Below are 57,671 nucleotides of genomic sequence, written 5' to 3' on the forward strand. Positions count from 1 at the left end.
GCGAATTCTGCAAACGCATCGGTGTCACCAAGCAAGATAACCTGATCGAATTTGGTGTGCTGGAGTCTTGTATTCGCGACGACTTGAACGAAAACGCACCGCGTGCGATGGCCGTTCTGGATCCTGTGAAAGTTGTGATCGAAAACTTTGCGGCAGACAGCGTGGAGCTGTTGAACGTGGCAAATCATCCGAACAAACCAGAAATGGGCGAACGCGAAGTGCCATTTACGCGTGAGCTATGGATTGAACGTGAAGACTTCCGTGAAGAAGGCAATAAAAAGTACAAGCGTCTTGTTTTGGGTAAAGAAGTGCGTCTGCGTGGCGCGTACGTGATCAAAGCCGAGCGCATCGAAAAAGATGAGCAAGGCAATATCACCACCATTTACTGTACTTACGATGCGGATACACTGGGCAAGAACCCTGCCGATGGCCGTAAAGTCAAAGGCGTGATTCACTGGGTTTCAGCAGACAAAGGCGTGCCTGCGGAATTCCGTTTGTACGATCGTTTATTCACTGTGCCAAACCCAGCAGCGGCGGAAAACTTCGCAGCAACCATCAACCCAGATTCGCTGGTGAAGCTCAACGGCTTTATCGAACCAAGTTTGGTGTCTGCTGAGGCTGAATTTGGTTACCAGTTCGAGCGCATGGGCTACTTCTGTGCCGACGGTAAAGATTCTAAGCCTGAAGCATTGGTATTCAACCGCACGGTTGGCCTACGTGATACTTGGGCAAAAATCGAAGCTGAATAAGCGTTTCGCCTTGTCGAACGAAGAAATAGAGCCAGCATTCAGCTGGCTTTATTTTTATCAATGATACCCAATGACATGAGCGGACTTGCGTTAGGTGGCAAATTTTGTGTGAGATTCCTGCGATTATTGTGGTCGAGACACATTTTTTGCCTTATAGCCTATAGTTTTGCTCATCTGATCCGATATATTTAACAGATCATCGTATTCCTTTAGATAAAGCATTCAGCTGAGCCTTTTATGCGTCAATTTTTCAAGCGATTGCTGTTGCCTCTGGCAGTGGCCGCCGTGTCTCAGACTTCTATCGTTCATGCAGAGGGCATTCGCCTTATCGGCCCTGGCGGAGAAGTACAATCATCACCGCAGTTTAGCAGTGAGGTTGTACGCAACACGCCAACCCCTTCTGCCAATAGCGAGCCTTCCACATTCTTCGGCCCGACAACCGAGCAAGATACCTTATGGTCGATTGCAACGCGCCTTAAGCCTTCCGCGAATGTCTCTGTTCAACAAACCTTGCTTGCCATTTATCGCCTGAATCCGCAGGCTTTTGAAAACCAAAATATTCACAGTTTGATGCCGGGTAGTACGCTGCGGGTGCCGTCACTGGCACAAGTGAGCCGTGTCTCGACCCAAGAAGCGGTGAATGTCATGGCAGCGCATCAAGCGCGCCTCAATCAAACCCCAGTCACGACCCCGAGTCAGCCCGCGAAGCCACAACCTGTTGTTGAGGTGAAAAAGCCAGCACCAAGCGTGGTCGAAGAAGCCGCTCCGCCCGCGCCTGTGGTTGCGCCAGTTCAAGCGGATGTGGCCAAAGTTGAGAAACAACTGACAGCATCCGATACCGAACTGGACGCGTTGGAAGAGAAAAACCACCGTTTGCGCCTGATGGTTGCGCAGATGCAGTCTGAAGTCGATAACCTCAAGCACGAACTGGGTGATGAGAATCGTATTCGCTCAGAAGTTGAAAAGCTGCTGCAAGAAGAGCGCGTGAAACGCGAAGAAGCAGCGAAAATGGCGCCGGCTGACGATTGGCTATCCAACGGTTGGATGGTCGGATTGTTAGCGCTGATCCCCGGATTGCTCATTGGTGCGCTGGTCTTGATGTTGCTCAACCGTCGTTCCAAAGCGTCTGATGCGCAGCAAGCTGAATCACAAACCCAGACGGCCACGCCAGAAACCACCGTGGCACCGATCACGGTGGGTGAGCCAGAAATTGATGGTCTGGACGATGAATTGCTGCTCGACGATGACTTGTTTGGCGATAGCGATGACAGTGAGAAACTGTTCAGCGATGAAATGGACAGTAAGGATGAAGCCGACATCTTCGCCGACTTGGACGAAAGCGATCTCGATTTCAACCTCGAAGGAGAAGATGGTCAAGATCCGTTTGCTGGTATTGATGACGACGGCGATCTCGACACTGACTTTGGCAGCAACAGTGGCATCAGCGTCAGCGGCGATGAGAAAGCGCTGGGCCTGGAAGAGATGGAACGCGCGTTGGATGAAGCAACGCATGACTCTGACGATGATGACGAAACGGCGTTTGATCTGTCTGATGATGGTGACATGTCGCAGGAAGAGATCGAGTCGCTGCTTGCTAGTGATGGTGAAGCGGAAGATCTGGAATCCGAGGCTATCGATCAATCCATGCTAGACGAGCTATTAGGCGGTTTGGATGACGACGAGACGGATGATCTCGACTTTGATACGTTGTTGGACGACAACCTCGATGAGTTGATGTCAAACACGGGTGAACAGGCAGCATCTGACGTTAAAATGACGTCCGACGAAGATCTTGAAAACCTGTTTAACTCAATTGAATCTCAAGCCGATTTGGATGAGCTTGAAGCGCAAGCCGACAATGACGAAGAAACCGCCTTGTTGGATGAATTGCTAGATGACGATGACGTGTCGTTTGACAGCGACAGCACGGATTTGCTCGACGAGTTACTTTCCGAAGCGGACGAGGACAGCATTCATCTGGATGATGACTTCGATGCGGAAAGTGACAAGTTCCTCAATGAGCTGTTGGAGGAATCTGCAACCACAGACGAGGACGCGTTTGATCACGACAGCGCGACCTTGCTGGATGAATGGGTTGAGCAAGAAAATCAACCGAGTGATGCGGCGACCGACGAAGACGAGGTCGAGGCTTCATCGCTGGATGATGGGACTGGATTCCTGGACGAGCTGCTGGAGATCGAGCAACAAGCGCAGGGGCCTGCCGAAGAATTTAATAGTGCGAACTTTAAAGACGATCTGCTGAGTTCGGCACCAGAACACGATCCTTTACTGGATGAGTTTAAACTCGATGACGATGATGCGTTGTCGTTTGACGACGATGAATTTGACTTTAATCCCGAAATCGAAGGTTTAGACACGACGCCAGAGCCAGAGCCGCAAAGCGAGCCCGACGTGACGTCGCAGCCGGAAGACAAGTCGACTGAAGTCGCCAATGAATTTGGCGTGCCTCAAGATGACGATTGGTTGCTCGACGACGCAATGGAACAGCCTGCCGAAAGCGAATTGCCTCCAGCATCCATGGCGGACGATGCGCCGCTTTCCTCAGCTGATTTTATGGCGGAACTGGATGAGACTCAGGAGCCGGTATCTCAGGATCGCGTTCAAGACACTGCGGGTGAACTGCCAGTGCCAGAAGAGAACGCCATCGATGACATGATCGCTGAAGCGCAGCTTGAATCGGAACCGTTAGCGGATGTTGAGGCGAGTGAAGACGCTCTGGCGGCGGAATTCTTAGACGCTGAGGCCGAAGAAGCATTTGGGTTCAACGATATTGAACAGCCAAAAGAAACCGACGCAGCTGCTTTTGCTGACGCGATGGCCGAAGCCGAATTACCGGCTGAAACGGATGTGAGCGAAGACGCACTGGCTGCTGAATTTTTAGATGCAGAAGCAGAAGATGAGTTTGGCTTCGATGACGCGGCGTTGCCAGAATACAGCGAAGCTGATGCACTCGCGGATGCCATGGCCGAGCCTGATGTGTTGGGTGAACTCGAAGCGCCAGTTCAAGACGATTCAGAGATTGAACCACCACAAGCAGAAGCTGACGACGAGTTTGAGTTCGATGATCTCGAGCTACCGGAGTACAGCGAAGCCGACGCCTTAGCTGATGCGATTGTTGAACCGGATGTATCGGGAGAACCGGCAGAACCAGTTCAAGACGACGCAGTCATTGAGTCACCACAAGCGGAAGCTGACGACGAGTTTGAGTTCGATGATGTCGAGCTGCCGGAGTACAGCGAAGCGGACGCCTTAGCCGATGCGATTGCCGAACCGAATGTGTCGGCAGAACCAGTTCAAGACGACGCAGTGATTGAGCCGCCACAAGCAGAAGCTGACGACGAGTTTGAGTTCGATGATCTCGAGCTGCCGGAGTACAACGAAGCGGACGCCTTAGCCGATGCGATTGCCGAAGCGAATGTGTCGGGAGAACCGGCAGAACCAGTTCAAGACGACGCAGTCATTGAGTCACCACAAGCTGAAGCTGACGACGAGTTTGAGTTCGATGATCTCGAGCTGCCGGAGTACAGCGAATCGGACGCCTTAGCCGATGCGATTGCTGAACCGAATGTATCGGGTGAACCGGAAGCATTCGTTCAAGACAATTTAGAGATTGAGCCGCCACAAGCTGAAGCTGACGACGAGTTTGATTTCGATGATGTCGAATTGCCGGAGTACAGCGAAGCGGACGCCTTAGCCGATGCGATTGCTGAACCGAATGTATCGGGTGAACCGGAAGCATTCGTTCAAGACAATTTAGAGATTGAGCCGCCACAAGCTGAAGCTGACGACGAGTTTGATTTCGATGATGTCGAATTGCCGGAGTACAGCGAAGCGGACGCCTTAGCCGATGCGATTGCTGAACCGGATATATCGGGTGAACTGGCAGAACCAGTTCAAGACGATGCAGAGATTGAGTCGCCACAAGCTGAAGCTGACGACGAGTTTGAGTTTGATGATCTCGAGCTACCGGAGTACAGCGAATCGGACGCCTTAGCTGATGCCATCGCCGAACCGGAGGTGTCAGAAGCCTCAACGGCTTCGTCGCAAGCGGACGAAGTGAGTGAAGCGATTGAGCCGAAAGCAGAGCAGGGCATTGATTTTGAATCGATGGCGCATCAAGAATTTGATGAGCAAGCCCTCGACTCACTGCTGAATGACAATGAATCCGCTGATGGATTCGCCTTTGACCAACCGATGGACGCGAAAACCATTGATAGCGCAGGCATGGACATTGATGCCATGTTGCAAATGGGTGGCGAAGATTGGAACGGCTTCAGTTTGACGCCGGATCAACAAGCGATCATTCCCGATGAAGTGCCGGAAGATGAGCAAGCGGTATGGCAACAGGACATTCAAAATCAGCAGCCGGAAGTGGAAACAGAAAACTGGGGAACGCAGGAAGATATCGCTGATTTCGATCCGACACAGAACCAGTTTATGACCATTGACGAGCTGATGGCGCAAGTGGAACGCGACGATCCGGCGTTTAACCCTGATGATGAAGCGTTGAAGCTGGATGTGGGGCTCAATGAGTTTCCTGATGTGATCGGTGATATCTCGGATGTGGACGTGGATAACAACTCCGAAGCCGCAGGCAAGTTGGATCTGGCCAAAATCTATATGGAAATGAACGATGAGAAAGGTGCGGTTAAGTTGCTGGAAGAAGCCATCGTGGATGGCAGCGACGATATTCGTCAACAAGCAAAACGCTTGATTGATGTGATTAACGGACGCGCATAAGCACATCGAGGTAAAAAAAGAGGTAACTGAGTTACCTCTTTTTTTACCTCATTAGAAATTAACCCCGTTAGGGTTTATACTGCCCGACCCATTTTCAACGCCTTCGTTTTTAAGAGAAAGAGAACATGAGAATCGCTCTGGGTATCGAGTATGACGGCACTCAATATTATGGCTGGCAGCGCCAACGCGAAGTCAATAGTGTCCAGGAAGAACTGGAAAAAGCCTTGTCGGTTATCGCAAACCATCCGGTTGAAGTCCAGTGTGCTGGTCGCACCGATGCAGGTGTGCACGGAACCGGACAAGTGGTTCATTTTGACACGACGGCAACGCGTAAAATGATCGCGTGGACAATGGGTGCCAATGCCAATTTGCCGAAAAATATTGCGGTGCGCTGGGCAAAAGAAGTGCCGGATGAGTTTCATGCTCGTTTTAGTGCTACGGCACGCCGGTATCGCTACGTGATATACAATCACATGTTCCGTCCGGGAATTCTGGCAACGGGTGTCAGCCATTATCACGGTGAGCTTGATGTGGCACGTATGCATCAAGCGGGTCAATTCTTGCTGGGTGAGAATGACTTCACGTCATTTCGTGCCGTGCATTGTCAGTCACGTAGTCCTTGGCGTAACATAATGCACTTAAATGTAACTCGCCACGAGCGCTACGTTGTGATTGATATTAAAGCGAATGCGTTTGTCCACCATATGGTGCGTAATATTACCGGCAGTTTAATTGCCGTGGGTCGTGGTGAGCAGGAGCCCGAGTGGATTCAGTGGCTGCTGGAAGCCAAAGACCGCAAACTGGCGGGGGCGACAGCCAAGGCGGAAGGCTTATATCTGGTTGATGTGGACTACCCAGCAGTGTTTGATTTACCCAAAGCGCCGCTTGGTCCGCTATTCTTACCTGAGAATTTGAACTAATTGGCAGTAATCGGTTCAAAAATGAACAATATTGTGCGTGGGATGCCCGTACAAGAAATAGGTACAACCAGTTTTTTGTCCACAGTTGGCATTTTCTATGCTTTAATCCACACGCGTTAATGTCGAATTAGAATCTGTCGCAATACAGCGGCAGATGAGAGAGTAAAAGGTCTTGCATGAGCTGGCTTGAGAAGATTTTAGAAAAAAGCAACATCGGAAGTTCACGTAAAGCGTCTATCCCTGAAGGGGTTTGGACCAAATGTACATCGTGTGAACAGGTGCTTTATTACGCTGAACTAGAGCGCAATCTTGAAGTTTGTCCGAAGTGTAATCATCACATGCGTATGAAGGCGCGCCGTCGTCTTGAAACGTTCTTGGACGAAGCAAACCGTTACGAAATCGCGGACGAACTCGAACCGCAAGATAAACTGAAATTTAAAGACTCCAAACGTTACAAAGAGCGTCTTGCGACTGCGCAGAAGAGCAGTGGCGAAAAAGATGCGCTGATTGTGATGAAAGGCGAGTTGATGACGATTCCAGTCGTGGCGTGTGCGTTTGAATTCTCGTTCATGGGCGGTTCAATGGGGTCGGTTGTCGGTGCGCGTTTCGTGCGTGCAGTTGAAGCGGCGATTGAAGCGAACTGTGGTCTGGTCTGTTTCTCTGCCAGTGGTGGCGCACGTATGCAAGAAGCGCTGATGTCGCTGATGCAGATGGCCAAAACCAGTGCAGCGCTCGAGCGTCTGACGGCGAAAGGTCTCCCGTTTATCTCCGTGATGACAGACCCAACCATGGGTGGGGTGTCTGCGAGTCTGGCAATGCTGGGCGACATCAACATCGGTGAGCCGAAAGCACTGATCGGTTTCGCGGGTCGTCGCGTGATCGAGCAGACCGTGCGCGAAGAGCTGCCGGAAGGTTTCCAACGCAGCGAATTCCTGCTGGAGCACGGTGCGATTGATATGATCGTTGACCGTCGTGAAATGCGTCAGCGTGTGGCTGGCCTGCTGGCGAAAATGACACGTCAGGAGTCGCCGCTGGTGGTTTCTGTGAACGATGCGCCAAATGAAGCCGCATATTCTGTACCAGAAGCGAACAAAAAAGGGTAAAGTAGGCTCTAACTAAACCAAGCAAAATAATGGTTCTACGTTAGATGAGTCAAAACCCAATTCCTCAAGCCACATCGCCTCTTTCGGTGTGGCTTGATTATTTAACCCATATTCATTCCTCTGCCATCGACCTCGGTCTTGATCGCGTTCAAGCGGTCGCTCAAAAAGCCAACCTAACCAAACCCGCACCGACCGTGATTACGGTAGCCGGCACCAATGGCAAAGGCTCCACTTGCGCGCTCATGGAAGCCATTCTGCTCGAAGCAGGCTATTCGGTGGGTGTGTACAGTTCGCCTCACCTGATTCGCTACAATGAGCGAGTACGTATCAACGGCCAAGATGTACCGGATGAGCAACACACGCAAGCGTTTGATTTTGTCGAGCAGCAACGTGGCGATATCACACTGAGTCTCTTTGAGTTTGGCACCTTAGCGGCCCTGCGCATTTTCCAAACCGAGCAGGTCGATGTGGTGCTGCTGGAAGTCGGCCTTGGCGGTCGCCTCGATGCAACCAACGTGGTTGATCACGATGTTTCTGTGATTACCAGCTTAGCCATAGATCACGTCGACTGGTTGGGCAGTGACATCAATGTCATTGGCTTTGAGAAAGCCGGTATTTACCGTTCGGGAAAACCGGCGATCTGTGGTCAACCGAAACCGCCAGCCACTGTGGCAGCGCATGCCGATGACATCGGCGCGGAATTCCATCAAGTCGGTATTCAATTTACGTATGACAAAGTGAGCGAGGCGCGCTGGCAATGGCGCAGCGGCTCGTTTGAACTGACGGATCTGCCGTTGCCCACCTTGCCTCTGCCAAACGCAGCGACGGCATTGATGGCGCTGGGCTGCTCTGGGCTTGAAATCAGTGACGTCAATATTGTTGATGGGCTGAAAAAAGCGACGCTGGCAGGACGCATGCAGAAAATCAGCGATGCGCCCACCATTTTACTGGATGTTGCCCACAACCCACATTCGGCTGAATACCTGGTGTCTCAGCTCAAGCTGCGTTTCCCCGGCCAAAGCGTGCATTTGGTGGTCGGCATGTTGCATGACAAAGACGTGAAGTCGACCCTTGCGATTTTGAAGCCCGTGGTCAAACAATGGTATCCCGCCTCCTTGAGTGGCCCGCGTGCCGCCAGCGCCGAGGAGTTGTGCCAATACCTTGAGGCGTCGCAAACGCGCTACGCCAATCCGGTTGCGGCATTTGAAGCGGCGTTGACACAAGCGCAAGCGGACGATGTCATAGTCGTGGCCGGCTCTTTCCACACGGTGGGTGAAGTGTTGGAGCATTGGCAAAACAGCAATCCGTCTTAAATCCTAGGGAGTATCGATGGCGAGTAAATTTCAAAGCCGTTTGGTTGGTACCATCATTCTTGTTGCCATCGGGGTCATCGTGCTACCGGATGTGCTGGATGGTAAAAAACTACACTACAAAGAAGAAATGGCCAGTATTCCGATCAAGCCTGAGCTTGAGAGCGAAGTGGAAAAATTTGAAGTGTTGGACCCGGTGGAAGATCAAGTCGCCTTGCCGGATTCGCCGGTGACTGCGGTGGATACCGCGCCAGCGAATCCGGCGTCGTCAACGACACCACAACCGAGCAAACCGCTGGCGACGGCGGTGCGAAATGTCCCTGAGAAAAATGATTATCAGGACAGCGCGTGGATTATTCAGCTCATGGCACTGAAAAATTCTGAGAATGCGAAGAATGTGGTGGCCGATCTGCAAAAGCGGGGCTATCAGGCTCATACCAAACAAGAAAATGGTTTTACTCGAGTGATTATCGGTCCGGACGTTTCGAAAAGTAAGCTGGAAAAACAGTTACTGGAATTAGAGAAAATTACCGGCGCGAAAGGTCAATTGCTCAAATTTAAACCACTAAACCCTTAAGAAAACGTTTGCGTCGCGTATTTTTCTGTTAAAATGCGCGCCAACTTAGAATGTAAGAACTCATGAATTGGTTAGATATTGTCATTTTAAGTGTGATTGGTTTGTCTGCACTGATCAGTCTGGTTCGTGGCTTTGCGAAAGAAGCCTTGTCCTTAGTGATATGGTTTGGAGCGTTTTACATCGCTTCGGAATACTACGCCAAGCTGGCGGTATACTTTACTAACATTAAGGATGACATGTTTCGCAACGGAACGGCGATTGCCGCGCTGTTTGTCGCAACATTGATTGTGGGCGCGATCGTGAACTACGTGATTTCGCAGTTGGTGCAGAAAACCGGGCTATCAGGTACAGACAGAATTCTCGGCGTCGTCTTTGGCGCACTGCGTGGGGTTCTGATTGTGGCAGCGGCCTTATTTTTTATGGATGCGTTTACCGCATTCCCAAGCTCTGAGTGGTGGAAGAGTTCGCAATTGGTACCGGAATTTAGCCGAATCATTGCGCCGTTCTTCGAGCACTTACAAGCAACATCAAGTTTTCTGTCTGGCGCGATTTAAGCGCCAGCTATTGTCGCAAATCGAGGATTAGGACATGTGTGGTATTGTTGGAATCGTGGGTACAACGCCTGTAAACCAGTCAATTTATGACGCGTTAACGGTATTGCAGCATCGTGGCCAAGATGCCGCTGGTATTTGTACCATAGAAAGCAATCGTTTCCGTCTGCGTAAAGCGAACGGTTTAGTGAAGGATGTCTTTGAAGCGAAACACATGCAGCGCCTTCAGGGCTCCGTCGGGATCGGACACGTTCGTTACCCAACCGCAGGCAGCTCAAGCGCCTCAGAAGCTCAACCTTTCTACGTCAACTCGCCATTTGGTATCACCCTCGCTCACAACGGCAACCTCACCAATGCCAACGAAGTTCGCCAGAAACTGTTTGAAAAAGACCGTCGCCACGTCAACACGACTTCTGACTCAGAAGTGCTGCTGAACGTCTTGGCGCACGAGATTGACACCGTGAAAGGCAACGTGACAGCAGAAGACGTCTTCCGCGCGGTGGCCAATGTACACCGTGCGATTCGTGGTGCTTACGCGGTGACTGCGATGATCATCGGCCACGGCATGATTGCATTTCGCGACCCACACGGTATTCGCCCGCTCTGCCTAGGTAAACGTGAAATCAACGGACGTACGGAGTACATGGTTGCTTCTGAATCGGTAGCACTCGATGCCGTTGGTTTTGATTTCATGCGTGATGTTGCGCCGGGTGAAGCCGTGTATGCGACGTTTGACGGTGAACTGTTTACCAAGCAGTGTGCGGACCACCCCGTGCTGAATCCATGTATTTTTGAATTCGTTTACTTCGCGCGTCCTGATTCGTTCATTGACAAAATTTCCGTGTATAGCGCACGTGTTGAAATGGGTAAGAAGCTCGGCGATCGCATCAAAGCCAACTTCCCAGAACTCGACATCGATGTGGTGATTCCAATTCCAGAAACATCATGCGATATCGCGCTGCAAATCGCTCAGGCGCTGGATAAGCCCTACCGCCAAGGTTACGTGAAAAACCGTTACGTGGGTCGTACGTTTATCATGCCGGGCCAACAACAGCGTAAGAAATCAGTGCGTCGTAAACTCAACACCATTCGTTCAGAGTTTAAAGACAAAAACGTTCTGCTGGTGGATGACTCGATTGTTCGCGGCACAACCTCAGAGCAGATCATTGAGATGGCGCGTGATGCCGGTGCGAAGAAAGTGTACATGGTGTCTGCGGCGCCTGAGATTCGCTTCCCGAACGTTTACGGCATCGACATGCCAAGTGCGAATGAACTGATTGCACACGGTCGTGACAACGAAGCCATCTGTAAACAAATCGGTGCGGATGCACTGATCTTCCAAACGTTGGATGATTTGGTTGACGCTGTGCGCGCAGGCAATCAGGACATCGCCAAGTTTGAAACCTCGGTGTTTAACGGCGAGTACGTGACGGGCGACATCGATCAGCAATATCTGGACTTCCTCGAGTCAATGCGCAGCGATGACGCGAAGACGGAACGTGAAATTCAGCAAGAGCTGGCTAACCTCGAATTGCACAACGAAGGCGCGTAATTCGTTGTCTGCTTAACATTCGTTTTGAACATGAAAAAGGCTTCCCGAGGGAAGCCTTTTTTGTATCTCATGGTTCGCTGGAAACTACAGCACCATAGCGGCCAACCAGCCAAATGCGATTAATGGCAAGTTGTAGTGAATAAAGGTCGGAACCACGGTTTCCCATATGTGCTCGTGTTGCCCGTCGGCATTCAAGCCCGACGTTGGACCGAGGGTGGAATCCGATGCTGGCGAGCCCGCATCACCGAGTGCAGCGGCGGTACCAACCAAGGCGATGGTCGCCATCGGTGAGAAGCCAAATGCCAGACAGAGCGGGACGTAAATAGTCGCGATAATTGGAATAGTCGAGAATGACGAACCAATCCCCATGGTCACCAACAGGCCAACAACCAGCATCAGCAGCGCCGCCAGTGGCTTGTTATCCCCAATGCTGGTGGACAGAGACGACACCAAGGTTTCCACGCCGCCAGTCTGTTTCATGACTGCGGCAAACCCTGCGGCTGAAATCATGATGAAGCCGATCATCGCCATCATGTGTACGCCTTTGGTAAAGACGTCGTGCGTTTCTTTCCAAGCAATCACGCCACCAAACGTAAACACCATGAAACCGGCCAGCGCACCGATGATCATCGAGCCGGTGGTCAACTGCACGGCCAGTGCCGCCAAAATACCTAGGCCAGCAACGAGGATGTGCTTCTTGTTGATCGCCGTGGTTGATTCATTGACGACGGTTAGCTCGGTCTCTTTGTATACGCGTGGTTTGCGGTAAGAGAAAAAGACCGCTACGAGCAGGCCAAATACCATGCCCAAGCCCGGCAGTAGCATCGCCATCGGAACTTGGCTCGCGGTGACGCTTTCTAGGCCGTTGTCGCGTAGGTTTTTCAGCAAAATGTTGTTTAAGAAAATACCGCCGAAACCCACGGGTAACACCATGTATGGGGTGATCAAACCAAAGGTCAGTACACACGCGATCATACGACGGTCAATGCCCAGACGTGCAAACACGCTCAGCAGCGGCGGGATCAGAATTGGAATGAAAGCAATGTGGACCGGAATAATGTTTTGGGAAGACATCGCCATCAGCAGCAAAGCCACGATCACAACATACTTCATTCCGGTTGAGGCTGCCGCACTGTGTCGGCCATGAATGCGTTTGATGACGCTTTGAGCCAGCAAATCGGTGACACCCGATTTCGAGATGGCCACAGCAAAAGTACCTAGCATTGCGTAGCTTAGTGCGATGGTGGCGCCACCACCTAAACCACTTTCAAATGCGGCAACGGTGTCGTTGAGGCTCATACCAGCAACCAGACCCCCAACGATGGCACTAAACGTCAGTGCAACGACGACGTTTACGCGCATCAGGGCCAGGACCAGCATGACACAGACAGAAATGACTACAGGGTTCATATACTTCTCGGTCAGTTGTGTTTACTTATTATTAAGGTTATGGTCGTCGGCCAATGGCCAGCCGCCAAGAGCTTTCCATTGATTGACGATGCCGCAGAACAGCTCTGCGGTTTGCTGAGTATCGTAAAGTGCAGAATGGGCTTCACGATTGTCGAACGCCATCCCTGCTGCTTTGCAGGCTTTAGCCAGTACGGTCTGACCATAAGCAAGACCGCTCAAAGTTGCGGTATCAAAAGTAGCAAATGGATGGAAAGGGACTCGTTTGAGTTTACAACGTTCGCTGGCGGCCATCACAAACCCATGGTCGAACGCTGCGTTGTGCGCCACAATAATGGCACGGCTGCAATCGGCGGCCTTCTGTTCTTTACGAACTTGTTTATAGATCTCTTTCAGGGCGTGTTCTTCGCTGACGGCGCCGCGTAGCGGGCTGAAAGGGTCATAAATGCCGTTGAATTCCAGCGCCGCTTTTTCAAGGTTGGCGCCTTCGAAAGGTTCGACATGAAAGTGAATTGTCGAAGCAGGGTGTAAATCGCCGTTTTCATCCATGGCCAATGTCACTGCGCAAATCTCAAGCAGAGCATCAGTTTGAGGGTTGAATCCTGCGGTTTCTACATCGATTACGACTGGAAAATAGCCGCGAAAGCGCTTTTTCAGAGTCAGAGCTTCATTAATGTCTGTCATGTGATCCCTAGCTTATGTGATAGGGGCAGCATTATTGCAGATTCTCATCGTGAGCAAAACCAAATAGGTGGATTAAAGCGCAATTAAATTTGTGCTTTGACGGGTGATATTCAAGCCGATTCATTCATATTTCGTGCGGATTTATGCGTTGAATGAGAAAAGGCGGGAAACGCAGGGTGCACGTCTCTGATTTGACAGAAAATCAGCGTACTATCGAGTGGAAATGCACGAAGTATGCCTCGATGGATGTCACCTTGGCGAGGTTTTTGCATCTTCGAGTTAGAAATCAATAAGGCGGCAAAATATCGTCATTGCCGCTGAACGCGTGAAGAGAAGTAAATCCTTATGAATAAATGGGTTGTAAGCAGTTTTGTTGTACTGAGTGCCTGTTCCTCATTTGCCGCTTCGGCACTGGAAAAGCGCTACGTGGCAACACCACAACAGTCAAGTTGGCAAATGGCGACCAATACGCCGCTCGAATGCCGACTGGTGCATCCCATTCCAAATTATGGTGAGGCGGTGTTTACCTCGCACGCCAGCAAAAAAATTAACCTCGATTTCGAACTCAAAATGCGTCGCCCGATGGGGGAAACCCGCAATGTGAGTTTGGTGTCGATGCCGCCTGTATGGCGACCGGGTGAAAGCGCCGATCGAATCACCAACATCCAGTTCTTTAAACAGTTTGATGGTTATGTCGGTGGTCAAACGGCGTGGGCCTTGCTGAGTGAGTTGGAGCAAGGGCGTTACCCGACGTTCAGTTATCAGGATTGGCAAAGCCGTGATCAGCGCATTGAAGTGGCGCTGTCTGCGGTGCTGTTTCAGCCGCAATACAATGCGTTCAGCGATTGTGTAGCGAGCCTGCTGCCCTACAGCTTTGAAGATATTTCATTCACCATTTTACATTACGATCGCGGCGACAGCGTGGAGCTCAACAAAGCATCACAAAAACGTTTAGCGCAGATTGCCGAATACATTCGTTATAACCCAGATATCGATTTGGTCTTGGTATCAACTTATACCGATTCGACGGATGGCAGAAATGAGAGTCAGAGTTTATCTGACAAACGTGCAGAGTCATTGCAGAAGTATTTTGAATCGCTCGGATTGCCGTCTGATCGCATTCAAGTGCAAGGGTATGGCAAGCGCCGCCCGATTGCCGACAATGCATCGCCTATCGGTAAAGACAAGAACCGCCGCGTGGTGATTTCGCTCGGTCGCACACAAGTCTAAACCGTGTGGTACATCCCCCGTGAATCGGGGGATGACACTGCCTTAGTGCAAGCGAAACTTGGCAATCAAGTTGCAGGTCGAGGCGGAGTCGATGTCTTTCACCAGCCTGGCCAGCTCGGGATTCGGGTGACGTTTCATAAATTCAACCAGCGCTTTCTTGCAGCAGCCAAGTGAATCCACAAACGCTTCGCAGCTCGGGTTTCCACATTGCGGGATTAGCGTCAGGATACGTTCCGACGCCAGTTCGAGGTATTTCAACTCGTATTGGTCATCGCCGATCGTGCGCCAGAATCCGGCCATGTTATGGCACGAAATCACCGAGATCATCAGTCGGTCTTCCAGCTCAATCTCTTCTGCCACGCCAATGCGATCGCTCAGTGTCAGGGCTTGTTGGTAATGGAGAATGCTGCGCAGATGATCCGCTTGTTGCATCGCGATATCTGCTAGTAAGGTGTGTTTTTCCCACTCTTTGATGGTCATCGGTCAATCCTCATGCGCCTGAATAGGTTTAATTTAAATGATAATTATTATCATGTAAACCATGTGAATTGCGGGGAAATACAACAAAACCGCCAGAGCGGCGGTTTTGAAAGGTGTGCGCGTAGGGAGAATTAACCCTCTAGGCCCGCGTTAGCTTGTTTGTTTTGGAGCAGCTCAACCATGTAACCGTCAGGATCTTTTACAAACGCGATGTGTGTCGAACCGCCTTTGACTGGGCCCGGTTCACGCGTCACATTACCACCGGCGGCTTTGATGGCGTCGCAAGTGGCGTAAATGTCGTCTGCACCGATGGCGATATGGCCATACGCGTTGCCGAGGTCGTAGCTTTCAACGCCCCAGTTATACGTCAGCTCGATCACGGCTGCTTCTGATTCGTCACCGTAGCCCAAAAATGCCAGTGTGTATTTGTATTCGGCATTTTCGTTTTGACGTAGCAATTTCATGCCCATCACTTGTGTGTAGAACGCGATCGAACGGTCAAGGTCGCCAACGCGCAGCATGGTATGAAGAATACGATTGTTTGACATAATGGACTCCTAGCTTTCCGGGTAAACTTTCTCTTTAAATTCGCACAGGTCTTCAATAATGCAGCTGCCACAACGAGGCTTACGTGCCACGCAGGTATAACGGCCATGCAGAATTAACCAGTGATGGACATCGAGTTTGAACTCTTTCGGAACCACTTTCAGTAGCTTCGCTTCCACTTCATCGACGTTTTTTCCGACCGCAAACTTGGTGCGATTGGACACGCGAAAAATATGTGTATCGACGGCGATGGTTGGCCAGCCAAAGGCGGTGTTGAGTACCACGTTGGCGGTTTTGCGTCCCACACCGGGTAGGGCTTCTAGCGCTTCGCGGTTTTCCGGCACTTCGCCTTGGTGTTGGTCAAGCAGAATGCGGCAGGTTTTGATGACGTTTTCTGCTTTGGAGTTAAACAAACCGATGGTTTTGATGTATTCCTTGACCCCGTCAACGCCCAAATCCCACATCGCTTGAGGGGTGTTGGCGACGGCATAAAGTTTGTCGGTGGCTTTATTGACGCTGACATCGGTGGCCTGCGCTGACAGCAACACCGCAATCAGCAGTTCAAACGGTGTGTTCCAGTTGAGCTCGGTCTGCGGATGGGGATTGTTTTCCCTTAATCGCTGCAGTATTTCGACACGCTTGCTGTTATTCATGGTGATTCATTACTTCCTTGAAACCGCAGCCGCAGGGGATGCTGCGGCTGTTGGCTTTTTTATACGTTGGTCACGCGCACCCGTTCGATCGCGGGCTTTTCTTGTTTTGGCTGGCGAGATGCCAGCTGTTTATCAATGATGTTTTTGGCGGCAATCAAAAAGCCGACACCGATGAAGGCGCCTGGTGGCAGCAGTGCCAGCAGGAAGCTGTTATCAAAGTGAAAAATTTCGATTCGCAGCACTTTCGCCCAATCTCCGAGGAGCAAATCTGCGCCGTCAAACAGGGTACCATTGCCGATCACTTCACGGAGTGATCCTAAAACGACCAACACGGAAGTCATGCCAAGGCCCATCCAGAAGCCATCTTGCGCAGAGGGCAGGACGTCGTTTTTCGACGCATACGCTTCAGCGCGGCCAATGATGATGCAGTTGGTCACAATCAGTGGAATGAAGATACCCAGGGACAAGTACAAACCGTAGGCGTAAGCGTTCATCAACAATTGTACGCAGGTCACCAGTGCCGCAATGATCATCACAAAGACTGGAATACGCACCTCTTTGGGGACGTAGTCGCGCACCAGAGAAACGGTCACGTTGGAGCTGACCAAAACCAGCAGGGTCGCGATTCCTAAACCGAGTGCGTTGGTCACGGTGGAGGAGACGGCGAGCAGCGGACACAAGCCCAACAGCTGTACCAACGCCGGGTTGTTATTCCACATGCCATTTTTAATCAGCGTTTTATGATCACTCATTGTGTTCACCTCCGCAGTTTAATGGTTGCTTGAAGATGTCGTCACGGTGCTGGTTCACGTACTGCGTGGTCTGCTTCACAGCTTTCACCACGGCACGCGGGGTGATCGTCGCCCCAGTGAATTGGTCGAATTGGCCGCCGTCTTTGCGTACACGCCATTGACCTTCATTATCTTCTGTCACTTGTTTGCCAGTAAAACCAAGAATCCAGTTGGTAATTCGCAAGTCGATTTTGTCACCCAACCCCGGTGTTTCCTGATGCGCGAGCACGCGCGTTCCCGTAATCGTGCCGTCGTTGCGAATCCCGACGATGATCTTAATCGCGCCGTTGTAGCCATCCGGTGCGATGGATTCAATGGCTAATACGTTGGGTTCACCGCCCAGCGTGCCGAGATACACTGGCATGGGTTTGTTGCTGCCGAGCAGCGGATCACTCACCAGTGTACACGTTTGAGACAGGGCATTGTCATGCAGCTTCGGCGGGACGACCTGATTGAGCACCGACAATAGCTGTTTATTTTCTTGCACTTTGATCTGACTTTCGGTCAGGTAGTGCGTGAGCGCAACCACGCCGGTGGACGCACAGGCAAACACAGCAAGGACCAGACCGTTTTTTCGAATAGCGGCTAACATAATGCTCCTTAGTGTCCGTAAGTACGAGGTTTGGTGTAGTAGTCGATCAGTGGAACGCACATGTTCGCGAGCAGCACCGCAAACGCGACGCCATCAGGGAAGCCGCCCCAACTGCGAATAATAAACACCATGGCACCAATGAATGCGCCGTAAATCAGGCGTCCTTTGGTGGTGGTCGATGCGGTGACCGGGTCGGTGGCGATGAAGAATGCGCCTAACATGGTTGCGCCTGACAACAGGTGCATGAGTGGCGAAGCGGTGGTGCCGGGTGCGAACAACGCCATGAGCAGGCTAGTCACAACCAAGCCGCCCAAAAATGCGGCAGGAATGTGCCAGTTGATCACGCGCAGTTTAACCAGAATCAGACCACCGACTAAATACGCCAAGTTCACCCATTCCCAACCCAGACCGGCAATGCCGCTGAATTGTGGTTTCGCCATGGCTTCAGACATCGTGTGTCCGGCACGCAGTGACGTTTTAATCGAATCCAATGGCGTTGCCATGGTCATGCCATCGATGCCAGTCCGAATTTGTTGCAAGGACAAACCATCAACATTAAACCCAGTGAAGATCAGTGAAAATGAGTCCACCAATGAAATGGGTTCCGGTGCCAATTCCGACGGCGCAATCCAGCTGGTCATCTGCACTGGGAAGGAGATCAGCAACACCACATAAGCAATCATCGCCGGGTTAAACGGGTTTTGTCCCAAACCGCCGTAGAGGTGTTTGGCGATTAAAATCGCAAAAACCAACCCAATCACCACGACCCACCATGGTGAAAGCGGTGGAATCGCGACAGCCAACAGCCAGGCTGTCACAATCGCGCTGTAATCACGCAGCGCAAAACGCACCGGTCGGCGGCGCAAGAGCATGACGCCTGCTTCAAACGCCATGGCGACCACTATCGCCAAGAGTAATTGAATCAAGGTACCAAAACCAAAGAAATAACTTTGGGCCAACAGACCGGGCAGGGCGCAGATTGCGACCCATTTCATCATATCGGCAGTACTGCGTTTCGTCCGCGCATGTGGGGAGCTGGCAATGAAAAACGCCACTAGTCGTTCTCCTCAACGTTATTTGGGGTTTGATTCTCGGCTTGCTGCGCGGCTTTGCGCGCCTTGGCACGAGCAATGGCGGCAGCCACGGCGGCTTTCTTTGGATCGCCGGTAGGTTCTTCAACCGCTGGCGCTTCAACGGGCGCGTGGTCAACCGCAGGCTTGTCGCTGGCCTCTTGCTGTGCAGCTTTGCGCGCTTTGGCGCGAGCAATGGCAGCGGCCACGGCAGCTTTCTTTGGATCGCCGGTAGGTTCTTCAGCCGCTGGCGCTTCAACGGGCGCGTTGTCAACCGCAGGCTTGTCGCTGGTCTCTTGCTGGGCAGCTTTGCGCGCTTTGGCGCGAGCAATGGCAGCGGCCACGGCGGCTTTCTTTGGATCGCCGGTAGGTTCTTCAGCCGCTGGCGCTTCAGCGGGCGCATTGTCAACCGCAGGCTTGTCGCTGGCCTCAGGCTGCGCGGCTTTGCGCGCTTTGGCGCGAGCAATGGCAGCGGCCACGGCGGCTTTCTTTGGATCGCCGGTAGGTTCTTCAACCGCTGGCGCTTCAGCGGGCGCATTGTCAACCGCAGGCTTGTCGCTGGTCTCTTGCTGGGCGGATTTGCGCGCTTTGGCGCGAGCAATCGCGGCGGCCACGGCGGCTTTCTTCGGATCGCCGGTAGGTTCTTCAGTCGCTGGCGCATTGTCAACCGAAGGCTTGTCGCTGGCCTCAGGCTGCGCGGCTTTACGCGCTTTAGCGCGAGCAATGGCAGCGGCTACGGCAGCTTTCTTTGGATCGTCTGCAGGTTCGTGAGTCGCTGGGTCTTGCGTCATCGGCGTCTCACTGGACTCAGGCTGCGCGGCTTTACGCGCTTTGGCGCGAGCAATCGCGGCGGATACAGCGGCTTTTTTCTCGTCGCCCGAGTTTGCCACATCACCGGTGTCGGCTTTTTCTGCTTTCCGTTCGCGCGCCTGACGTTTGCGTTCTTCACGCAGCTTCGCCATGTCGCTATTGTCGGGTTCAGTTGCGCCAGCCTTCGCCGCTTCAGCCTGTTTGGCTTTGGCTTTGGCAATCGCTGCGGCTACCGCAGGTTTGACGGGCGCATCGCTGGTTTCGTTTTGTGCTTTTTGCGCTTTGACGCGGGCGATGGCGGCGGCAATTGCGTCTTCGCCACCACTTTGTTGCATCTCTTTGCGGCGATCGTCTGCGGCTTTCTTAAAGCGGTTTTCACGTTCGGCTTTTTCACGTTCCATGCGCGCTTTTTTCTCTTCAAAGCGCAGTTTGGCCCGTTCAGCGGCTTCCGCTTCCCATTGACGGTTTTTGATTTCTGCTTTGGATTGACGGTAGTACTGAACCAGTGGAATTTCACTTGGACACACGTAAGCGCAAGCGCCACACTCAATGCAATCTTTGAGGTTGAGCTCTTCGCATTTGTCATATTCTTCGGCCTTTGAATGCCAGTACAACTGCTGCGGCAGCAGAGACGCCGGACAAGCGTCCGCGCATTGGCCGCAGCGAATGCAGGCCATCTCGTAATCGTGCTGAGGAATTTCGTTGCGGCTTGGCGCCAGAATGCAGTTGGCAATCTTCACGATCGGCACGTTGGCGTGGGGCAGCGTAAAGCCCATCATCGAACCGCCAAGGATCAAACGCGGTAACTTTTTGTCCGCTTGATAACCAAATTCATCGAGCAGCGATTGCACGGGCGTGCCGAGGCGAACCCAAACGTTCCGTGGTTGAGTGAAGGTCTTTCCTGTCAGCGTTACCACGCGGCGAATCAACGGTTCACCGTCGACCACAGCACGTTTGATGGCCTGAATGGAGCCGACGTTTTGCACGATGACACCAATGTCGGCGGAGTGCTTACCGGCGGGCACTTCCAGATCGGTCAGCAGTTTAATCAGTTGTTTCGCACCGCCGGACGGATACTTGGTCGGAATGGCGCGAATCACAATGTCTTTGCCTTCCGCGGCCAGTTGCAATGCTCGAATGGCTTCCGGTTTGTTGTCTTCGACGCCAATCACGGTCAGCTTCGGTTGCAGAATGTGTTCGACAATCCCGATGCCATCGATAATCTCTTGCGCGTGTTCGCGCATCAGCGCGTCATCGGCGGTAATGTACGGTTCACACTCCGCGGCGTTGACGATAAAAATCTCAACGCGGGAGAGGCCAGACTGAATCTTCTTTGCCGTGGGGAAACCCGCTCCGCCGAGGCCCGCGATCCCCGCATTGCGGATGATGTCGATCAGCTCTTCGGGTTGGGTTTGGGTGTAGTCGGCAACCGGATGGCGTTCACACCATTGGTCTTTGCCATCTGGGGTGATCACCACGCACAGCTCGCTTAACCCTGATGGATGCGCGACGGTGCGAGGTTCAATCGCGCTGACGACGCCAGACGTGGGCGCATGCACCGGCAGCATGAATGTGGTTGAAAATGAGGTCAGGGGTTGACCTTTCAGCACATTGTCGCCGACCTGTACCAACAAATCACCCGATTTACCGATGTGTTGTTTCAGTGGCAGTACATACTCATGCGCTAAGCGGGCTTCGACGAGCGGCGTTTGAGTCGACTGAACTTTATTTTCCGGCGGATGAATGCCTCCCGGGAAGTCCCAGAGATAGCCGGTTCGAATTTTATCGATTAATGACAACATACCAGTCCTTAACTCGCACTCTTCTGAGAAGTCTCGGCATTGGCCGATGAAGAATGGGTAACATCAACAACAGGAATCGCGTTCATTTGCCACTTCCAGGTATCCGTCGTGGTTTTTATGGGAATCATTTCAATACAATCGGTCGGGCACGGTGCCACACATAAATCGCAACCGGTACATTCATCCTTAATGACGGTATGCAGTGCTTTGTTGCCGCCGACAATGGCGTCGACCGGACAGGCCTGAATACATTTGGTGCAGCCGATGCACATGTCTTCATGAATAAAGGCCACGGTTTTGACGTTGTCGTCCAGATCGTGCGCCGATTCTTGAACCTCAACGCCCATCAAATCCGCCAGTTTTTCGATGGTCGCTTGGCCACCGGGCGGGCATTTGTTGATGGCGTCGCCATTGGCAATCGCTTCGGCGTATGGGCGACAACCCGGGTAACCACACTGACCGCATTGGGTTTGTGGCAAAATGGAATCAATTTGATCGACGATGGGATCCGCTTCCACTTTAAAGCGAATGGACGCGAAACCGAGTATGGCACCAAAGACGGCAGCCAGTGCAGCCAACACGAGGACGGCGATTAAAATCGTACTCATTACAGTTTCACCAGACCGGTAAAGCCCATAAAGGCCAGCGACATCAGACCTGCGGTGATCATCGCAATCGAAGCGCCTTTGAACGGCGCAGGCACATCGGCAACGTGAATGCGTTCACGCATCGATGCGAAGAGAATCAGAACCAGAGAGAAGCCCACGGCGGCGCCGAAACCATAGATGATCGACTGAATAAAGTTGTGGTTTTCGTTGATGTTCAGCAGCGCCACACCCAACACGGCACAGTTGGTGGTGATGAGGGGCAAGAAGATACCGAGTAAGCGATACAGCGTTGGGCTGGTTTTGTGCACCACCATTTCGGTGAATTGAACGACCACTGCGATCACGAGGATGAAACTCATGGTGCGTAAGTATTCAATGCCGAGAGGGCGAAGGATATAGCTTTCAACCAGATACGCGCACACAGACGCGAGCGTTAGAACGAAAGTCGTTGCTAACCCCATGCCAATTGCAGTTTCCAGCTTCTTTGAGACGCCCATGAAAGGACACAAGCCCAGAAACTTTACCAGTACAAAGTTGTTGACTAGCACGGTGCCGACCAACAACAAAAGATATTCGGTCATAGTTATTACGTTCTTAAAATCCGATCCCGATATTATCGTGTTTTGTGACACCAATAACAACCAGTGAACGGTGTGGTTTTAGCTTCACCGACGAAAAACATCGGTTTTGGCGCGTATCGTCGTCGAATGTCGACCCGTTGATATTGTGATTTGAGCAGGGCTGAGGGAAGCGCTGGAGGGGTGTTTGTGGCGATGAGGTTATGTGGCAAGGCAAAAAAGCTCGCATCCGCCAGGTAGGACAGGGATGCGAGCAAAGCGTTTGACGATCGGTCTTGTTATCCGTGATGTGTGTGGCCGATCGCGAACAGGCGGTTAAAGCTTGTTCGTGAACGTTCGAGTGATGACGTCTTGTTGTTGTTCACGGGTCAGTGAGTTGAAACGCACGGCATACCCTGACACGCGGATAGTTAACTGCGGGTATTTGTCTGGGTGTTCAACCGCATCCAACAACATCTCACGATTCATGACGTTGACATTCAGGTGTTGTCCACCTTCCACCATCGCAGCGTCACCATGGGCTTCGTGGTGGAAGTAACCATCCATCAATGCTGCCAAGTTCTGCTTCTGTGCGGCTTCATGTTTGCCAAGCGCATTGGGCACAATGGAGAAGGTGTAGGAAATACCATCTTTTGCGTAAGCAAATGGCAGTTTTGCCACTGAGCTCAATGATGCGACTGCGCCTTTTTCATCTCGACCATGCATCGGGTTAGCGCCGGGGCCAAACGGCATGCCTGCACGGCGGCCATCCGGTGTGTTGCCGGTTTTTTTACCGTAGACGACGTTGGACGTGATGGTCAGGATCGATTGGGTCGGAACGGCTTCGCGATAGGTGTGCATCCGCTGAATTTTCTTCATAAAGCGTTCCACCAAGTCGCATGCGATGTCATCGACACGTGCGTCGTTGTTGCCAAATTTTGGATAGTCGCCTTGGATGTCGAAATCGACCGCAATACCTTCTTCATCACGAATCGGCGTCACGGTGGCGTACTTGATGGCCGCGAGAGAGTCTGCCACAACTGAGAGTCCAGCAATGCCACAGGCCATGGTGCGATACACATCGCGATCCATCAGTGCCATGAGAGATGCTTCGTAGCTGTAGCGGTCGTGGGAATAGTGAATGATGTTTAAGGCGGTGACGTATTGGGTGGCGAGCCAATCCAATGTGCTGTCAAAGCGGGTCATCACTGCATCAAAATCCAACGTGGCGTCTAGCATTTTCTCGGTGGCTGGCGCGACTTGCGCTTTGGATTTTTCATCCACACCGCCGTTGATGGTGTACAGCAACGCTTTGGCAAGGTTTGCACGAGCGCCAAAGAATTGCATGTGCTTGCCCACGATTTGCGGGCTGACGCAACAGGCGATGGCGTAATCATCGTTGTTAAAATCAGGTCGCATTAAATCGTCGTTTTCGTATTGAACAGAAGAGGTTTCAATCGAAATCTTGGCCGCGTAATGTTTGAATGCCGCTGGCAGTTGCTCTGACCACAAAATCGTCATGTTAGGTTCAGGTGCAGGCCCCATGGTGTGCAGCGTATGCAGATAACGGAATGTCGTTTTTGTCACCAATGTGCGGCCATCAACGCCCATTCCCGCCATGGCTTCTGTCGCCCAAATCGGATCGCCTGAGAAAAGGGAATCATATTCTGGCGTACGTAAGAAACGCACCATGCGCAACTTCATAATAAAGTGGTCAATCAGTTCTTGCGCTTGTGCTTCAGTGATCACCCCTGACGCCAAATCGCGTTCCAAATAGACGTCTAAGAATGTGGATGTCCGTCCCAGAGACATCGCCGCGCCATTTTGTGATTTCACGGCAGCGAGGTAACCAAAATAGGTAAACTGAATGGCTTGTTGCGCGTTTTTAGCTGGCAAAGACATGTCGATGCCGTATTTCAGCCCCATCTGGCGAATGTCTTCCAGCGCATGAATTTGGTCGGCAAGTTCTTCGCGCAAACGCAACATTTTTTCTAAATCAGCACTGTGTTCAAGAAACGTTTGTGTGGAATCGAACTGCGCTTTCTTGTCGGCTTTTAGGAAGTCGATACCGTACAAAGCAAGGCGGCGGTAGTCACCAATGATGCGGCCACGACCATAGGCATCGGGCAGGCCCGTGATGATGCCAGATTTACGGCAAGCGAGAATGTCTTTGGTATAGAGATCGAAACACGCGGTGTTGTGCGTTTTGCGATAGTCGGTAAAGATTTTCTCAACGGTCGGATCCAGTTCACGGCCATACACTTCGCACGATTTTTTCACCATACGAATACCACCATTGGCAATGATGGCGCGTTTGAGCGGTTGGTCGGTTTGCAAGCCGACAATCTTTTCGAGCGCTTTATTGATATAACCGGCGTCGTGAGAGGTGATGGTTGACGGTAAATCTGTATCGAAATCGATTGGAGCGTGCGTTCGGCTTTCTTCTTTGATGCCTTCGAGGATTTGGTTCCAGAGTGTTGAGGTTGAGTGGCTCACATCAGCCAAGAAGGACTCGTCTCCTTCGTACGGGGTGTAGTTGCTCTGAATGAAATCACGGGTATTGACCGAGTGCTGCCATTCACCGGCAGTAAACCCAGCCCATGCGTCGAGCATATCAGTGGTCGGAATAGTCATAAATAAATCCCTAAGTTATTGATAAATAGAATGGAGGCGACGAGTGGACGGAACCATTCTTAACCACTAAAATCGTATGGATTTAATCGGTATGAGTAAAATGAATGCTTTTCATTTTTTAAATGATTTTTGTGCATTAATCTTAAAAACAGATGGTTATATTCGTTTTTATGCAAAAAATGATGGCTGGGTGACAAGACAAGATGGGTGAGGGCACGTGGCCGTATGGTTAGTGTCAGCGGGATTCAGCTGGGATTGACTCGGGGGCGGAAAATGTCATCGAGACATGCTCTCTGTTTTCGACGAGATAAAACGAAGAAAGCCCAGCGATTGATTCGCTGGGCTTTCGAATTTGGCTCCCCCTGCAAGACTTGAACTTGCGACATACGGATTAACAGTCCGCCGTTCTACCGACTGAACTAAGGGGGAATTGCTGAATGCGGGGCGGATGGTAGCGAGCTGAGATTGGTGTGTCAACCTTTGCGGCTGAAAAATCGGCGAAAAAAATTTCTTCGAAACGCTTTACTTTTCTGTACCCCTTACAGGATATGCGCTTGATTTACTTATCCACTAAATTTGTGGATAAGTGTGTTAATGAATCTTGAGCAATTATATTTTTTAGACCACGTGTGACTAAATTGCACGATGCAATCGATTTCCATTTGTGGCTATTGGGTTGGTTTTATTGGTTTTTTCTTAATTATCCACAGAAGATCTAACTGAGTAATTGAATGGTAATGGATGTTAAATTGAGGTTAAATTTAGAAAAACTGGGGAAAACCCGTGGATTATTTTTTAGGAGAAAAGGAGCCGGACGGCAGATAGGGCTGAGAATAATACCAAAGTCATTTTTTAGAAGCCAATACTATTTCAATTTTTTACGCGATCGAAAGCACAAGCTGACCGTATGTTGATGAAGGCATTGAGGATTGGTCGATTCGTCGCCACAAGCGGAATATTTGCTTGCCTTTGGTGGGGACGTAAAGCGACAATAAACTGTATAGATACCCAGGCATAATGAGGACGACATGAGCAAAGCATTTGAATTGGTCTCCGAGTATCAACCTTCTGGTGATCAGCCCGAAGCCATTCGACAACTGTTAGACGGCGTCGATGCGGGTTTGGCTCACCAGACGCTACTTGGGGTAACGGGTTCAGGGAAAACATTTACCTTAGCGAATGTGATCGCGAAAGCGCAGCGTCCGACGATTTTGCTGGCACCGAATAAAACCTTGGCTGCCCAGTTGTATGGCGAGATGAAAAGTTTCTTTCCGAACAATGCGGTGGAGTATTTCGTCTCTTATTACGACTATTACCAGCCTGAAGCGTATGTGCCCACCACCGATACCTTTATCGAGAAAGATGCGGCGGTCAACGCCCACATTGAGCAGATGCGTCTGTCGGCCACCAAAGCACTGTTAGAACGGAAAGATGCGATTATCGTGGCGTCAGTGTCGGCGATTTATGGTCTGGGTGACCCGGATTCTTATCTGAAAATGATGCTGCATTTGCGCCGTGGTGATGTGATTAATCAGCGTGACATGCTGCGTCGGCTGGCGGAGTTGCAGTATTCACGCAACGATGTGGCATTTGAACGCGGTCAGTTCCGTGTACGCGGCGAAGTGATTGACATCTTCCCGGCAGAGTCAGACCAAGATGCCGTGCGCGTGGAGATGTTTGATGATGAAGTGGAGTGCATCAGTATTTTTGACCCGCTGACGGGGGCGATTAAGCAGCGCGATCTGCCTCGTTTTACGGTTTATCCTAAAACCCACTATGTCACCCCGCGTGAGCGTATTCTGGAGGCGATTGAGCACATCAAAGTGGAGCTGGCATCACGTCGCCAATACTTGCTCGACAATAATAAGCTGTTGGAAGAGCAACGTATTTCGCAGCGCACTCAGTTTGATATCGAAATGATGAACGAGCTGGGATTCTGCTCGGGGATTGAAAACTACTCGCGATATCTCAGTGGCCGTTCGGAAGGCGAGCCGCCTCCGACTCTATTTGATTACCTACCTCACGATGGGTTATTGGTGATCGATGAATCCCACGTGACGGTGCCACAAATTGGCGCGATGTATAAAGGTGACCGTTCCCGGAAAGAGACGTTGGTGGAATATGGTTTTCGTCTGCCATCGGCACTGGACAACCGCCCCCTGAAATTTGAAGAGTTCGAGGCGTTAGCGCCGCAAACCATTTTTGTCTCGGCGACGCCAGGCAATTACGAGTTGGAAAAATCGGGCAACGACATCGCCGATCAAGTGGTGCGTCCGACTGGTTTGCTTGACCCTGAATTGGAAGTTCGCCCAGTGGCGACTCAGGTTGATGATCTGTTGTCTGAGATTCGTATTCGTGCCGCGAAAGATGAGCGAGTGCTGGTGACGACGCTGACCAAACGCATGGCGGAAGATTTAACCGAATACCTGCATGAACACGATGTGAAAGTACGTTACCTGCACTCAGACATCGATACTGTGGAGCGGGTGGAAATTATTCGTGACCTGCGTTTAGGGCTGTTTGACGTGTTAGTGGGCATTAACTTACTGCGTGAAGGTCTGGATATGCCAGAAGTGTCGCTGGTGGCGATTCTGGATGCCGATAAAGAGGGTTTCTTGCGTTCGGAGCGGTCATTGATTCAGACCATCGGCCGAGCAGCACGTAACTTAGAAGGTCGAGCGATTTTGTACGCGGACAACATCACCAAGTCGATGAAAAAAGCGATGGATGAGACGAACCGCCGTCGTGAAAAACAACAAGCGTACAATGAATCCATGGGCATTCAACCCCAAGCATTGAAACGTAATGTGAAAGATATCATGGAGTTGGGGGATATCACGAAATCGCGTAAACAGCGCACCAGCAAAGTTGTGCCATTGGCGAAAGTTGCGGAAACGTCAGCCAGCTACGATACTATGACACCACAGCAGTTGGAAAAAGAGATCAACAAACTCGAAGCTCAGATGTACAAACATGCACAGGATTTGGAGTTTGAATTGGCAGCGGAAAAACGTGACCAACTTGAGGCATTGCGCCAGCAGTTCATCGTCAACAGCTAAAAAAATAGCCAATAGAAACGGTTCTATTGGCTGTTATATCGTGAATATCATATTCACTAACAACGTCAGTTGGCTAGGTGACCCTCTCGGGTCAATTCAATAAAAGCATATTCTGTGCCAGTTTGTATCTGTGTGATTCTAAGAAAATTCTGACATTATTTTTACGGTAATATGGCTTTGAATTTGCAAAATGCAACTTCAAATGCGACTATTAAGCAAAATGCAAACGATAAATGGCTAGGTTATGCAATTAAATGATATTCATCATAAAGCGAAATATTTGCTGATGGTCGAAGACACGGCGTCGGTTGCGGCGTTGTATCGTTCGTACCTGACACCGCTCGAGATCGATATCAACATTGTCGGAACGGGACGTGAAGCGATCGAGAGTATCGCCCATCGCGAGCCGGATCTGATCCTCCTCGATCTGCGCCTGCCAGACATGACGGGTATGGACGTCTTGCACGCGGTGAAACAGCGTTCACCGGATGTGCCGGTGATTTTTATGACGGCTCACGGCTCTATTGATACCGCCGTCGAAGCCATGCGCCACGGCGCGCAAGATTTCCTCATCAAACCGTGCGAAGCCGACCGTTTGCGTGTGACGGTCAACAACGCCATTCGCAAGGCAAACAAACTCAAAAACGAGACCGACAATCCAGGTAATCAGAATTACCAAGGGTTCATTGGCAGCAGCCAGACCATGTTGGCGGTGTATCGCACCATCGACTCTGCGGCCACCAGTAAAGCGAGTATTTTCATTACAGGCGAAAGTGGTACCGGCAAAGAGGTGTGCGCCGAAGCCATCCATGCGGCCAGCAAGCGCGGCGACAAGCCGTTCATTGCCATTAACTGTGCGGCCATTCCCAAAGATCTGATTGAAAGTGAGCTGTTTGGTCACGTCAAAGGCGCGTTTACTGGCGCGGCGACGGATCGTCAGGGCGCGGCAGAACTGGCCGATGGCGGCACCTTGTTCTTGGACGAGCTGTGTGAAATGGATTTGGATCTGCAAACCAAGCTGCTGCGCTTTATTCAGACCGGGACCTTCCAGAAAGTCGGATCGTCTAAAATGAAGAGTGTGGACGTGCGTTTTGTGTGTGCGACCAACCGTGACCCTTGGAAAGAAGTGCAAGAAGGGCGTTTTCGTGAAGACTTGTATTACCGTCTGTACGTGATTCCGTTGCATTTGCCCCCTTTGCGTGAGCGCGGCGATGATGTGATTGAAATCGCGTATTCACTACTGGGGTACATGTCGAAAGAAGAAGGTAAAGGCTTTGTACGTTTGGCGCCAGATGTCGTTGAGCGCTTCAAACAGTACGAATGGCCGGGGAACGTGCGCCAGCTGCAGAACGTGCTGCGCAACGTGGTGGTGCTTAATGAAGGGCGTGAAATTGCGCTGACAATGCTGCCGCCACCGCTGAACCAATTGAGTGACTCACGCATCAATGTCCCGAAAGCCAGCCCGGCGCCGGTGTCGGTGCATGAAATTTTCCCGTTATGGATGACAGAAAAGCAGGCGATCGAAAAAGCAATCGAGGCCTGTGATGGCAATATTCCGCGTGCTGCGGGCTATTTGGATGTCAGTCCATCTACCATCTACCGCAAGCTGCAAACCTGGAATGAAAAGGTGCAGGAAAAGGAAAAGTAAGCGCACATGGAACTGATGAATCTCAGCAAGATTGATAATCTGGCCCAAGAAATTGGTGAAGAAAACGTCCCGGTATTGGTGGAGATTTTCTTAGGTGAACTCGATACTTATCGCAACAATCTCAGTGATGTCACCTTTGGCGATAAGCTGGAATATCTCAAAGAAATTAGCCACGCTCTGAAGAGCAGTGCCGCCAGTTTTGGTGCGGATCAATTGTGTGCGAAAGCGATTGATATTGACAGTCGCGCGAAGCTGGGAAGTACCATTGATGCAACGCTGGATACGGCCATGATGATTGACCTTATCCAGCATACACGCCAGAGCTATGCGCAGTTAATTGCTTAACTGCTCTTCAATGGCTTTACGCAGTTTCACCCGGTCGTGACGCCAGTCGCGGTTGGGTGATGCTAAATCACGGGTGACGCAATTCCAGTCACTGTCTAAATCCGCATGCGCTTCATCCCCCAGAACCACATCAATTTTTCGACCATGACAGGCACGCTCGCACCACTCGAGCTTTTGGCGCAGCGTCATGCGACCTGCGGGGCCATATTCAGGCGATAAGTTTTCCACGAAAATCAGTTTCGCGTGGCGATTGTTTTCGATGGCCTGACCGAGTTCAGGGAGCAGCAGCGGCGGCATAATACTGGTGAGAAAACTACCAGGGCCCAGAATGATCGCATCAGCTTCAGACAGCGCGACGATCCCTTCACGCGTGGCCGGAACTTCAGGTTCAAGATCCAGACGACGTAAATCCTGCTGCATTTCATCCACGCTGGTTTCGCCGGTCACCCATTTGCCATCCATCGACAGCGCTTTGAGATCAGACGGGTGCTCGGACATCGGGACGATATTCACATCCACTTTCAGCATGCTGCGGATCAAATTGATCGCTTCCAGCGGGCGAACGGACAGATGATCCAACGCCGTGAGCATCAAGTTGCCCAAATTATGGCCATCCAGCTCGCCGGCGCCTTTGAAGCGATATTCGAACATCATCGAACTGATCGACGGTTCGGTGATGAGCTGATTGATGCAGTTACGGGTGTCGCCCCACGCAATACCGCCTTGGCAATGACGAATGCGCCCGGTGGATCCGCCGTTGTCGGTGGTGGTGACGATGCCTGTGGCATTGGCACCAAACACTTTTAACGCAGCCAACATGCGTCCTAAACCGTGGCCACCGCCAATTGCGACCACTTTTTTGTTTTGATACAGAGTCATCTCTCTTCTTCTTATATTTTTACAATCCGCTACAATTTAGAGGATACGATTTATATCTCATAATGATTTCGGGGTAATTTGAGTAACACGCAAGTTTTTTTCGCGTTTACACTGGAATCCCGCACTCTTTTTAAGTATTTTACCAAGCAGCTGCTAATGAGTAACCCATAACGTGGGCGCATTAGTTGCCATTACTCCGAGCTTATTCAGCTAAGTCCTGCGGTAGGATATGGTGAATAAGCCAGTGGTTTCGAGCCACAAGGGCATAGTTGGAAATGGTTATGCCTCCCGTGTTTGGAAAGGTGTGACGTGGCGCAACAATTTGAAGATAGTTTTCAGCGTAAGTTCTACTATTTACGCTTATCGGTTACAGATGTCTGTAACTTTAAATGCACTTATTGCTTACCTGATGGGTATCACCCGTCGGGGAATAAGAATTCCTCTTTTTTAACCCTGCCGGAGATCAAACGTGTTGTGAATGCGTTTGCTACGTGTGGGACCTCCAAAGTGCGCATTACGGGCGGTGAGCCCTCTCTACGCAAAGACTTTACTGACATTATTCATACGGTGGCATCGACCCCGGGTATTCAAAAAGTGGCGACGACCACCAACGGTTATCGCATGGCGAAAAGTGTTGAAGAGTGGCAAGCGGCGGGCTTAACCCATATCAATGTCAGTGTCGACAGCTTAGACCCGCGCATGTTTCACCAAATTACCGGCGAAAACCGTTTTCATCAGGTGATGCAAGGCATCGACCGTGCATTTGAAGTCGGCTATGAGCAGGTCAAAGTCAACGTGGTGTTGATGAAGGACCTGAACGCGCTGGAACTGCCTCAATTTCTCAACTGGATTAAACATCGTCCGATTCAACTGCGTTTTATCGAATTAATGCAGACCGGCGAAATGGACGATCTGTTCAACCGCCATCACGTGTCAGGCACGGCGATTCGCAATCAACTGATTGCTGATGGGTGGATCCTCAAAGCGCGCGCCAACAACGATGGTCCGGCGCAAGTGTTTGTGCATGCCAATTACCAAGGTGAAATTGGCCTCATCATGCCGTACGAGAAAAACTTCTGTACCAGTTGCAATCGCCTGCGCATCTCTGCGCTTGGCAAGCTGCACCTGTGTCTGTTTGGCGAGCACGGTGTTGAGCTGCGCGATCTCATGCAAGATGACGGACAACACCAAGCCTTGATTGAGCGTATTCAAGCCCAACTGCAAACCAAATCGGTCAGCCACTTCCTGCATGATGGCAATACCGGAATGACGCCGCATCTGGCGTCAATTGGCGGTTAACTCTCTTTTTCTGCTGGGCTCACGGGCCTGGCCGACAACACATTCAACGATTATTGATAAAGGTGGACTCATGGGTCACGCAGAAAGCAAATTTCAGCCTGCTAATATTGCCGTTCTGACGGTATCTGACACGCGCACAGAAGAGAACGACACATCTGGTCGTTACCTCGCCGAACAACTTCAGGAAGCCGGTCATCACTTGATCGACAAACAAATCGTGATCGATGACATGTACAAAATTCGCGCGGTGGTGTCTCAGTGGATCGCCGATGAAAACGTACAAGCGATTATGATCACAGGCGGTACTGGCTTTACATCACGTGACAGCACGCCAGAAGCGCTGAAACCGCTGTTTGATAAAGAAGTGGAAGGCTTTGGCGAATTATTCCGCATGGTGTCTTATGAAGAAATTGGCACCTCGACCATTCAGTCTCGCGCGGTTGCCGGTTTTGCCAACCACACGGTGATTTTCGCGATGCCGGGTTCAACCGGCGCCTGTCGCACTGGTTGGACGAAGATCATTCGCCAACAAATGGATGCCAGCCATCGCCCATGTAACTTTATGCCGCACCTGTCGGTGTAAGGGGGCGTCATGAGTCAACTGACCCACATCAACGCGTCCGGTGAAGCGAACATGGTGGATGTTTCCGCGAAAAGCGACACCGTTCGTGAAGCGCGTGCTGAAGCTTTTGTGCAGATGGCACCGGAAACGTTGCAACTGATCCTCTCGGGACAACATCACAAAGGGGACGTCTTTGCGACGGCTCGTATCGCGGGGATTCAAGCGGCGAAACGCACTTGGGAGTTGATTCCACTGTGCCATCCACTGCTGCTGTCGAAAGTCGAAGTGCAATTGGAAGCAATTGAAGCGGAAAACCGCGTGCGTATTGAATCTGTGTGCAAATTGGCGGGAAAAACCGGCGTGGAAATGGAGGCGCTGACCGCGGCTTCCGTTGCTGCATTGACCATTTACGACATGTGTAAAGCCGTGCAAAAAGACATGGTGATTGAACAGGTTCGTCTGTTGGAAAAAACCGGCGGCAAATCGGGTCACTTTAAGGTGGATGCATGATCAAAGTACTGTTTTTCGCGCAAACCCGCGAGTTGGTCGGCTGCGACGCGCTGACGTTGGACGCGTCATTTGCCACCGTTGAAGCCTTACGTGCGCATTTGGCTGCGCAGCCAGGGAAGTGGTCGCTGGCACTGGAACCCGGCAAGCTGCTGGCGGCTGTGAATCAGGCGATCGTGCCGATGGACTTCGCGCTGAATGATGGCGATGAAGTGGCGTTCTTCCCCCCTGTGACCGGAGGTTAATATGGACAATCGAGTTTCTGTTCAAACACAGGATTTTTCCGTTGCCGATGAGTACGCGCAACTTTCTGCGGGCACACAAGCCGGTGCAGTGGTGACCTTTGTTGGAAAAGTGCGCGACATGAACCTTGGCGACAATGTGACGGGATTGCATTTGGAGCACTACCCGGGCATGACCGAAAAAGCCTTGCTTGAGATTTGTGATGAAGCGGCGCGCCGCTGGCCATTGCAGAATGTGCGTGTTATTCACCGTGTTGGTGACATGGACATTGGCGATCAAATTGTGTTTGTGGGCGTGAGCAGTGCGCATCGCAGTGCTTCGTTTGAAGCGTGCGAGTTTGTGATGGATTACCTCAAAACCAAAGCGCCGTTCTGGAAGAAAGAACGCACGACCGAAGCCACGCGTTGGGTCGATTCCCGTGAGTCGGACGCCAAAGCAGCAGAACGTTGGCAGCAATAAGCCGCTGATGAACCCAAAAGCAGAGTCGAATGGCTCTGCTTTTTTGATTCTGCCTGCGTCAGTAAATGTGCAGTGTGCCGCGCTGCTGGTGTTTGGCATGAAACAGTGCTTTGTCGGCAATCGCGACCAATTTTTCAGCAGTCATGTTCGGTTCGAGCCGCAGGCAGTGCTGAATGCCGATGGTCACCGACAGCACGTCACCGACTCGCGAGGCGTGGTGGGGAATATGCAAGGCTTGAATGTCTTGCAACAGTTGACGTGCTTTGTGTTCGCACTGTTCGATGCTGATGTCAGGAATAAACAACAAAAATTCGTCCCCCCCATAACGAAAACAGAGATCGCCTTTTCGCTTCCAATGATTCAACGCTTGGCTCACTTGCTTGAGGGCTTCATCGCCTTGCAGGTGTCCGTAGCGATCGTTGAACTCCTTAAAACAGTCAATATCAATCATAAACAGCGCGCTGGACACCTGTTCGAGCTTGGCGACATCGAGCGCCTGTGGCAACAGCGAATCCATGGCGTAACGGTTGTACACCTGCGTTAAATGGTCGATGTGCGTCAGGTGTTCCAACTCCAGTTGGTGACGCGCCAGCTTGTCGACTGTTCGCTTGTATTCCGTGATGTTGCGAACAATCCAAAGTACGTATTCGGTGTTTGGCAACGGCACCACAAGTGCGGTAAAAAACTGCACGTCTGTCGGGCCTTCTAACCCCTCAAAGCACGGCATCTGTTTGGGATCTAAATCGTATTCCAGCTCGGTCGCTTCACCGCTGTGAATGGCGTGTGCGATCACTTGTGTAAACCAAGCGGCTTTATCCGGTGGGAGCACTTGGTGCTGATTCATGCCGATAATGCTGGTGGGATCATGGTGACGTTGGGTGTCGGTACCACCCCATGCTTCGACATACACGCCGTCATGGTTTATCAAAAATGTGGGCTCGGGCAAGGCTTCAAACACCACATGCAGTAGATCCGGGTTGGCCGTAATCACTGAGTAGAAGACAGAATTCACCATAGTTGGCTCTATTGATGGTTGAGTCAATAATTAACATATAGATGAAAACGCAGGGAAAAGCTTGCTTCGTCACGCAGGAACAAAAAATAAGACGGATTTTATCGTGTTGACGTTAAAACGTGAGGCGAGTGGTGTGCACGGGACGGGGATTCATCGAAAAAAACTATCAACAAAATTGGGGTTTTCCATTTAGTAAAATCAAGAAATTAGTCAACACTTACTAAATACGCAACATGAGTTTGCGAGCGATTAAGGAGAAGCGCGATGGATTCGTTGAAAGTAAGAGACTACATGACCGTGAAAGCCGTGACCTTCAAACCCGATATGTCGATGTCGGCAGCGTTGGAACGGGTGATGAATTCTAACCACTTGGGCGGCCCGGTGATTGATGATCAAGAACGCGTGATTGGCTTTTTGTCTGAACAGGACTTGTTGGAAAAGCTGATCAAAGTGAGTTACCACTGTCAGGACACCCATATTGTCAGCGATTGCATGCATCAAGAGGTGCTGTCGGTCTCGCCGGAAATGTCGATCATCGAGTTGGCCGAAATGATGAAAGTGGGCAAACCGAAGGTGTACCCCGTGGTGGATGAAGGCAAGCTGGTGGGCATCATTACGCGACGTGACGTGCTTCAGGCGATTGGGAAATACCTCTCCGCGTGTTTTCAGCATCCGGTTTAAGCGACGGCGACAATGTGGGACAAAGGGCACTGCGGTGCCTTTTGTTGTTTCTGCGGTTGTTTCAGCGTCCGAGCGCGAGAATGCGAAATAACGCTTGACCTTGGAGTAGACTCCAAGGTGTAGCATTGAGCCAAGCCTGATAAAAGGAGATCGGTTATGTGTACCAAACATGAAGGTTGTCGCTCAGAAAAATCAGCAGCGCCAGCGATCCAATCTGTGTCTTGCTGCGCGGCAAGTCCAAAAATCCAATCTATTCATCCTGCGGGCGTGCGCGCCCCCGAAGGAAGCTGTTGCTCGTCTGACACAGGCAGCGGGCCCGATGGCCCTGACGAAGACGACCCCGCCAAGGGCACGTCAACATTCAAACAGAGCTGGCGCGTGGCCGGCATGGATTGCCCATCGTGCGCGCGTAAAATCGAAACCGCAGTGAATCAATTGAGCGATATCGTTGATGCGCGGGTGTTGTTTGCGACCGAGAAGTTGGTGGTGCAGTTTAACAGCGCGGCCACAGCAACCGCGATCGAGCAGGCCGTGACCAATACGGGCTTTAAGATTTACAGCGATCAAGCGGCATCAACTGCCGAGCAAACCTCGCCGCGTCATCCACTGCTTGAAACCGAAACGCTACGCATCATCGTGCTGGCCGCCCTGATGGCAGTAGGTGCCTTGGTGAGCTTATGGTCTGCAGAAAGTGGGCATTGGATATTCGTCGTGAGCTGTCTGGCCGGTTTGATCCCCATTGCCAGCAAAGCGTGGAAATTGGCTAAATCAGGCACGCCGTTTGCCATCGAAACCCTGATGACGGTGGCCGCATTGGGCGCATTGTACTTGGGTGAAACCGTTGAAGCGGCGATGGTCTTGCTGCTGTTCTTGATCGGTGAACGCTTGGAAGCCTTTGCCGCCTCAAAAGCGCGCAGCGGCGTGCAATCGTTGATGGAACTGGTGCCGGAAACAGCCGTTCGTTTGGTCTCAGGCCAGCGAGTGGAAGTCCCGGTCAGCACGTTGAACCCGGGCGATATTGTGGAAGTGGCCCCCGGTGGTCGTTTGCCCGCTGATGGCGTGCTGCTGGAGCGCGCAGCCAGTCTGGATGAAAGTGCGCTGACCGGTGAATCTCTGCCGGTTGACCACCATCAAGGCGATCAGTTGGTCGCGGGTGCTGTGGTGGTTGACCGAGTCATTCAACTGAAAATTACCTCCCGTCAGGGCGAGAATGCAATTGACCGCATTCTGCATCTGATCGAAGAGGCGGATGCCCGCCAAGCCCCCATGGAGCGTTTCTTAGACCAATTCAGCCGTTGGTACACGCCGCTGATGATGGTCGTGGCGCTGTTGGTGGTCACGGTGCCGCCACTGTTATTTGCCCAGCCTTGGGAAACGTGGGTCTACCGCGGCTTAGCGATGCTGCTGATTGCCTGTCCGTGTGCGCTGGTCATTTCCACACCGGCTGCGATAACGTCGGGGTTGGCTGCAGGGGCGCGTCGTGGCGCGCTGATTAAAGGCGGCGCGGCGCTGGAGCAACTCGGCCGTATTCAAACCGTGGCGTTTGATAAAACCGGCACGTTGACCCAAGGTAAACCACAGGTGACCGACCTTGTTGCGTTTTCCGGTTGGTCGGAAGCACGATTGTTGACGATGACTGCGGCCATCGAGCAGGGCTCTCGTCATCCACTGGCGATGTCGCTGGTGGACACCGCGCAGCAACGCGGCGTTGTGTTACCGCCCGCGGAGGATAAACAAGCCTTAGTTGGCCGCGGTGTGAGCGGACGTATTGGTGAGCAGCAGTATCGCGTGTTGGCGCCAAGCAAGGTCGATGTCACGCTGGAAGCTTCGGTGGCCCAATCCATTGCCACGCTTGAAGCACAGGGAAAAACCGTGGTCGTTGCGTTTGAGGACGAGCACGTGATTGGCTTGGTGGCTTGGCAAGATACGTTGCGAGACGACGCGCAGCAAGCCATCGCGGATCTGCATCGCATGGGCATTACGACCACCATGTTAACCGGGGATAACCCGCGCAGTGCCGCAGCGATCGCCAGCCAGCTCAATATGGATTTTGAGGCCAGCTTAATGCCGGAAGACAAAGTGGAGTTTGTGCGCCAACTGGCGCAGCAGCATCACGTCGCGATGGTGGGCGATGGCATCAACGACGCGCCCGCAATGAAAGAAGCGAATATTGGCATCGCGATGGGCGGCGGAACGGATGTTGCGCTGGAAACCGCAGATGCAGCGATTACGCACAACCGACTGACCGAGCTGGCCAGTATGATTGCGCTCTCCCGAGCGACCTTGAGCAACATTCGCCAAAACGTCACCATTGCATTGGGACTAAAGGGCATTTTCTTAGTCACCAGTTTACTGGGCGTGACGGGATTGTGGGTGGCGGTCCTTGCTGACAGTGGCGCGACAGCGCTGGTGACATTAAATGCGCTGCGGTTGTTAAAGTTCAAGAAGTAGCGATGTTTGTGTCTATACTGACTCATGGCAAGGGTGGGCCTTGCCATGTCACGGTATTCAGCGTTGGTAGTGATATTGCGCATAGTTGCATCAGAATCATGATTTTATGTGATTAAGATCTATTTTTATTGAAATGTAACTATTTATTGCGTTAAATCTTGTGATTGCTATCACTTACTGTTTGGGTCTGCTCCGTTAAAGTAGCACGGTACCCAAACATATTTATGAGCTGAATAAGCCACAATGAAGGAGTAACTTATGTCTCAAGCCGTATTCCACCTTGGTGTTACTGAAGCCGATCTGAATGGTGCAACATTGGCGATCATTCCGGGTGACCCTGCACGCGTGCAAAAGATCGCGGAACTGATGGAAAACCCTGTGTTCCTGGCAAGCCATCGTGAATACACGCTGTACCGCGCTGAGCTAGATGGCCAATCCGTTGTGGTGTGTTCAACAGGTATCGGTGGCCCATCAACTTCGATTGCGGTTGAAGAACTGGCGCAATTGGGTGTTCGTACATTCCTTCGTGTGGGCACCACTGGTGCGATTCAGCCTCACGTGAACGTGGGTGACATGATTGTGACTACGGGCTCTGTACGTCTTGACGGTGCAAGCCTGCACTTTGCGCCAATGGAGTTCCCTGCAGTGCCTGACTTTGAAGTGGCAACTGCGATGAAACAGGCGTCAGAAGAGAGCGGTGCGACCGTTCACATGGGCGTGACGGCATCCAGCGATACGTTCTACCCAGGCCAAGAGCGTTACGACACGTTCACAGGTCGTGTGGTACGTCGTTTCCAAGGCTCGATGAAAGAGTGGCAAGAAATGGGCGTGCTGAACTTTGAAATGGAATCAGCCACGCTGCTGACCATGTGTGCAAGTTCAGGCCTGAAAGCGGGCTGTGTGGCAGGTGTGATCATCAACCGCACGCAGAAAGAGATCCCAGACCATTCAACGCTGAAAGAAACCGAAGCGCGCTCTATCAAAGTTGTGGTTGAAGCTGCACGTAAAATGCTGAAATAAGCTTCATCAAATTTCATCAAAAACGCCACCTCCGGGTGGCGTTTTTTTATGTCTGGCGTTTGGCCTTTACGCAATCACCAGCTTGGGGAGCGGTAGATACAGGCTTTCAGTTAAATCAGCCAGCATCTGGTCATACACATGGGCAATGCTCAGCGATACATCGGACGTCAATTGGTAGAGCTGTTCGGCATCGATGTCATACATCGGATTGTCATGCAATTCGGCCAGTGTGTGCATGGCTTTGGAGCACGCTGGTGATGCGATCGACAGCGGGCTGATCAGCGCCAATTGGTTTAATTTGCGGCGGACCAAATCGCAGTAGTGTTGCATACGTGAACGACCGTCGTGCGTGTGCATGTCTTCAATGCAGATGCGCAGTTGCGTCAGGGCGTCCATGGTGTCGATGACTTGCTGCCAGTTCATGTGGTACTCATCGCTCAAATCTTCACGGCTAGATTCCACTAGCCACGCCAGCATGACTTCATCCATCAAGAACATGCAGTGACGAATTGCTTTGCCGTGGATCATTTGGTTGCGCGCAATGGTGCGATCAGACCATTCTTTCATCAATGCTTTGAGCTTCAACTGTAAAATGCGATACATGGGTTTGTTGTCAAAGTGAGCCGTGGCGATCAAATGGTTGGATTTTTCGTGCATCAAGTCGTGCAGGTGACTCAGTTCCGTCTCGCGGTGTTCACCAAACATCAGTGCATGATGCGTCGCACTGCGGTGTTGGCGACATAAATAGAGCAATTGGCGCAGGTCGACGAGCAGTTCGTATTTGCGCTGAAGGGTCGATTCTCTTTGTTTGGCAAAGAAGAACATCAGGCACAGTATGCCGATTGAAATGAGCATCGAGATAAAGACAAACATAACCAACTCCTTGTTAGTGTTTATACTACGAAGGAGTTAGCAGTCTTGATGCCAAGTTTTTTATTTTTATAAATCAATAGTTTAACAAAAATAAAACAAATGATTTGCACTCGAATTGTGCAATGTGAACTAAAAGTGTGAGCTGGTTCAATAAAAAAGCCCTCGGGCTGGTGGGCGCCGAGAGCTTTTGATGGTCAGATGGTGTTCGCGGATGGGGTGATTACATCACACGCATACCCGGCTGTGCACCGTCGTGGGGTTCCAGAATCCACAGCTCGCTGCCACCGGGGCCTGCGGCGAGGATCATGCCTTCAGACATGCCGAACTTCATCTTACGTGGTTTCAAGTTGGCAACGACTACGGTGTATTTACCCACCAGATCTTCTGGGTTGTACGCCGCTTTGATGCCTGAGAACACTTGACGCATTTCGCCACCGATATCCAATTGGAATTTCAGCAGTTTGTCTGCTTTCGGTACCGATTCACACGACACGATCTTGGCAATACGCAGATCCACTTTCGCGAAATCATCAAACTCGATTTCTGCTGCGATCGGGTCTTTGCTCAGTTCAGTTTCTTGTGCTTTTGGCGCTGCTGCTTCCGCGGCGGCTTTCTCGGCAGCCGCTTCTTCGCGTGACGCTTCAATCATCGCTTCGATGTGTTTTGGATCGATACGATTGAACAGGGCTTTGAACGCGCTGATGGTGTGGCCAGTGAGCGGTTGAGCCACGCCGTCCCAAGTCAGTTCTTGGTTCAGGAAAGCTTCTGTGCGCGCGGCAAGGCCCGGCATCACCGGTTTCAGGTAAGTCAGCAGCACGCGGAACAGGTTGATGCCCACGGTACAGATATCCTGCAGCGCTTGATCTTGTCCTTCCTGTTTTGCGACCACCCAAGGTGCTTTTTCATCAACGTATTGGTTGGCTTTGTCTGCCAGCGCTGTGATTTCACGAATGGCGCGGCCAAATTCACGCGCTTCATACAGCTCAGCGATGCGATCGGCTGCTGCGACAAATTCGTTGTACAGCTCAGGCTCGGCGAAGCTGTCAGACAGTTTGCCGTCGAAACGTTTGGTGATGAAGCCTGCGTTACGTGATGCCAGGTTGACAATCTTGTTCACGACGTCTGCGTTGACACGTTGCGTGAAGTCTTCCAAGTTCAGATCCAAGTCATCAATGCGACTGTTTAGTTTTGCTGCGTAGTAGTAACGCAGACACTCTGGATCCAAATGGTTTAGGTAAGTGCTCGCTTTCACGAACGTCCCTTTCGACTTCGACATCTTCGCGCCGTTTACCGTCACGTAGCCATGCACAAACACGTTGTTAGGTTTGCGGAAGCCGCTGCCTTCCAGCATCGCTGGCCAGAACAAGCTGTGGAAGTAAACGATGTCTTTACCGATGAAGTGATACAGCTCTGCGGTACTGTCTTTCTTCCAGTACTCATCGAAGTCTAGACCGTCTGTCTTATTACATAGGTTTTTGAACGACGCCATGTAGCCGACAGGCGCATCCAGCCACACGTAGAAGAATTTGTTCTTCTCGCCCGGGATTTCAAAACCGAAGTAAGGCGCATCGCGGGAAATGTCCCACTGTTGCAGGCCAGATTCAAACCACTCCTGCATTTTGTTAGCCGTTTCAGATTGCAGTGAGCCAGAACGTGTCCACTCTTTCAGCATGCTTTCAAACTGAGGCAGATCGAAGAAGAAGTGCTCAGAATCTTTCATGATTGGTGTTGCGCCAGAAACCGCTGATTTTGGATTGATCAGTTCAGTCGGGCTGTACGTCTCGCCACAGGCATCACAGTTGTCGCCGTATTGGTTTTCTGATTTACATTTCGGGCAGGTGCCTTTCACAAAACGGTCTGGCAGGAACATCTCTTTCTCAGGGTCAAACAGCTGAGAAATGGTGCGGCTGGAAATAAAGCCGTTCTTTTTCAGTTCCAGATAAATGTGCGAAGCCAGTTCACGGTTTTCTTCGCTGTGTGTGCTGTGGTAGTTATCAAAGCTGATATCAAAACCTGCGAAGTCTTTTTGGTGCTCTTCACTGACCGCAGCAATCATCTCTTCCGGAGTCATACCCATCTGTTGCGCTTTAAGCATGATTGGCGTGCCGTGAGCATCGTCAGCACAGATGAAGTTTACAATATTGCCGCGTAGGCGCTGGTAACGAACCCAAATATCCGCTTGGATATGCTCAAGCATATGACCTAAGTGGATCGAACCGTTAGCGTACGGAAGGGCACAAGTTACCAAAAGTTTTCTTGGTTCAGTTGCCATACTTAATTATTCGCTTTGTTTGATAGGTATTTAATGTGATAGATAATACTACCTGATGACGCTGTTAACGCCAAGGCGTGAGTAGGGGCAAAGCCTTAACTTTTTAAGGGTTCTGTCTGATGCATGAGAGTGATAGCATGACCTCAAAAGGAGGACTTATGCTTACGTTTACGTCCAAACAGGATTTCTGTTCCTGGTTAAGTCAATTTACCCATCCGAATTTGGTGGCCGATTGGGCATCAACCGCTGGTATTGTGTCTGTGGCCCCGACGGGCGCGTTTGTGATTGCGCTGCCATTTGCTTGCCGCGGTGTTGTCGCAGCGCTCGACGCGTGGCTGACCACGCAACAAGCGTCACACGCGGTTGCGCCGTTTGAATACGCGATTCAAGTCAAACCCAAAGCGCTGGAAACGCAGGTCACTCATCCACTGAAAGGGGTGAAGAACATCATCGCGGTCACCTCAGCTAAAGGCGGGGTGGGTAAATCAACCACCGCCGGGAACTTAGCCTTGGCGATTGCCGCTTGCGGAGCCCAAGTCGGGATTTTGGATGCCGACATTTATGGGCCATCTGTGCCCATGATGTTTGGTCAGCCGGATGCCAAACCAACGGTGCGCGACAACAAATGGATGCAGCCGGTAATGGCTCATGGTATTGCCACTCAATCGATTGGGTATCTGGTGGATAAATCCGATGCAACGATTTGGCGTGGCCCGATGGCGTCCAAAGCGTTAGCCCAGTTACTCAATGAAACCGAATGGCCCGATCTGGATTATCTGGTGCTCGACATGCCACCGGGCACGGGTGACATCCAATTGACGTTGGCGCAGCAAATTCCGGTGACGGGCGCGGTGATTGTGACCACACCGCAAGACTTGGCGCTGGCGGATGCTCGTAAAGGCGCGGCGATGTTCGAAAAAGTCGATGTGCCGGTGGTGGGGCTGGTGGAGAACATGAGCTACCATATTTGCAGCCATTGTGGCGAAAAAGAGCACATCTTTGGTGTCGGTGGCGCGCAGACGCTGGCGGCGGAATATGGTTTGTCGCTACTTGCGCAAATTCCGCTGCACATTCAGATGCGTGAAGATATTGATGCGGGCAATCCAACTGTCGTGGCACATCCAGACAGTGAACATACCGCGCTGTATTTAGATTTGGCGGAGCGAATTTGCGCTCAGTTATATTGGCAAGGCAAAGCGAAACCGGACCCGATCAGCTTCGCTTTGGTGGAGTAATCTAGATCACAAATATTTGCAGAGTGAATGTAATCGTTTGCTCTGTTTTAATGTTGTTCGATCAGGGAAATTATTGATACTTTGCTCCACTGCAAACTGGTATCTACCTTGTGAACTCCCTATAATCAGGCGGTTTATCTTAGTTTCCTCATCTTCACGTATCGGGTGCACATACATGTCTGATAATAATCAATGCGTCATCGTCGGTATCGCTGGCGCTTCTGCTTCTGGGAAAAGCCTCATCGCCAGTACCATTTACAATGAACTGCGTGCGAAAGTAGGCGACCATCAAATTGGTGTGATCACGGAAGATTGCTATTACAAAGACCAAAGCCATCTGAGCATGGAAGAACGTGTCAAAACCAATTATGACCACCCGAGTGCGCTAGACCACGATCTGCTTTGTGAACACCTGCAAAAGCTGACCCGTGGTGAAGCGGTTGACGTCCCTGAATACAGCTACACTGAACATACTCGCACCTCAAATACGGCCACGATGACACCAAAGAAGGTGATCATTTTAGAAGGCATTCTGCTGCTGACGGATCCGCGTCTGCGTGATTTGATGCACGCAAGCATCTTTATGGACACCCCACTGGACATCTGCCTGCTGCGCCGCGTGAAACGCGATGTAGAAGAACGGGGTCGTACCATGGAATCGGTGTTGGCTCAGTACCAAAAGACGGTACGCCCTATGTTCATGCAGTTTATTGAACCGTCTAAACAGTACGCAGACATCATCGTGCCGCGTGGCGGTAAAAACCGCATCGCGATTGACGTGTTAAAAGCGCATATTGCGAAGTTGCTAAAATCGTAAATTTAACCAATGCTTAGCATTAGCTGACTTTATTTTTCTTCGTATAAGTGGCACTTTAGGTGCCACTTTCTTTATCCGTCAAGCAAGGAAAAAAGCAGATGAAAAAACTGTTCCTGTGCGTTGCTGCATTGTTGATCGTCGTGCTAGGCGCGATCGCAGCCCTCGTTATTTTGGTCAATCCCAACCAATTTAAGCCCTTGTTGGTTGAGCAAACCAAGAAGCAAACTGGCCTTGATCTGGTGATCGAAGGCGATATCGGTTGGCAATTCTTTCCCTCCATTGGGTTTGAGTTGGGCAAAACCGAACTGAAAAACCCATCAGGCTTTAGTAGCCCGAATCTATTTAAAGTCGACAGCGTCGGGATTGATGTGTCGGTGATGCCGCTGTTTGATAAACAGTTGCAGATCGGCAACATCCGCCTAGACGGTGCCGAAGTGCATCTGGAAACGCTCAAAGATGGCCGCTCGAACTTAGACAGCCTGACCAAAGCGCAGACCTCGACCCCATCGAACGATGCGAAAGAGACCGCTCCGGCAGCAGAAACACCGACCGCCAATGACTCGGCTTCTGCGGCGCAGGATTGGTCAATCAACCTCGCTGGTGTTTCCATCAACAATGCGTTGCTTGAAATACAGGATCGCAAAGCGGGCACACAAACCAAGTTGTACGATGTGCAGTTGCAAGTGTCTGAATTTGCTGCTGACGCTTGGACTCGTGTGGATTTTGCAGCCAAAGGCAGCAACAACCAACAGCAGTTTGGCGCCAGTGGTAACGCGGAAATCAAGCTGTCGAAAGATTTCAAACAATATGCGCTGCGCAATATCACGCTTGATGCGAATTTCAGCGATCCAAGCACGCGTATTGATTCAGCCAAACTGGCTTTGGCAACCTTTGAGTTTGATAAAGCCAACGCGCTGACATTCTCAGCCAAAGGCACCGCCTCGCAGATGAAACTGGACGCCAACGGCAGTGCCTCGGTGACCGTTGATCAGGCAATCAGTCACGTGAGCGTTGAGAAGCTGGATTTAACCGCCAACCTTGATGGTGCGGCGTTGCCACAATCACCGATGAAGGTGACCATGCAATCTTCAGTCGCGTTTGATATGACCAAAAATGCGCTGAGTGTGGTTTTAGATAAACTCACCGCCAACGCATTGCAGTTCGATGGAAAAGCCAACGTGGTGTTGGGGGATATTCCCAAAGTCCGCTTTAATCTGCACAGCCCAGATATCGATTTGGATGAATTCCTCGGGCTCAATCAGTCAACAGCAACGGCTGAAAGCAAGCCAGCCGCTGGTGGTTCTGCAGGCAAGAGTTCTTCAGACAAAGCTGAGGTTGAACCGGATTTGTCGGCACTGAAAACGTTGGATGTCGCGGGTGATATCGCCATCGATAAATTTAAAGCCAGCAACGCAAAAATGCAGAACGTGAAAACCAGCTTTACGGTGAACCGGGGCGTGATCGATCTCAAATCGTTTACCGCCAATCTGTATGACGGCAGTGTGAAAGCAACCGCGCAAATTGACGCGCGCAAAACACCAGCCACATACACTGTGAAGAAAACTGCTATTGGCATCAAGGTTCAGCCGCTGCTGAAAGATGTGTTGGATAACGACAAACTGGAAGGCACCGGGAACATCGATGTCAACGTGCAAGGGAAAAGCCTGACGCCAACGGGGATCAAACAGAATCTCGCGGGTACGGTGGCGATTAATTTTGCCGATGGGGCCGTCAACGGGATCAACGTGGCGCAGCTCATTCGTACCAATTACGCCAAGATCAAAGGCCAGACCGTGACGGATGTCGATTCCGTGCAGAAAACCGATTTCAGCGCGATGACCGCGACCCTGAAGCTGAACAAAGGCGAAATGACCACCGATAACCTCAACATGCAATCGCCTTTGCTGCGCATTCATGGTGAAGGCAAAGCGAACTATCTGCAGGAAACTGTCGATTTTCTGGTGCGCACCTCAATCGTCGGAACCTTGGAAGGGCAGGGAGGCAAGAACATTGATGAACTTCGCGACGTGACCATTCCAATCAACGTCTCTGGTCAATGGGCAGATCCGAAATTCAAACTGGTATTTGATGATGTGCTGAAACAGAAAGCACAAAAAGAGATAGATCGTGGCCTTGAGAAACTCAACGACAAGATCAAAGACGAGAATACCAAGAAAGCGGTGGATGGCTTACTCAAAGGGCTATTCAAATAAGCGTTCGACACCTCAATCAGTTGACGTACTGAACCAATCTAGGGCTGGCATATCCAGCCCTTTTTTATGGTGGTGATGAGATGCGCAGGGTCTTCCTTACGCAATGGTGAAGAAGAGAAGCGGCGGCGCAGTGCGGGTTTACCAATCCACGCCTTGTAACGCTTTCACGCCGGACTCGAACGCGTGCTTCACGTTTTTCACTTCAGACACGGTATCGGCCATGTCAATCAGCGTACGATGGGCGCCACGGCCCGTGATGATGACCGATTGCATGTACGGGCGATTCTTGAGCGACTCAACCACTTCATCGAGGTCGATGTAGCCGTAACTCACCATGTAAGTCAGTTCGTCAAACAGCACCACATCCAGCGACTCATCTTGCAGCATGCGTTTGCACTCTTGCCACACCAGTTGTGCGGCTGCCGTGTCGCTCTCTTTATTTTGCGTTTCCCAAGTAAAGCCCGTTGCCATGACCTGAAATTCAACGCCGAGTTTTTCCAGCAGGTTGCGTTCACCGTTGTCCCAAGTGCCTTTAATAAATTGTGCCACGGCACACTGTTTACCGTGGCCCACTGCACGCGCAACGGTGCCAAAACCTGAGGTGGATTTTCCTTTACCGTTGCCAGTGATGATCAGCAATAAGCCTTTCACTTCCTGTGCGGCCGCAACGCGCGCATCAACTTGTTCTTTGACTTTCTGTTGTCGTGCTTGATGGCGTTCTTGTTTGATCTCTTCGCTGGACATGCGCAATCCTTGTTGTTGTGATATTCCCGCTATGATAGCCCAACTCGTGAATGGCAAACACCAACGAAAAGCATGGAGATATAGGCAAGATACGTGTGTTGACGCGGGCGAAGGCTGCCAACCGGTGGCGGCGCAGCCTGCCGAGCGCTAAATGGAGAGTTTTTGCACGGTTTCCGACACCAGATCTGCGTCGTAGATGATCTCTTCAATCACACGTGAGACGGTGTTGGCTTGATTCTCGCCGTGTGAGGCTTTATCAAACACGACTTTGATGGTGTGATCGATATTGCCAATGATTTGCGAGTTTTTGTCGATCACGGATGCGATTTCAGACGTGGATGCTGAGGTGCGAGAGGCCAGTTTACGGACTTCGTCGGCGACCACGGCAAATCCGCGTCCTTGATCGCCTGCTCGCGCCGCTTCAATCGCCGCATTGAGTGCCAACAAGTTGGTCTGTTCGGCGATGTCGCTGATGGTAGACACGATGGCCTCGACGTTCTTCGATTGGCGATTGAGTTCTTCAATCAACCCACTGACGACATCGACCGCAGCATTGATCTCTTTGGAATTCGACAACATCGATGCAATGGAGCCTTGCCCCTGACGAGCTATGGAGACGGTGTCTTCGGCAATTTGACAGGACTTTTTCGCGGCATCGCGTACGACCATGGCTTGTTCAACCCGTTCGGTGATGTCGCTCGCCAACTTGATGATCTTCACCACCTTGTTTTCGTGATTGAAAATGGGGTTGTAGGTGGCTTCCAACCAGATCACGCGCCCGTGCTTGTCCCGGCGTTTAAACAGACCAGATTGAATTTTTCCGCTGGCGAGATCGGCCCAGAAATTGGGATTGTTTTGGTAAAAATCATCTTCGCAAAATAGGCGATGATGCTGACCGACAATGTCGTTGAGCTGATAATCCAAACAGGCGAGAAAGTTTCGGTTGGCGCTGAGAACCGTGCCATCGGGCGTAAAATCAATCACCGCCAGTGACTTGTCCATTGCTTTGAGCAGTGCCTGATTTCGCTCTAATTCCACTTGCTCTTGAGTGACGTTCGACGCCACTTTGGCCACGTAGGCGACGTGGCCATGCTCAAGTACCGGAAAGTACGTCGCAGCCACCCAAACGGCGTTGTCGTGGCGGTCTTTGCGAATGAATCGACCTCGAACGGGGTGGCCGCTTTTTAAGTCGTGCCATAACTGTTGATAGTCCGCTTTGGCGGTGTCTTCAGGAAAACAAAGTATGCTGTGATGTTTGCCTTGAACTTCCTCTAGGGTATATCCGACCACACTCAAAAAGAGTGCGTTGGCAAAGCGGATGTGGCCGTCAGGCGTAAATTCGATGTACGGTACTTGTTCTCTGATGGCGTTTTTAAAGCATTCGAACTGAAACCGTTCTTGTTGCAATGCTTCCATGGTGTGGCGAGTTTTCTTGGACCCAAACATGTCATTCCCTCAACAAATAAAACTAGGTCAAACCATCAGTTATTTAGTCGTAATAGCGGATGATTACAAGCCGCATGAACCGCTTTTTGGCGGAAGTGTGTGAGCCGATGTATTCAACATGCGTTTCAACAACATCAACTGCAACTCGAATGTATGATGGCATGGATTCTGTGATCTTATTCTTTTGATATGCAATGAGTTTAGTTCAAATTCGGAGGGATGCGATATCAACGCCAGATTGCGTCACCTGTCATGTGTTGTGTGAATCGCATTTACTCAACGTGATAAGTCTGTCAATTACACAAATTTATTTGAAGTTGTTGACAATATTGCGCGTTTTTCGTCCAATGGGTCACTCATTTGCCACGGGTCATCTATAGTCAGTCATGAAACCAATGACAATATCTCCACGATACACTTCGCTTGCTTAAAGGGCTGAGCTGTTGCTTAGCCCTTTCTTTTTGTGTGATGCATCCACCCACCCATCAAGTCGTGTGATTCGTTCATAACGTCAGTGTGTGAATTTATACTGTAATTATATACAGGTATCTTTTATACTGCGGATTCATCTACACCGATGGAGAACGAGAATGGAATGTGCAGTGCAGACAAACCCACGCTTTCCCCGCGCCGACACGGATGGCGTGATGATGGAGTGTGAAGCGCGGACACAACGCATCCACTTGGCGGTTGAGCGCGTGGCACGAGAATCGCAATGCTTGGCAGATTGGCTCAGCTACGTTTATCTTGACCATACCGCGACGCAAGACGTATGCCGTCGCCGTCTGTTTGATGCTATTGATGCCGAGTGGCAACAGCAACACTTGGATCGTGTCCTTGCTCCTTCTTTCCGATCGCTGATCCCTGTTCTTGTTGATGGTTTTGCGCTGACACGAGGCGGCCATGCCGAATTGATGTCACGTGTGGGGCGTCGACAGGCATTCCCGACGTTTACGCGTGTCTATTTGATCAACGCGCTGGTGGAGGCAGACAGCTTGGCGTCTGGAGAACGTTGTGAGGCGTATAAACAGGAGCGCCGAGCATACTACCGCCACCAGTGGCCGACTTGGCAAAGCAAAGTGAATGAGTTAATGCAACTTTTACTGCAATACGATCAGATGGCGCGTACACTTTTTAAAAACAAACTGGAATGAGTGGATGAAACGTAAAACTGCCATATTGGTTGTGTGTATGGGAAATATTTGTCGTTCTCCAACGGGAGAAGCGGTGCTGAAACACAAAGCGCAGCAATTGGGGCTTGAGATCGAGGTCGATTCTGCGGGCACCATTGGCTATCACCAAGGGAACCTGCCCGATGCACGCGCAAGAGCGGCGGGAGAAAAACGTGGTTATTCATTTTCTGGGATGCGCGCTCGTCAAGTGACGAATGATGACTTCGCTCATTTTGACCTTGTTTTGGCTGCAGATCGCGACAACTTGTCGGATTTAAAACAGCGCTGCCCATCTGAATATCAACATAAATTGGCGCTATTTTTGAGTTTTGGCCATTCGGAATATGATGAAATTCCCGACCCTTATTACGGCGGAGAGCACGGTTTTGAAATGGTGTTGGATCTGATTGAAGAAGCGTCCGAGCAATTGCTTTTTCAACTCAAACAAGAAGGCCAGTGTTGAACACTGGCCTTTTGGGTATCAAGGATAATTAGAAACGGTAGCTGGCTTGGATACCGGCGATCCATACGTTGCCGCTCATTTGACCGTCAAATTGGCCACCCACCGCCTCGGCTTTGTCATCGGAAGCATAGCCACGAGATTCCAAAATGTCGGCATCTTTAGCGAAAATGTAGGTAAATGCAGCGTCTAGGGTGAGCTGTTCGGTGATGTCGTAACCTGCACCGATACTTAGCCAAATACGATCAGTTTCTGGAATGGTGATTGTACGGTTTTTAGTGCTCACCGCAGCGGTGTCGTAGGCGACACCCGTGCGTAGCGCTAGTTTCGGATCAAGTTGATAGGTCGCACCAACGGCAAAGCGGTAGTTGTCTTTCCAGTTTTCTTCTTTCACCATCACCGAACCCATGGTATCGAGTTCTGCTTGCAGCTTTTCAAAGCTGCTCCAGTCCGTCCAGTTGATGCTGGTATGCAGCGCAAACTGATCGGTGATTTGGTGGTAGGTTGACAGCTCAGCCGTTGCAGGCAGTGTCAGCATCATATGGCCGGTATCAGACAGCACGGCATTGTATGCTTGAACATACATGTTTGCTGAGCCTGTCAGTTTCAAATCGACTTCAGATTTATACGCAAAGCCAATGCGGTTGCTCGGCGTCACTTGCCATGCAGCGCCTGCTTGCCAGCCCCAGCTGGTGTCATCGCCTTCCATGTATTTCAACGTTGTGCCTTGAGCAAGGCCAAGCGCTTCAGTTTGTGCGGGTGATTTGGCGCCAAAGTGGCCTTCACCTTTCACAAAACGAACACCACCACCCACGCTAACGGTTTCTGTCAGTTTGTAGGCGATGTTGGCGTTGGCTTCCATGGTTTTCACCATGGCTTCATTACCAAAATGGCTCGCGGCGAACCCAGAATCTAATTCGGTTTCCATGCCGTAGTTGGTGCCAAATGCCAGGCCAACAGCCAGTGTGTCACTCAGTTGGTGAGACAGATAAAAGTTTGGAATGACAGCATCATTGGCGTAATCAGAAGAGCTGGCGCTTGAGGTCTTGTCGTAAAAGTTCACATCGCCTTCGACGTCCACATTGGGGTTCACGTACAGTGCGCCTGCTGAAAATTGGGTGCCTTTCAGATAAGTAAGCATGGCAGGGTTACGCCATTGTGCGCCTGCGTTGTCAGCCATGGCAGCTTCACCAGCGTACGCTCGGCCAAGGCCGGTTGCAGAGTATTCTGCTAACTGGAAACCAGCTGCTTGAGAGAGAGTTGAGACACTTGCTAGACCACATGCTACTGCAATAGAAAGAAATTTCTTATTGGTTTTCATTATATTGTTCGCTGAATTTATCTGAATGGATGACCGTAAAGTCTAAAACTAGAGCTTTTGCTTTAACAATAAAAAACACTGTATTGGACTTGTTTGGATATAAAATCTGCTAATTGATGGATAAATAGCGAAAGTAACTGATTTAAACCGTACGGTTATTCTTCTTTCGGCGTACAACTGTAGGGCGGGGGGCGCCTTTGGGAACACAAGTGTTCGCCAAAATTCAATCGGGTGAAAGCATTCCAGAAATAAAAAGGGCTGGAAATCCAGCCCTTAAAGTGAGTTGTCTATCGACTATTTTGCTTAGAATGTACGGCTGTATTGTAAGCCCAATAGGATCGCATCAGCGTGCGTTGTACCAGTAAAGGTCGAAACAGTTGTGCCAGAAACGGTGGTTGACTCAGATACGTCAACATCTTTACCCAATAGGTAGGTAAAGCCAAAATCTACATTAGACTGTTCATCAACTTGATAAGTGAAACCTGTCGAGAACCATTGACGATCTGAATCAGGAACTGAAATTGACGTGATCTTATCTTGAGCGCTAGTGTCATACATATAGCCTGCGCGTAGCGTCCAAGTTTTATTTAGGTAGTAGGTACCTCCAATGGCATAATGCCAGCCGTCTTGCCACTCGTAGAGTTTTTCGTCAACGTTTTCATTTTTAAATTCAATCTTATCGAATCGGTTCCAACCAATATATTGGATGCTGTAGTGTAGCGCGAAGCTGGTGTTTTCAATTCGGTGATAACCAGAAAATTCAGCGATATCTGGTAGAGGCAGTTTTACTTCTTTGTCGCCATCTTTTGCTGTGATCTCTGGGCTATAACGATAGGCTAAACCGAAACGGTTGTTTTCATCCAGCTCCCATACTGTACCCACATTGAAGCCCACGCCCCATCCGTCAGCTTTGTCAACATTTACAGCGTCGTAACCGTTTAACGCGTTGAGCATACCCGTGGTTGCATCAACGACAGGTCCAGTATAATAATTATCACTAAAGCTACGTTTTAAGGTGCCTTGACCGTAAATGACATCAATACCGGCACCAAAGCTCCATTGTTTATTCAGACGATATGAACCGGCTAAGCCGAAGTTTACGCTTAAAACTTCAGTTTCACCGCCAAACTCACCACCAGCGTAAGAGCTGCTGTACTTGGTTTTGGTACCAAAGTTGGTGTATGCATCAGCACCCCATGCAAACTTTTCGTTTATTGGAACAATCAGGTGTATGTTCGGTGCAACAGAAGTCGTGCCTGCATCATCATAATCAGCGTTTGAAGATTGGCCTGCAGCATTGGTGTAAGTGCCATCTTTAACTTCAATCATCGACGTGATGGTTTCAAAACCCAAAGACATCGATGTTTTGTCAAATAGAGCCATGGCAGCGGCGTTACGTGACATCACCGCTGCGTTATCTGCGATAACGGCATCACCGGCGAATGCACGGCCAAGGCCTGTGGCAGATTGAGCGTTGAGCTGGAAGCCCGCAGCCATTGCTTGCTGCGTAGCGAGAGAGACGGTCACTGCTAAGAGTGACTGTTTAAACAGACGCGTCTTGTTCATTTGGACTTTTCCTTATTATTCGCCTCTTTGGGCGTTTGTTTTGAGCAATTGCTCAGTTGGTGGCTGATACTAGACGCAAGTATAGAGTATAGAAATCCGACCATTGTCTAATTGGATGATAAAGTTATAGAAATGATGACCATTTGGCATGAAAATGCTCGGATATGTGATTTTTTAGAGTTTTAACTCTATTTTAACAATTAAAAAACCCGCTCAAGGAGCGGGTTGGGGTTATTTTGCTGGTTTTATCATCGGCATCAGATGTTCGGCTATTTTCGCAACATTTTCGCCTTGATTACCGACGAGTATCAAACTCATGTGGCCGATGGGCTCAATGATACCGGACATGCCAGCCTTATCGAACTGGACATTTTGCTCACTGGCCATGGCGGTCAAAAACAGCGTGACTTTGCCTTTTTCACCTTGAAAAACCATGTGAACAGCATTGGCATGACCAAATCCGCAATGGTTGAGGTAGTACACGTGATACGGGAAGGTCCCGTTGAGGTGATAGGCGAAAGGTTGCATCTTCGCATTAATTTGGCGGGAGCTAACCGCTTCATCTAATACAGAAACAAACACTTCTTCGTCTAAAACGTGCTTAACGGCGATATCTGCAAGACTCGCCTGTGCTGGCGTCACGAGCAGGTTGCCCCAATTGACTTGTCCTACCGCTAAACCGACGACAAACGCCACGGATGCAGCCATCGCCATGGCTCGGCGTACAAAGCGCGGACGCACAACGTTATCGGCAGCCGAACTGTGGCTGAACAAGATACGATCTGCCAAACCATCGGGCACCTCGACTCGCATTACTTCAGCAATTCTTGCATCCAGGTTCAACACGTCGTCGGCAAATTTGCTGTTTGCTTCATGCGCAGCAATGGCCTCTTGCATCGCTTTGTCGCGATGCTTTGGATCCGACAACATGCGGCGGCGAAATTCTAAATCATCCATTTTGCTGCCCCCTGTAATTCTCTGAAGAATCTAACATCTCTTTGAGTTGGTTGCGTGCCCGAAATAGTCGGGTCATCACGGTGTTTTTATTCAGCTCCAGTATCTCAGCAATCTCCTCGCCACTAAAGCCCCCAATCACTTGCAAAAACAGCGGCTCTCGGTAATCCACATCCAGTTTCATGATTTGTGCGTGCAGCCATTCCTGTTGATGATGTGCATCATCTGAAACGTTGGCTTCGTTGCTGTGGTCATCGATGTCCACCAAGTCAAACTGTTTGCGTTCAAACCGCCGTGCGTTTTCGCGCCGCAATATGGTAATCAGCCACGACTTTGCGGCTTTCTCATCTTGTAAACTGTCGAGCGATTTCCACGCCCGTAAGCAGGTTTCTTGCACCAGATCTTGCGCCACGCTTTGGTCTTTACACAGCCAGTAAGCGTAGCGATAGAGATCGCGATGGTAAGCACGAACCAGTGCTTCATATTTTCTTTGTCTGTCCATACCGCTATTGACCGGACGGTTGGAACTTTTCTTTCCAAATATTTTGAGTAGCGACACAAAAGTCTCCAGTTGATCACGCCAGATCCGTTCAGAAGGAGGAATGCACAAATACTATTCAGTTTCGAAATGTGCTCAGAGATTGTTTTGAATCAAGTTTAGGCGGCGTTGGGGTTACAAAACCACGATAAAATTGATCTAAGCCAAAATCTCATGCCTTGATACGGTTATAGTAGCTCCTGTCATCTAGTTAGTCTTTGCGGCTAACGTGTTGAGCAAGATGACACTTCCTTTTGAAGGCTGACTTTACTTTCTCCTAATCAGGAAACTGATTATTTTCAATTGGCGCAAGTTAATTGCTTTAAAAACATTCCGACCACACAACTTTGTGTGGTTTTTTTTTGCCTCCGATTTTTGTTTCCCACACCCTCGACCTACTTTGACAAAAGCCAAACCCATAAACTCTTTGATTCTTCTACACTTAACAAGTGATTCGCTGCAAATATCACGTTTATTTAAACAGTTGTTTGATTGTCTTAACAATCTCGTTACAATGCGTCAGGTCAGACCTCTTATTCTAAGGAGAAACAATGGGCAAACAGGAAGTGAGAACACGCTCCGGTGAACGTGTGGCGATCGTAGCGGGTCTACGAACTCCCTTTGCGCGTCAAAGTACAGAATTTGGCCAGGTGCCAGCTGTTGATTTGGGCAAAATGGTCGTGAGCGAAATGCTGGCGAGAACGGATATCGATCCCGCGTTGATTGAACAAGTGGTGTTTGGTCAGGTGGTACAGATGCCCGAAGCGCCGAACATTGCGCGTGAAATTGTACTGGGTACTGGGATGAGCATTCATACCGATGCGTACAGTGTCACTCGTGCTTGTGCCACCAGTTTTCAGTCGGCGGTGAACGTCGCAGAAAGCATTATGGCCGGTACCATTGATATCGGTATCGCAGGTGGTGCGGATTCTTCCTCTGTTTTACCCATTGGTGTGTCTAAGAAACTGGCGTCGAGCTTGCTGGCGTTGAGCAAAACCAAAACCTTGGGCCAGAAATTGAGCGTACTGAAATCCTTGTCACTCAAAGATCTGATGCCAGTGCCGCCTGCGGTGGCCGAGTATTCCACCGGTTTGTCCATGGGCCAAACGGCTGAACAAATGGCGAAATCGCATGGTATTTCGCGTCAGGATCAAGATGCCTTGGCGCATCGGTCGCACACACTGGCGGCGCAAGCTTGGAAAGACGGCAAGATTCGCGATGAAGTGATGACCGCGTTTCCAGAACCGTACAAAAAATGGATCGATACCGACAACAACATTCGTCAGGATTCCACGCTAGAAGGCTACGCCAAATTGCGTCCGGCGTTTGATCGCCAATACGGTAGCGTGACGGCTGCAAACAGTACGCCGCTGACCGATGGTGCTGCGGCCATCATGTTGATGCGTGAAGGCCGTGCGAAAGAGCTGGGGCTTGAGATCCTTGGGTACATTCGCTCCTATGCATTCTCTGCCATCGGTGTGGAAAAAGACATGCTGATGGGGCCGTCTTACGCCACGCCTCTGGCGCTGGATCGCGCTGGCATTACACTTGCCGACCTGACGCTGATTGACATGCATGAAGCGTTTGCCGCGCAGACGTTGGCCAACCTGAAAATGTTTGCCAGCGACAAATTTGCGCAGGCGTGTTTGGGTCGCAGCCAAGCGATTGGCGAAGTGGATATGGATAAATTTAATGTGTTGGGCGGGTCGCTGGCGTATGGCCATCCCTTTGCGGCAACGGGCGCGCGCATGATCACGCAAACATTGCGTGAATTGAAACGTCGTGGTGGCGGTTTGGCCTTGAATACCGCGTGTGCCGCGGGTGGATTGGGCGCAGCAATGATTCTGGAGGTGGAGTAATGAGCCAATCGAAAGCATTTCATCTGAGTGTGGATGAGCAGAACATTGCGTGGCTGGCCATTGATGTGCCGGGAGAAAAAATGAATACCTTGCAGGCGGCATTTGCCGACGACATGCAGGCCGTGTTCAAACAGCTCGACGCGCAAAAAAGTCAGCTCAAAGGGTTGATTGTGCATTCGCTCAAACCGGACAACTTCATTGCGGGCGCTGACGTGCGCATGCTGGAAGCGTGTACGTCTGCACCGGAAGCTCAAGCGTTGGCCACGCAAGGCCAAGCGATGTTCCAGCAGTTGTCCGATCTACCATTCCCCGTGGTGGCCGCGATTCATGGCCCTTGTTTGGGCGGCGGTCTGGAATTGGCGCTGGCCTGTGATTATCGCGTGTGTACTGATGACGATAAAACGCGTCTCGGTTTGCCGGAAGTGATGTTGGGTCTACTGCCAGGCTCTGGTGGGACGCAACGTTTGCCGCGCCTGATTGGTTTGTTGCCTTCACTGGATTTGATTTTGACGGGCAAGCAATTGCGCGCCAAAAAGGCCAAGAAACTGGGCGTGGTGGATGCGTTTGTACCACATACCGTGTTGCTTGATGTGGCAAAACGTTTCATCGACGAAAACGGCAAGAAGAAAGGCAAAGTCAAACTGAC

At 50.8% G+C, this 57,671-nt stretch carries 49 protein-coding genes, 1 tRNA gene and 1 riboswitch (2 of these 51 only partly in view); of the genes, 27 read left to right on the forward strand and 23 right to left on the reverse strand.

Annotation, left to right across the window (positions count from 1 at the left end; genetic code table 11):
• From glnS to purF, 8 genes are all read left to right on the forward strand, one after another.
• A protein-coding gene (gene glnS, locus ACS18Q_RS04060) for a glutamine--tRNA ligase (RefSeq protein WP_004726665.1) crosses the window boundary here: on the forward strand, window positions 1-749 show its 3' portion. Its footprint begins 922 nt before the window's first position; the window shows 749 of its 1,671 coding nt (coding positions 923-1,671); the start codon falls outside the window, past its left edge; the stop codon is at window positions 747-749.
• A gap of 237 nt (window positions 750-986) precedes the next feature.
• The gene (locus tag ACS18Q_RS04065; RefSeq protein WP_441257411.1) at window positions 987-5,510 is read left to right on the forward strand and encodes a FimV/HubP family polar landmark protein; all 4,524 of its coding nucleotides are present in this window, start codon (window positions 987-989) and stop codon (window positions 5,508-5,510) included.
• 125 nt (window positions 5,511-5,635) lie between these two features.
• Window positions 5,636-6,430 (forward strand): tRNA pseudouridine(38-40) synthase TruA, encoded by a 795-nt coding sequence (truA, locus tag ACS18Q_RS04070; RefSeq protein WP_004726663.1) that lies wholly within the window; start codon window positions 5,636-5,638, stop codon window positions 6,428-6,430.
• A gap of 176 nt (window positions 6,431-6,606) precedes the next feature.
• Window positions 6,607-7,533: an acetyl-CoA carboxylase, carboxyltransferase subunit beta gene (gene accD / locus ACS18Q_RS04075; protein ID WP_004726662.1), complete on the forward strand. Its 927-nt coding sequence runs from the start codon at window positions 6,607-6,609 to the stop codon at window positions 7,531-7,533.
• A gap of 44 nt (window positions 7,534-7,577) precedes the next feature.
• A complete protein-coding gene (gene folC / locus ACS18Q_RS04080; RefSeq protein ID WP_441257412.1) occupies window positions 7,578-8,846 on the forward strand; it encodes a bifunctional tetrahydrofolate synthase/dihydrofolate synthase in 1,269 nt (422 codons plus the stop codon).
• A gap of 16 nt (window positions 8,847-8,862) precedes the next feature.
• Entirely contained in the window at window positions 8,863-9,420 is a 558-nt protein-coding gene (locus ACS18Q_RS04085; protein WP_004726660.1) for an SPOR domain-containing protein, read from the forward strand.
• A gap of 62 nt (window positions 9,421-9,482) precedes the next feature.
• On the forward strand, window positions 9,483-9,974 hold the full coding sequence (locus ACS18Q_RS04090; protein ID WP_004726659.1) for a CvpA family protein: 492 nt from the start codon (window positions 9,483-9,485) through the stop codon (window positions 9,972-9,974).
• A gap of 34 nt (window positions 9,975-10,008) precedes the next feature.
• Window positions 10,009-11,523 (forward strand): amidophosphoribosyltransferase, encoded by a 1,515-nt coding sequence (gene purF / locus ACS18Q_RS04095; RefSeq protein ID WP_014205532.1) that lies wholly within the window; start codon window positions 10,009-10,011, stop codon window positions 11,521-11,523.
• 84 nt (window positions 11,524-11,607) lie between these two features.
• On the opposite strand, the gene ACS18Q_RS04100 is transcribed toward purF, so the two are convergent.
• Entirely contained in the window at window positions 11,608-12,933 is a 1,326-nt protein-coding gene (locus ACS18Q_RS04100) for a Na+/H+ antiporter family protein (protein ID WP_038151368.1), read from the reverse strand.
• 21 nt (window positions 12,934-12,954) lie between these two features.
• Window positions 12,955-13,614 (reverse strand): ribonuclease T, encoded by a 660-nt coding sequence (gene rnt / locus ACS18Q_RS04105; protein ID WP_004726656.1) that lies wholly within the window; start codon window positions 13,612-13,614, stop codon window positions 12,955-12,957.
• A gap of 345 nt (window positions 13,615-13,959) precedes the next feature.
• Here rnt and motY point away from each other — a divergent pair, with 345 nt between their 5' ends.
• Complete coding sequence (gene motY / locus ACS18Q_RS04110) at window positions 13,960-14,844, forward strand: flagellar protein MotY (RefSeq protein WP_004726655.1); 885 nt, start codon at window positions 13,960-13,962, stop codon at window positions 14,842-14,844.
• Between the two features lie 42 nt (window positions 14,845-14,886).
• Here the strand turns inward: motY and ACS18Q_RS04115 are convergent, their stop codons facing one another.
• The 11 genes from ACS18Q_RS04115 to ACS18Q_RS04165 all read right to left on the reverse strand — a co-directional run bounded on the left by ACS18Q_RS04115 (window position 14,887) and on the right by ACS18Q_RS04165 (window position 25,816).
• On the reverse strand, window positions 14,887-15,324 hold the full coding sequence (locus ACS18Q_RS04115) for a DUF2753 domain-containing protein (protein ID WP_004726654.1): 438 nt from the start codon (window positions 15,322-15,324) through the stop codon (window positions 14,887-14,889).
• Between the two features lie 131 nt (window positions 15,325-15,455).
• A complete protein-coding gene (gene gloA, locus ACS18Q_RS04120; RefSeq protein WP_441257413.1) occupies window positions 15,456-15,872 on the reverse strand; it encodes a lactoylglutathione lyase in 417 nt (138 codons plus the stop codon).
• 9 nt (window positions 15,873-15,881) lie between these two features.
• Window positions 15,882-16,523 (reverse strand): endonuclease III, encoded by a 642-nt coding sequence (gene nth / locus ACS18Q_RS04125; RefSeq protein WP_004726652.1) that lies wholly within the window; start codon window positions 16,521-16,523, stop codon window positions 15,882-15,884.
• A 59-nt stretch (window positions 16,524-16,582) separates the two neighbouring features.
• Window positions 16,583-17,275, reverse strand: coding sequence for an electron transport complex subunit E (locus ACS18Q_RS04130; protein ID WP_004726651.1), 693 nt, complete (start codon window positions 17,273-17,275; stop codon window positions 16,583-16,585).
• Complete coding sequence (rsxG, locus tag ACS18Q_RS04135) at window positions 17,268-17,906, reverse strand: electron transport complex subunit RsxG (RefSeq protein WP_004726650.1); 639 nt, start codon at window positions 17,904-17,906, stop codon at window positions 17,268-17,270. Before rsxG ends, ACS18Q_RS04130 begins: the two co-directional genes overlap by 8 nt.
• A gap of 8 nt (window positions 17,907-17,914) precedes the next feature.
• Window positions 17,915-18,961, reverse strand: a complete 1,047-nt coding sequence (gene rsxD, locus ACS18Q_RS04140; protein ID WP_441257414.1) for an electron transport complex subunit RsxD — start codon at window positions 18,959-18,961, stop codon at window positions 17,915-17,917.
• Window positions 18,961-21,588, reverse strand: coding sequence for an electron transport complex subunit RsxC (gene rsxC / locus ACS18Q_RS04145; RefSeq protein ID WP_441257415.1), 2,628 nt, complete (start codon window positions 21,586-21,588; stop codon window positions 18,961-18,963). Before rsxC ends, rsxD begins: the two co-directional genes overlap by 1 nt.
• A gap of 8 nt (window positions 21,589-21,596) precedes the next feature.
• The gene (rsxB, locus tag ACS18Q_RS04150; protein ID WP_441257416.1) at window positions 21,597-22,196 is read right to left on the reverse strand and encodes an electron transport complex subunit RsxB; all 600 of its coding nucleotides are present in this window, start codon (window positions 22,194-22,196) and stop codon (window positions 21,597-21,599) included.
• Window positions 22,196-22,777, reverse strand: a complete 582-nt coding sequence (gene rsxA, locus ACS18Q_RS04155) for an electron transport complex subunit RsxA (protein WP_004726646.1) — start codon at window positions 22,775-22,777, stop codon at window positions 22,196-22,198. The genes rsxB and rsxA overlap by 1 nt, the downstream gene beginning before the upstream one ends.
• 312 nt (window positions 22,778-23,089) lie before the next feature.
• Window positions 23,090-25,387 carry a formate C-acetyltransferase gene (gene pflB / locus ACS18Q_RS04160; RefSeq protein ID WP_441257417.1) on the reverse strand — a complete coding sequence of 766 codons (2,298 nt, stop codon included), beginning with the start codon at window positions 25,385-25,387 and terminating at the stop codon, window positions 23,090-23,092.
• Between the two features lie 353 nt (window positions 25,388-25,740).
• A tRNA-Asn gene (locus ACS18Q_RS04165) sits at window positions 25,741-25,816 on the reverse strand.
• Window positions 25,817-26,415: 599 nt separating this feature from the next.
• On the opposite strand from ACS18Q_RS04165, the gene uvrB reads away from it, so the two are divergent.
• From uvrB to luxU, 3 genes are all read left to right on the forward strand, one after another.
• A complete protein-coding gene (gene uvrB, locus ACS18Q_RS04170; RefSeq protein ID WP_055466263.1) occupies window positions 26,416-28,446 on the forward strand; it encodes an excinuclease ABC subunit UvrB in 2,031 nt (676 codons plus the stop codon).
• Between the two features lie 244 nt (window positions 28,447-28,690).
• Window positions 28,691-30,094 (forward strand): quorum-sensing sigma-54 dependent transcriptional regulator LuxO, encoded by a 1,404-nt coding sequence (gene luxO / locus ACS18Q_RS04175; RefSeq protein ID WP_004726643.1) that lies wholly within the window; start codon window positions 28,691-28,693, stop codon window positions 30,092-30,094.
• 6 nt (window positions 30,095-30,100) lie between these two features.
• Window positions 30,101-30,439 (forward strand): quorum-sensing phosphorelay protein LuxU, encoded by a 339-nt coding sequence (luxU, locus tag ACS18Q_RS04180; RefSeq protein ID WP_004726642.1) that lies wholly within the window; start codon window positions 30,101-30,103, stop codon window positions 30,437-30,439.
• On the opposite strand, the gene ACS18Q_RS04185 is transcribed toward luxU, so the two are convergent.
• Window positions 30,428-31,318, reverse strand: a complete 891-nt coding sequence (locus tag ACS18Q_RS04185) for a YvcK family protein (RefSeq protein WP_441257418.1) — start codon at window positions 31,316-31,318, stop codon at window positions 30,428-30,430. The genes luxU and ACS18Q_RS04185 overlap by 12 nt on opposite strands.
• Before the next feature lie 182 nt (window positions 31,319-31,500).
• Window positions 31,501-31,639, forward strand: a riboswitch (molybdenum cofactor riboswitch).
• On the opposite strand from ACS18Q_RS04185, the gene moaA reads away from it, so the two are divergent.
• The 5 genes from moaA to moaE all read left to right on the forward strand — a co-directional run bounded on the left by moaA (window position 31,628) and on the right by moaE (window position 34,388).
• A complete protein-coding gene (moaA, locus tag ACS18Q_RS04190; protein WP_441257419.1) occupies window positions 31,628-32,617 on the forward strand; it encodes a GTP 3',8-cyclase MoaA in 990 nt (329 codons plus the stop codon). Its footprint overlaps the riboswitch before it by 12 nt.
• Window positions 32,618-32,687: 70 nt before the next feature.
• Window positions 32,688-33,200, forward strand: coding sequence for a molybdenum cofactor biosynthesis protein B (moaB, locus tag ACS18Q_RS04195; RefSeq protein ID WP_441257420.1), 513 nt, complete (start codon window positions 32,688-32,690; stop codon window positions 33,198-33,200).
• 9 nt (window positions 33,201-33,209) lie between these two features.
• Window positions 33,210-33,689 carry a cyclic pyranopterin monophosphate synthase MoaC gene (gene moaC, locus ACS18Q_RS04200; protein WP_004726638.1) on the forward strand — a complete coding sequence of 160 codons (480 nt, stop codon included), beginning with the start codon at window positions 33,210-33,212 and terminating at the stop codon, window positions 33,687-33,689.
• Window positions 33,686-33,931 (forward strand): molybdopterin synthase sulfur carrier subunit, encoded by a 246-nt coding sequence (gene moaD / locus ACS18Q_RS04205; protein WP_004726637.1) that lies wholly within the window; start codon window positions 33,686-33,688, stop codon window positions 33,929-33,931. The genes moaC and moaD overlap by 4 nt, the downstream gene beginning before the upstream one ends.
• A gap of 1 nt (window position 33,932) precedes the next feature.
• Complete coding sequence (moaE, locus tag ACS18Q_RS04210) at window positions 33,933-34,388, forward strand: molybdopterin synthase catalytic subunit MoaE (protein WP_014205521.1); 456 nt, start codon at window positions 33,933-33,935, stop codon at window positions 34,386-34,388.
• Window positions 34,389-34,446: 58 nt separating this feature from the next.
• Here the strand turns inward: moaE and ACS18Q_RS04215 are convergent, their stop codons facing one another.
• Window positions 34,447-35,400, reverse strand: coding sequence for a sensor domain-containing diguanylate cyclase (locus ACS18Q_RS04215; RefSeq protein ID WP_172475415.1), 954 nt, complete (start codon window positions 35,398-35,400; stop codon window positions 34,447-34,449).
• Between the two features lie 267 nt (window positions 35,401-35,667).
• Between ACS18Q_RS04215 and ACS18Q_RS04220 the strand changes: the two genes are divergently transcribed.
• The 3 genes from ACS18Q_RS04220 to udp all read left to right on the forward strand — a co-directional run bounded on the left by ACS18Q_RS04220 (window position 35,668) and on the right by udp (window position 39,555).
• Entirely contained in the window at window positions 35,668-36,084 is a 417-nt protein-coding gene (locus ACS18Q_RS04220; protein ID WP_004726634.1) for a CBS domain-containing protein, read from the forward strand.
• 156 nt (window positions 36,085-36,240) lie between these two features.
• Window positions 36,241-38,535, forward strand: coding sequence for a zinc/cadmium/mercury/lead-transporting ATPase (locus ACS18Q_RS04225; RefSeq protein WP_441257421.1), 2,295 nt, complete (start codon window positions 36,241-36,243; stop codon window positions 38,533-38,535).
• 258 nt (window positions 38,536-38,793) lie between these two features.
• Window positions 38,794-39,555, forward strand: coding sequence for a uridine phosphorylase (udp, locus tag ACS18Q_RS04230; protein WP_004726632.1), 762 nt, complete (start codon window positions 38,794-38,796; stop codon window positions 39,553-39,555).
• Window positions 39,556-39,621: 66 nt separating this feature from the next.
• Here the strand turns inward: udp and ACS18Q_RS04235 are convergent, their stop codons facing one another.
• Both ACS18Q_RS04235 and metG read right to left on the reverse strand, forming a co-directional pair.
• A complete protein-coding gene (locus tag ACS18Q_RS04235; RefSeq protein WP_014205518.1) occupies window positions 39,622-40,428 on the reverse strand; it encodes a hypothetical protein in 807 nt (268 codons plus the stop codon).
• Window positions 40,429-40,648: 220 nt separating this feature from the next.
• The gene (gene metG / locus ACS18Q_RS04240; protein WP_038151364.1) at window positions 40,649-42,700 is read right to left on the reverse strand and encodes a methionine--tRNA ligase; all 2,052 of its coding nucleotides are present in this window, start codon (window positions 42,698-42,700) and stop codon (window positions 40,649-40,651) included.
• Between the two features lie 158 nt (window positions 42,701-42,858).
• Between metG and apbC the strand changes: the two genes are divergently transcribed.
• From apbC to ACS18Q_RS04255, 3 genes are all read left to right on the forward strand, one after another.
• Window positions 42,859-43,935, forward strand: coding sequence for an iron-sulfur cluster carrier protein ApbC (apbC, locus tag ACS18Q_RS04245; RefSeq protein ID WP_441257422.1), 1,077 nt, complete (start codon window positions 42,859-42,861; stop codon window positions 43,933-43,935).
• Window positions 43,936-44,110: 175 nt separating this feature from the next.
• A complete protein-coding gene (udk, locus tag ACS18Q_RS04250; protein ID WP_004726628.1) occupies window positions 44,111-44,752 on the forward strand; it encodes a uridine kinase in 642 nt (213 codons plus the stop codon).
• A 98-nt stretch (window positions 44,753-44,850) separates the two neighbouring features.
• Window positions 44,851-46,965: an AsmA family protein gene (locus ACS18Q_RS04255; protein WP_441257423.1), complete on the forward strand. Its 2,115-nt coding sequence runs from the start codon at window positions 44,851-44,853 to the stop codon at window positions 46,963-46,965.
• A 138-nt stretch (window positions 46,966-47,103) separates the two neighbouring features.
• On the opposite strand, the gene cobO is transcribed toward ACS18Q_RS04255, so the two are convergent.
• Together cobO and ACS18Q_RS04265 are read right to left on the reverse strand one after the other, a co-directional pair.
• Complete coding sequence (gene cobO / locus ACS18Q_RS04260; protein WP_441257424.1) at window positions 47,104-47,709, reverse strand: cob(I)yrinic acid a,c-diamide adenosyltransferase; 606 nt, start codon at window positions 47,707-47,709, stop codon at window positions 47,104-47,106.
• 147 nt (window positions 47,710-47,856) lie between these two features.
• Entirely contained in the window at window positions 47,857-49,155 is a 1,299-nt protein-coding gene (locus tag ACS18Q_RS04265; protein WP_158140974.1) for a methyl-accepting chemotaxis protein, read from the reverse strand.
• A gap of 590 nt (window positions 49,156-49,745) precedes the next feature.
• On the opposite strand from ACS18Q_RS04265, the gene ACS18Q_RS04270 reads away from it, so the two are divergent.
• Entirely contained in the window at window positions 49,746-50,309 is a 564-nt protein-coding gene (locus tag ACS18Q_RS04270) for a hypothetical protein (protein WP_441257425.1), read from the forward strand.
• Window positions 50,310-50,313: 4 nt separating this feature from the next.
• Window positions 50,314-50,790 (forward strand): low molecular weight protein-tyrosine-phosphatase, encoded by a 477-nt coding sequence (locus ACS18Q_RS04275; protein WP_238772524.1) that lies wholly within the window; start codon window positions 50,314-50,316, stop codon window positions 50,788-50,790.
• A gap of 28 nt (window positions 50,791-50,818) precedes the next feature.
• On the opposite strand, the gene ACS18Q_RS04280 is transcribed toward ACS18Q_RS04275, so the two are convergent.
• From ACS18Q_RS04280 to ACS18Q_RS04295, 4 genes are all read right to left on the reverse strand, one after another.
• Entirely contained in the window at window positions 50,819-52,108 is a 1,290-nt protein-coding gene (locus ACS18Q_RS04280) for an outer membrane protein transport protein (RefSeq protein WP_441257426.1), read from the reverse strand.
• A gap of 303 nt (window positions 52,109-52,411) precedes the next feature.
• Complete coding sequence (locus ACS18Q_RS04285; protein WP_014205509.1) at window positions 52,412-53,674, reverse strand: outer membrane protein transport protein; 1,263 nt, start codon at window positions 53,672-53,674, stop codon at window positions 52,412-52,414.
• Window positions 53,675-53,905: 231 nt separating this feature from the next.
• A complete protein-coding gene (locus tag ACS18Q_RS04290) occupies window positions 53,906-54,631 on the reverse strand; it encodes a DUF3379 domain-containing protein (protein ID WP_172562007.1) in 726 nt (241 codons plus the stop codon).
• On the reverse strand, window positions 54,624-55,199 hold the full coding sequence (locus ACS18Q_RS04295; protein ID WP_172562352.1) for a sigma-70 family RNA polymerase sigma factor: 576 nt from the start codon (window positions 55,197-55,199) through the stop codon (window positions 54,624-54,626). The genes ACS18Q_RS04290 and ACS18Q_RS04295 overlap by 8 nt, the downstream gene beginning before the upstream one ends.
• Window positions 55,200-55,717: 518 nt before the next feature.
• On the opposite strand from ACS18Q_RS04295, the gene fadI reads away from it, so the two are divergent.
• The gene (gene fadI / locus ACS18Q_RS04300) at window positions 55,718-57,025 is read left to right on the forward strand and encodes an acetyl-CoA C-acyltransferase FadI (RefSeq protein WP_004726617.1); all 1,308 of its coding nucleotides are present in this window, start codon (window positions 55,718-55,720) and stop codon (window positions 57,023-57,025) included.
• Window positions 57,025-57,671, forward strand: partial view of a fatty acid oxidation complex subunit alpha FadJ gene (gene fadJ, locus ACS18Q_RS04305; RefSeq protein ID WP_441257427.1) — the start only. 1,480 nt of this gene lie beyond the right edge of the window; the window shows 647 of its 2,127 coding nt (coding positions 1-647); its start codon is at window positions 57,025-57,027; the stop codon falls past the right edge of the window. The genes fadI and fadJ overlap by 1 nt, the downstream gene beginning before the upstream one ends.

It is taken from the genome of Vibrio sp. Vf1514 (assembly GCF_052076135.1).
In the GTDB taxonomy this organism is placed as follows: Bacteria; Pseudomonadota; Gammaproteobacteria; order Enterobacterales; family Vibrionaceae; genus Vibrio; species Vibrio furnissii.

Bases quoted from the DNA above. Each gene is read 5' to 3' on its own strand.
- ACS18Q_RS04065 (WP_441257411.1), top strand. From the start codon at position 987: ATGCGTCAATTTTTCAAGCGATTGCTGTTGCCTCTGGCAGTGGCCGCC.
- truA (WP_004726663.1), top strand. From the start codon at position 5,636: ATGAGAATCGCTCTGGGTATCGAGTATGACGGCACTCAATATTATGGC.
- accD (WP_004726662.1), top strand. From the start codon at position 6,607: ATGAGCTGGCTTGAGAAGATTTTAGAAAAAAGCAACATCGGAAGTTCA.
- folC (WP_441257412.1), top strand. From the start codon at position 7,578: ATGAGTCAAAACCCAATTCCTCAAGCCACATCGCCTCTTTCGGTGTGG.
- ACS18Q_RS04085 (WP_004726660.1), top strand. From the start codon at position 8,863: ATGGCGAGTAAATTTCAAAGCCGTTTGGTTGGTACCATCATTCTTGTT.
- ACS18Q_RS04090 (WP_004726659.1), top strand. From the start codon at position 9,483: ATGAATTGGTTAGATATTGTCATTTTAAGTGTGATTGGTTTGTCTGCA.
- purF (WP_014205532.1), top strand. From the start codon at position 10,009: ATGTGTGGTATTGTTGGAATCGTGGGTACAACGCCTGTAAACCAGTCA.
- ACS18Q_RS04100 (WP_038151368.1), bottom strand. From the start codon at position 12,933: ATGAACCCTGTAGTCATTTCTGTCTGTGTCATGCTGGTCCTGGCCCTG.
- rnt (WP_004726656.1), bottom strand. From the start codon at position 13,614: ATGACAGACATTAATGAAGCTCTGACTCTGAAAAAGCGCTTTCGCGGC.
- motY (WP_004726655.1), top strand. From the start codon at position 13,960: ATGAATAAATGGGTTGTAAGCAGTTTTGTTGTACTGAGTGCCTGTTCC.
- ACS18Q_RS04115 (WP_004726654.1), bottom strand. From the start codon at position 15,324: ATGACCATCAAAGAGTGGGAAAAACACACCTTACTAGCAGATATCGCG.
- gloA (WP_441257413.1), bottom strand. From the start codon at position 15,872: ATGTCAAACAATCGTATTCTTCATACCATGCTGCGCGTTGGCGACCTT.
- nth (WP_004726652.1), bottom strand. From the start codon at position 16,523: ATGAATAACAGCAAGCGTGTCGAAATACTGCAGCGATTAAGGGAAAAC.
- ACS18Q_RS04130 (WP_004726651.1), bottom strand. From the start codon at position 17,275: ATGAGTGATCATAAAACGCTGATTAAAAATGGCATGTGGAATAACAAC.
- rsxG (WP_004726650.1), bottom strand. From the start codon at position 17,906: ATGTTAGCCGCTATTCGAAAAAACGGTCTGGTCCTTGCTGTGTTTGCC.
- rsxC (WP_441257415.1), bottom strand. From the start codon at position 21,588: ATGTTGTCATTAATCGATAAAATTCGAACCGGCTATCTCTGGGACTTC.
- rsxB (WP_441257416.1), bottom strand. From the start codon at position 22,196: ATGAGTACGATTTTAATCGCCGTCCTCGTGTTGGCTGCACTGGCTGCC.
- rsxA (WP_004726646.1), bottom strand. From the start codon at position 22,777: ATGACCGAATATCTTTTGTTGTTGGTCGGCACCGTGCTAGTCAACAAC.
- pflB (WP_441257417.1), bottom strand. From the start codon at position 25,387: ATGACTATTCCGACCACTGATATGCTCGACGCATGGGCTGGGTTTACT.
- uvrB (WP_055466263.1), top strand. From the start codon at position 26,416: ATGAGCAAAGCATTTGAATTGGTCTCCGAGTATCAACCTTCTGGTGAT.
- luxO (WP_004726643.1), top strand. From the start codon at position 28,691: ATGCAATTAAATGATATTCATCATAAAGCGAAATATTTGCTGATGGTC.
- luxU (WP_004726642.1), top strand. From the start codon at position 30,101: ATGGAACTGATGAATCTCAGCAAGATTGATAATCTGGCCCAAGAAATT.
- ACS18Q_RS04185 (WP_441257418.1), bottom strand. From the start codon at position 31,318: ATGACTCTGTATCAAAACAAAAAAGTGGTCGCAATTGGCGGTGGCCAC.
- moaB (WP_441257420.1), top strand. From the start codon at position 32,688: ATGGGTCACGCAGAAAGCAAATTTCAGCCTGCTAATATTGCCGTTCTG.
- moaC (WP_004726638.1), top strand. From the start codon at position 33,210: ATGAGTCAACTGACCCACATCAACGCGTCCGGTGAAGCGAACATGGTG.
- moaD (WP_004726637.1), top strand. From the start codon at position 33,686: ATGATCAAAGTACTGTTTTTCGCGCAAACCCGCGAGTTGGTCGGCTGC.
- moaE (WP_014205521.1), top strand. From the start codon at position 33,933: ATGGACAATCGAGTTTCTGTTCAAACACAGGATTTTTCCGTTGCCGAT.
- ACS18Q_RS04220 (WP_004726634.1), top strand. From the start codon at position 35,668: ATGGATTCGTTGAAAGTAAGAGACTACATGACCGTGAAAGCCGTGACC.
- ACS18Q_RS04225 (WP_441257421.1), top strand. From the start codon at position 36,241: ATGTGTACCAAACATGAAGGTTGTCGCTCAGAAAAATCAGCAGCGCCA.
- udp (WP_004726632.1), top strand. From the start codon at position 38,794: ATGTCTCAAGCCGTATTCCACCTTGGTGTTACTGAAGCCGATCTGAAT.
- ACS18Q_RS04235 (WP_014205518.1), bottom strand. From the start codon at position 40,428: ATGTTTGTCTTTATCTCGATGCTCATTTCAATCGGCATACTGTGCCTG.
- metG (WP_038151364.1), bottom strand. From the start codon at position 42,700: ATGGCAACTGAACCAAGAAAACTTTTGGTAACTTGTGCCCTTCCGTAC.
- apbC (WP_441257422.1), top strand. From the start codon at position 42,859: ATGCTTACGTTTACGTCCAAACAGGATTTCTGTTCCTGGTTAAGTCAA.
- udk (WP_004726628.1), top strand. From the start codon at position 44,111: ATGTCTGATAATAATCAATGCGTCATCGTCGGTATCGCTGGCGCTTCT.
- ACS18Q_RS04255 (WP_441257423.1), top strand. From the start codon at position 44,851: ATGAAAAAACTGTTCCTGTGCGTTGCTGCATTGTTGATCGTCGTGCTA.
- cobO (WP_441257424.1), bottom strand. From the start codon at position 47,709: ATGTCCAGCGAAGAGATCAAACAAGAACGCCATCAAGCACGACAACAG.
- ACS18Q_RS04265 (WP_158140974.1), bottom strand. From the start codon at position 49,155: ATGTTTGGGTCCAAGAAAACTCGCCACACCATGGAAGCATTGCAACAA.
- ACS18Q_RS04270 (WP_441257425.1), top strand. From the start codon at position 49,746: ATGGAATGTGCAGTGCAGACAAACCCACGCTTTCCCCGCGCCGACACG.
- ACS18Q_RS04275 (WP_238772524.1), top strand. From the start codon at position 50,314: ATGAAACGTAAAACTGCCATATTGGTTGTGTGTATGGGAAATATTTGT.
- ACS18Q_RS04280 (WP_441257426.1), bottom strand. From the start codon at position 52,108: ATGAAAACCAATAAGAAATTTCTTTCTATTGCAGTAGCATGTGGTCTA.
- ACS18Q_RS04285 (WP_014205509.1), bottom strand. From the start codon at position 53,674: ATGAACAAGACGCGTCTGTTTAAACAGTCACTCTTAGCAGTGACCGTC.
- ACS18Q_RS04290 (WP_172562007.1), bottom strand. From the start codon at position 54,631: ATGGATGATTTAGAATTTCGCCGCCGCATGTTGTCGGATCCAAAGCAT.
- fadI (WP_004726617.1), top strand. From the start codon at position 55,718: ATGGGCAAACAGGAAGTGAGAACACGCTCCGGTGAACGTGTGGCGATC.